This is a genomic window from Cerasicoccus sp. TK19100 (assembly GCF_027257155.1).
Taxonomy (GTDB): Bacteria; Verrucomicrobiota; Verrucomicrobiia; order Opitutales; family Cerasicoccaceae; genus Cerasicoccus; species Cerasicoccus fimbriatus.
The window spans coordinates 230687-284911 of sequence record NZ_JAPWDU010000002.1; the positions used below are offsets into that span (position 1 = coordinate 230687).

Annotated in this window: 65 protein-coding genes (2 of these 65 only partly in view); 28 read left to right on the forward strand and 37 right to left on the reverse strand. The window is 52.6% G+C overall.

Going from position 1 to position 54225, the window contains the following annotated elements:
* Together O3S85_RS04360 and O3S85_RS04365 are read left to right on the forward strand one after the other, a co-directional pair.
* Positions 1-573 carry the end of a hypothetical protein gene (locus O3S85_RS04360; RefSeq protein WP_269538090.1) on the forward strand. 1146 nt of this gene lie to the left of the window's left edge, so the window shows 573 of its 1719 coding nt (coding positions 1147-1719); the start codon falls outside the window, past its left edge; it ends in the stop codon at positions 571-573.
* A gap of 2 nt (positions 574-575) precedes the next feature.
* Positions 576-2873 (forward strand): FG-GAP repeat domain-containing protein, encoded by a 2298-nt coding sequence (locus O3S85_RS04365; protein ID WP_269538091.1) that lies wholly within the window; start codon positions 576-578, stop codon positions 2871-2873.
* Here O3S85_RS04365 and O3S85_RS04370 read toward each other — a convergent pair.
* Entirely contained in the window at positions 2870-4126 is a 1257-nt protein-coding gene (locus O3S85_RS04370; protein WP_269538092.1) for an alkaline phosphatase PhoX, read from the reverse strand. The two genes, O3S85_RS04365 and O3S85_RS04370, sit on opposite strands and share 4 nt — an antisense overlap.
* A gap of 236 nt (positions 4127-4362) precedes the next feature.
* Here O3S85_RS04370 and O3S85_RS04375 point away from each other — a divergent pair, with 236 nt between their 5' ends.
* Positions 4363-5112 (forward strand): hypothetical protein, encoded by a 750-nt coding sequence (locus tag O3S85_RS04375; protein WP_269538094.1) that lies wholly within the window; start codon positions 4363-4365, stop codon positions 5110-5112.
* Between the two features lie 138 nt (positions 5113-5250).
* Here the strand turns inward: O3S85_RS04375 and O3S85_RS04380 are convergent, their stop codons facing one another.
* Positions 5251-5418 (reverse strand): hypothetical protein, encoded by a 168-nt coding sequence (locus O3S85_RS04380; protein WP_269538095.1) that lies wholly within the window; start codon positions 5416-5418, stop codon positions 5251-5253.
* A 315-nt stretch (positions 5419-5733) separates the two neighbouring features.
* Here O3S85_RS04380 and O3S85_RS04385 point away from each other — a divergent pair, with 315 nt between their 5' ends.
* From O3S85_RS04385 to O3S85_RS04400, 4 genes are all read left to right on the forward strand, one after another.
* Positions 5734-6354 (forward strand): 50S ribosomal protein L25, encoded by a 621-nt coding sequence (locus O3S85_RS04385; protein WP_269538097.1) that lies wholly within the window; start codon positions 5734-5736, stop codon positions 6352-6354.
* 62 nt (positions 6355-6416) lie between these two features.
* Entirely contained in the window at positions 6417-7025 is a 609-nt protein-coding gene (gene pth / locus O3S85_RS04390; protein ID WP_269538099.1) for an aminoacyl-tRNA hydrolase, read from the forward strand.
* Positions 7003-7305 carry a 30S ribosomal protein S6 gene (locus tag O3S85_RS04395; protein ID WP_269538100.1) on the forward strand — a complete coding sequence of 101 codons (303 nt, stop codon included), beginning with the start codon at positions 7003-7005 and terminating at the stop codon, positions 7303-7305. Before pth ends, O3S85_RS04395 begins: the two co-directional genes overlap by 23 nt.
* Positions 7306-7372: 67 nt before the next feature.
* Entirely contained in the window at positions 7373-7822 is a 450-nt protein-coding gene (locus O3S85_RS04400; protein WP_269538101.1) for a single-stranded DNA-binding protein, read from the forward strand.
* Between the two features lie 189 nt (positions 7823-8011).
* Here O3S85_RS04400 and O3S85_RS04405 read toward each other — a convergent pair whose 3' ends face one another.
* The 13 genes from O3S85_RS04405 to O3S85_RS04465 all read right to left on the reverse strand — a co-directional run bounded on the left by O3S85_RS04405 (position 8012) and on the right by O3S85_RS04465 (position 18946).
* Positions 8012-9592 carry an AAA family ATPase gene (locus O3S85_RS04405; protein ID WP_269538103.1) on the reverse strand — a complete coding sequence of 527 codons (1581 nt, stop codon included), beginning with the start codon at positions 9590-9592 and terminating at the stop codon, positions 8012-8014.
* Positions 9589-11967, reverse strand: coding sequence for a Mu transposase C-terminal domain-containing protein (locus O3S85_RS04410; protein WP_269538104.1), 2379 nt, complete (start codon positions 11965-11967; stop codon positions 9589-9591). Before O3S85_RS04410 ends, O3S85_RS04405 begins: the two co-directional genes overlap by 4 nt.
* Entirely contained in the window at positions 11967-12212 is a 246-nt protein-coding gene (locus O3S85_RS04415) for a hypothetical protein (protein ID WP_269538105.1), read from the reverse strand. The genes O3S85_RS04410 and O3S85_RS04415 overlap by 1 nt, the downstream gene beginning before the upstream one ends.
* A gap of 12 nt (positions 12213-12224) precedes the next feature.
* Positions 12225-12563: a hypothetical protein gene (locus tag O3S85_RS04420; RefSeq protein WP_269538107.1), complete on the reverse strand. Its 339-nt coding sequence runs from the start codon at positions 12561-12563 to the stop codon at positions 12225-12227.
* 57 nt (positions 12564-12620) lie between these two features.
* Positions 12621-12980 (reverse strand): hypothetical protein, encoded by a 360-nt coding sequence (locus O3S85_RS04425; RefSeq protein WP_269538109.1) that lies wholly within the window; start codon positions 12978-12980, stop codon positions 12621-12623.
* Positions 12977-13354, reverse strand: coding sequence for a hypothetical protein (locus O3S85_RS04430; RefSeq protein ID WP_269538111.1), 378 nt, complete (start codon positions 13352-13354; stop codon positions 12977-12979). Before O3S85_RS04430 ends, O3S85_RS04425 begins: the two co-directional genes overlap by 4 nt.
* 12 nt (positions 13355-13366) lie before the next feature.
* The gene (locus tag O3S85_RS04435) at positions 13367-13903 is read right to left on the reverse strand and encodes a hypothetical protein (protein WP_269538112.1); all 537 of its coding nucleotides are present in this window, start codon (positions 13901-13903) and stop codon (positions 13367-13369) included.
* A 183-nt stretch (positions 13904-14086) separates the two neighbouring features.
* On the reverse strand, positions 14087-14662 hold the full coding sequence (locus O3S85_RS04440) for a hypothetical protein (RefSeq protein ID WP_269538114.1): 576 nt from the start codon (positions 14660-14662) through the stop codon (positions 14087-14089).
* A gap of 96 nt (positions 14663-14758) precedes the next feature.
* On the reverse strand, positions 14759-15625 hold the full coding sequence (locus tag O3S85_RS04445; protein WP_269538115.1) for a coiled-coil domain-containing protein: 867 nt from the start codon (positions 15623-15625) through the stop codon (positions 14759-14761).
* Positions 15626-15935: 310 nt separating this feature from the next.
* Positions 15936-18197, reverse strand: coding sequence for a tape measure protein (locus tag O3S85_RS04450; RefSeq protein WP_269538116.1), 2262 nt, complete (start codon positions 18195-18197; stop codon positions 15936-15938).
* Entirely contained in the window at positions 18194-18535 is a 342-nt protein-coding gene (locus O3S85_RS04455) for a hypothetical protein (protein ID WP_269538118.1), read from the reverse strand. Before O3S85_RS04455 ends, O3S85_RS04450 begins: the two co-directional genes overlap by 4 nt.
* The gene (locus O3S85_RS04460) at positions 18525-18722 is read right to left on the reverse strand and encodes a hypothetical protein (RefSeq protein WP_269538119.1); all 198 of its coding nucleotides are present in this window, start codon (positions 18720-18722) and stop codon (positions 18525-18527) included. Before O3S85_RS04460 ends, O3S85_RS04455 begins: the two co-directional genes overlap by 11 nt.
* Complete coding sequence (locus O3S85_RS04465) at positions 18719-18946, reverse strand: hypothetical protein (protein WP_269538120.1); 228 nt, start codon at positions 18944-18946, stop codon at positions 18719-18721. The genes O3S85_RS04460 and O3S85_RS04465 overlap by 4 nt, the downstream gene beginning before the upstream one ends.
* 95 nt (positions 18947-19041) lie before the next feature.
* Here O3S85_RS04465 and O3S85_RS04470 point away from each other — a divergent pair, with 95 nt between their 5' ends.
* From O3S85_RS04470 to O3S85_RS04485, 4 genes are all read left to right on the forward strand, one after another.
* Positions 19042-19638, forward strand: coding sequence for a helix-turn-helix domain-containing protein (locus tag O3S85_RS04470; protein WP_269538122.1), 597 nt, complete (start codon positions 19042-19044; stop codon positions 19636-19638).
* A 338-nt stretch (positions 19639-19976) separates the two neighbouring features.
* Positions 19977-20195, forward strand: coding sequence for a hypothetical protein (locus O3S85_RS04475; protein ID WP_269538124.1), 219 nt, complete (start codon positions 19977-19979; stop codon positions 20193-20195).
* 1 nt (position 20196) lies between these two features.
* Positions 20197-21126: an AlbA family DNA-binding domain-containing protein gene (locus tag O3S85_RS04480; protein WP_269538125.1), complete on the forward strand. Its 930-nt coding sequence runs from the start codon at positions 20197-20199 to the stop codon at positions 21124-21126.
* On the forward strand, positions 21123-22004 hold the full coding sequence (locus tag O3S85_RS04485; protein WP_269538126.1) for an AlbA family DNA-binding domain-containing protein: 882 nt from the start codon (positions 21123-21125) through the stop codon (positions 22002-22004). The genes O3S85_RS04480 and O3S85_RS04485 overlap by 4 nt, the downstream gene beginning before the upstream one ends.
* Here O3S85_RS04485 and O3S85_RS04490 read toward each other — a convergent pair.
* From O3S85_RS04490 to O3S85_RS04535, 10 genes are all read right to left on the reverse strand, one after another.
* Positions 22001-22399, reverse strand: a complete 399-nt coding sequence (locus O3S85_RS04490) for a DUF2513 domain-containing protein (RefSeq protein ID WP_269538127.1) — start codon at positions 22397-22399, stop codon at positions 22001-22003. The genes O3S85_RS04485 and O3S85_RS04490 overlap by 4 nt on opposite strands.
* Before the next feature lie 12 nt (positions 22400-22411).
* Positions 22412-23314 (reverse strand): hypothetical protein, encoded by a 903-nt coding sequence (locus O3S85_RS04495; RefSeq protein ID WP_269538129.1) that lies wholly within the window; start codon positions 23312-23314, stop codon positions 22412-22414.
* Between the two features lie 949 nt (positions 23315-24263).
* Entirely contained in the window at positions 24264-25412 is a 1149-nt protein-coding gene (locus tag O3S85_RS04500) for a zonular occludens toxin domain-containing protein (protein WP_269538130.1), read from the reverse strand.
* Between the two features lie 291 nt (positions 25413-25703).
* Positions 25704-26057, reverse strand: coding sequence for a hypothetical protein (locus O3S85_RS04505; RefSeq protein ID WP_269538131.1), 354 nt, complete (start codon positions 26055-26057; stop codon positions 25704-25706).
* On the reverse strand, positions 26054-27460 hold the full coding sequence (locus tag O3S85_RS04510) for a hypothetical protein (protein WP_269538132.1): 1407 nt from the start codon (positions 27458-27460) through the stop codon (positions 26054-26056). Before O3S85_RS04510 ends, O3S85_RS04505 begins: the two co-directional genes overlap by 4 nt.
* Positions 27457-27597, reverse strand: a complete 141-nt coding sequence (locus O3S85_RS04515) for a hypothetical protein (RefSeq protein WP_269538133.1) — start codon at positions 27595-27597, stop codon at positions 27457-27459. The genes O3S85_RS04510 and O3S85_RS04515 overlap by 4 nt, the downstream gene beginning before the upstream one ends.
* 44 nt (positions 27598-27641) lie before the next feature.
* Complete coding sequence (locus tag O3S85_RS04520) at positions 27642-27875, reverse strand: hypothetical protein (protein WP_269538134.1); 234 nt, start codon at positions 27873-27875, stop codon at positions 27642-27644.
* Between the two features lie 222 nt (positions 27876-28097).
* On the reverse strand, positions 28098-28925 hold the full coding sequence (locus O3S85_RS04525) for a hypothetical protein (protein ID WP_269538135.1): 828 nt from the start codon (positions 28923-28925) through the stop codon (positions 28098-28100).
* 91 nt (positions 28926-29016) lie between these two features.
* Positions 29017-29448, reverse strand: a complete 432-nt coding sequence (locus O3S85_RS04530) for a hypothetical protein (protein ID WP_269538137.1) — start codon at positions 29446-29448, stop codon at positions 29017-29019.
* 21 nt (positions 29449-29469) lie between these two features.
* The gene (locus O3S85_RS04535; RefSeq protein ID WP_269538138.1) at positions 29470-29829 is read right to left on the reverse strand and encodes a hypothetical protein; all 360 of its coding nucleotides are present in this window, start codon (positions 29827-29829) and stop codon (positions 29470-29472) included.
* A 633-nt stretch (positions 29830-30462) separates the two neighbouring features.
* On the opposite strand from O3S85_RS04535, the gene O3S85_RS21260 reads away from it, so the two are divergent.
* Entirely contained in the window at positions 30463-30627 is a 165-nt protein-coding gene (locus tag O3S85_RS21260; RefSeq protein WP_425499845.1) for a ribbon-helix-helix domain-containing protein, read from the forward strand.
* Positions 30628-31047: 420 nt separating this feature from the next.
* Here the strand turns inward: O3S85_RS21260 and O3S85_RS04540 are convergent, their stop codons facing one another.
* On the reverse strand, positions 31048-31323 hold the full coding sequence (locus tag O3S85_RS04540; protein WP_269538139.1) for a hypothetical protein: 276 nt from the start codon (positions 31321-31323) through the stop codon (positions 31048-31050).
* Positions 31324-31385: 62 nt separating this feature from the next.
* Between O3S85_RS04540 and O3S85_RS04545 the strand changes: the two genes are divergently transcribed.
* The 9 genes from O3S85_RS04545 to O3S85_RS04585 all read left to right on the forward strand — a co-directional run bounded on the left by O3S85_RS04545 (position 31386) and on the right by O3S85_RS04585 (position 37501).
* Positions 31386-31613, forward strand: coding sequence for a hypothetical protein (locus tag O3S85_RS04545; RefSeq protein WP_269538141.1), 228 nt, complete (start codon positions 31386-31388; stop codon positions 31611-31613).
* Positions 31610-31885, forward strand: a complete 276-nt coding sequence (locus tag O3S85_RS04550) for a hypothetical protein (protein ID WP_269538143.1) — start codon at positions 31610-31612, stop codon at positions 31883-31885. Before O3S85_RS04545 ends, O3S85_RS04550 begins: the two co-directional genes overlap by 4 nt.
* The gene (locus O3S85_RS04555) at positions 31882-32196 is read left to right on the forward strand and encodes a hypothetical protein (protein WP_269538145.1); all 315 of its coding nucleotides are present in this window, start codon (positions 31882-31884) and stop codon (positions 32194-32196) included. The genes O3S85_RS04550 and O3S85_RS04555 overlap by 4 nt, the downstream gene beginning before the upstream one ends.
* 20 nt (positions 32197-32216) lie before the next feature.
* On the forward strand, positions 32217-33248 hold the full coding sequence (locus tag O3S85_RS04560) for a rolling circle replication-associated protein (RefSeq protein ID WP_269538147.1): 1032 nt from the start codon (positions 32217-32219) through the stop codon (positions 33246-33248).
* A complete protein-coding gene (locus O3S85_RS04565; RefSeq protein ID WP_269538149.1) occupies positions 33221-33505 on the forward strand; it encodes a hypothetical protein in 285 nt (94 codons plus the stop codon). Before O3S85_RS04560 ends, O3S85_RS04565 begins: the two co-directional genes overlap by 28 nt.
* Before the next feature lie 112 nt (positions 33506-33617).
* Positions 33618-33887: a hypothetical protein gene (locus tag O3S85_RS04570; RefSeq protein WP_269538151.1), complete on the forward strand. Its 270-nt coding sequence runs from the start codon at positions 33618-33620 to the stop codon at positions 33885-33887.
* A gap of 44 nt (positions 33888-33931) precedes the next feature.
* Positions 33932-34240 (forward strand): hypothetical protein, encoded by a 309-nt coding sequence (locus O3S85_RS04575; RefSeq protein ID WP_269538152.1) that lies wholly within the window; start codon positions 33932-33934, stop codon positions 34238-34240.
* A gap of 119 nt (positions 34241-34359) precedes the next feature.
* Positions 34360-36129, forward strand: a complete 1770-nt coding sequence (locus O3S85_RS04580) for a hypothetical protein (protein ID WP_269538154.1) — start codon at positions 34360-34362, stop codon at positions 36127-36129.
* Between the two features lie 145 nt (positions 36130-36274).
* Positions 36275-37501 (forward strand): zonular occludens toxin domain-containing protein, encoded by a 1227-nt coding sequence (locus O3S85_RS04585; RefSeq protein ID WP_269538156.1) that lies wholly within the window; start codon positions 36275-36277, stop codon positions 37499-37501.
* On the opposite strand, the gene O3S85_RS04590 is transcribed toward O3S85_RS04585, so the two are convergent.
* The 6 genes from O3S85_RS04590 to O3S85_RS04615 form a co-directional block, all read right to left on the reverse strand.
* Entirely contained in the window at positions 37498-37821 is a 324-nt protein-coding gene (locus tag O3S85_RS04590; protein WP_269538158.1) for a hypothetical protein, read from the reverse strand. The genes O3S85_RS04585 and O3S85_RS04590 overlap by 4 nt on opposite strands.
* Before the next feature lie 838 nt (positions 37822-38659).
* Positions 38660-40045, reverse strand: coding sequence for a signal peptidase I (lepB, locus tag O3S85_RS04595; protein WP_269538160.1), 1386 nt, complete (start codon positions 40043-40045; stop codon positions 38660-38662).
* A 60-nt stretch (positions 40046-40105) separates the two neighbouring features.
* Entirely contained in the window at positions 40106-41905 is a 1800-nt protein-coding gene (gene lepA, locus O3S85_RS04600) for a translation elongation factor 4 (RefSeq protein WP_269538162.1), read from the reverse strand.
* Between the two features lie 7 nt (positions 41906-41912).
* Positions 41913-42818 (reverse strand): ACP S-malonyltransferase, encoded by a 906-nt coding sequence (gene fabD, locus O3S85_RS04605; RefSeq protein WP_269538164.1) that lies wholly within the window; start codon positions 42816-42818, stop codon positions 41913-41915.
* Positions 42819-42976: 158 nt separating this feature from the next.
* Entirely contained in the window at positions 42977-43297 is a 321-nt protein-coding gene (locus O3S85_RS04610; protein WP_269538166.1) for a hypothetical protein, read from the reverse strand.
* A gap of 50 nt (positions 43298-43347) precedes the next feature.
* Complete coding sequence (locus O3S85_RS04615; protein WP_269538168.1) at positions 43348-44454, reverse strand: type IV pilus twitching motility protein PilT; 1107 nt, start codon at positions 44452-44454, stop codon at positions 43348-43350.
* Between the two features lie 97 nt (positions 44455-44551).
* Between O3S85_RS04615 and dapA the strand changes: the two genes are divergently transcribed.
* From dapA to ruvA, 3 genes are all read left to right on the forward strand, one after another.
* Positions 44552-45445, forward strand: a complete 894-nt coding sequence (gene dapA / locus O3S85_RS04620; RefSeq protein ID WP_269538170.1) for a 4-hydroxy-tetrahydrodipicolinate synthase — start codon at positions 44552-44554, stop codon at positions 45443-45445.
* Positions 45446-45549: 104 nt separating this feature from the next.
* Positions 45550-46284, forward strand: coding sequence for a 4-hydroxy-tetrahydrodipicolinate reductase (gene dapB / locus O3S85_RS04625; protein ID WP_269538171.1), 735 nt, complete (start codon positions 45550-45552; stop codon positions 46282-46284).
* 203 nt (positions 46285-46487) lie between these two features.
* Positions 46488-47099 carry a Holliday junction branch migration protein RuvA gene (ruvA, locus tag O3S85_RS04630; RefSeq protein ID WP_269538173.1) on the forward strand — a complete coding sequence of 204 codons (612 nt, stop codon included), beginning with the start codon at positions 46488-46490 and terminating at the stop codon, positions 47097-47099.
* A gap of 289 nt (positions 47100-47388) precedes the next feature.
* Here the strand turns inward: ruvA and O3S85_RS04635 are convergent, their stop codons facing one another.
* Together O3S85_RS04635 and O3S85_RS04640 are read right to left on the reverse strand one after the other, a co-directional pair.
* Positions 47389-48906 (reverse strand): glycogen synthase, encoded by a 1518-nt coding sequence (locus tag O3S85_RS04635; RefSeq protein ID WP_269538175.1) that lies wholly within the window; start codon positions 48904-48906, stop codon positions 47389-47391.
* 18 nt (positions 48907-48924) lie between these two features.
* Positions 48925-49992: an exosortase/archaeosortase family protein gene (locus tag O3S85_RS04640; RefSeq protein ID WP_269538177.1), complete on the reverse strand. Its 1068-nt coding sequence runs from the start codon at positions 49990-49992 to the stop codon at positions 48925-48927.
* Positions 49993-50147: 155 nt separating this feature from the next.
* On the opposite strand from O3S85_RS04640, the gene O3S85_RS04645 reads away from it, so the two are divergent.
* The 3 genes from O3S85_RS04645 (at position 50148) to O3S85_RS04655 (ending at position 52337) form a co-directional block, all read left to right on the forward strand.
* Entirely contained in the window at positions 50148-50522 is a 375-nt protein-coding gene (locus tag O3S85_RS04645; RefSeq protein WP_269538179.1) for an acyl carrier protein, read from the forward strand.
* Between the two features lie 9 nt (positions 50523-50531).
* A complete protein-coding gene (locus O3S85_RS04650) occupies positions 50532-50987 on the forward strand; it encodes a 3-hydroxyacyl-ACP dehydratase FabZ family protein (RefSeq protein WP_269538181.1) in 456 nt (151 codons plus the stop codon).
* Between the two features lie 96 nt (positions 50988-51083).
* Positions 51084-52337: a beta-ketoacyl-[acyl-carrier-protein] synthase family protein gene (locus O3S85_RS04655; protein WP_269538183.1), complete on the forward strand. Its 1254-nt coding sequence runs from the start codon at positions 51084-51086 to the stop codon at positions 52335-52337.
* 6 nt (positions 52338-52343) lie between these two features.
* On the opposite strand, the gene O3S85_RS04660 is transcribed toward O3S85_RS04655, so the two are convergent.
* Positions 52344-52781, reverse strand: coding sequence for an RrF2 family transcriptional regulator (locus O3S85_RS04660; RefSeq protein WP_269538185.1), 438 nt, complete (start codon positions 52779-52781; stop codon positions 52344-52346).
* Positions 52782-52901: 120 nt separating this feature from the next.
* Between O3S85_RS04660 and O3S85_RS04665 the strand changes: the two genes are divergently transcribed.
* Positions 52902-53612, forward strand: a complete 711-nt coding sequence (locus O3S85_RS04665; RefSeq protein ID WP_269538187.1) for an SOS response-associated peptidase — start codon at positions 52902-52904, stop codon at positions 53610-53612.
* Positions 53613-53619: 7 nt separating this feature from the next.
* Here the strand turns inward: O3S85_RS04665 and O3S85_RS04670 are convergent, their stop codons facing one another.
* On the reverse strand, positions 53620-54063 hold the full coding sequence (locus O3S85_RS04670) for a 23S rRNA (pseudouridine(1915)-N(3))-methyltransferase RlmH (RefSeq protein WP_269538188.1): 444 nt from the start codon (positions 54061-54063) through the stop codon (positions 53620-53622).
* A gap of 1 nt (position 54064) precedes the next feature.
* Positions 54065-54225, reverse strand: partial view of an iron-sulfur cluster assembly protein gene (locus O3S85_RS04675; RefSeq protein WP_269538190.1) — the 3' end only. 403 nt of this gene lie beyond the right edge of the window; only the last 161 of its 564 coding nucleotides appear in the window; the start codon falls outside the window, past its right edge; its stop codon occupies positions 54065-54067.

Consider the following 54225-nt stretch of genomic DNA (forward strand, 5'->3'; position numbering starts at 1 on the left):
ATGTGGGACACTTCCGAAACCTCGGACATCATGGAGCCCACCGAGCACATGGTTGCCGCGGTGCCACTCCGCGACCCGCAGGCATTCCAAAACGCCGTCAAGGGCCTGACGGAGACCTTTGCTCCGGGGGTTGCCGTTTTCTCTGAGCGTGAGTTTCTGGACTACAAGATCGTGACGCCGGCCAACCTGAATGTCGCCGATGCGCCTTTCGGCTACTCGCTTGCCAACGGGCATTTATTCATCGCCGTTGGCTCGGTGGATTTGCTGGAGCGCACGCTTTATCGTCTGCAAGAGTCCGAGGGTGGTCTTTGGAGCCAACCGCACATTGTTGATGCGCTAACTGAGTTTCCACCCAACCCAGTTGAAAATGCCTACCTGAATCTCGGGCCATTGATCGACCAGATGGTGAGCCTCTACAACTCAGAGCTTCAAAGCAGTTTGGGCAGCGATATGGATTTTGAGTTGCCGGAAATTAACAGCGATGATCTGCCATATTTCGTTCTTTCCGCGGGCTATGTGTTGGAGGATGCCCAGATTACTCGCATTAAAATCCTCCCCAAAGACGAACAGTAGCCATGCGTTTCATCCTTCCTTTTCTATTGATCGGCAGCGGGCTGATCGCTGACTCCGCCGACACCGCGCCCATTCAGATCACCGGGCCGGAAATTACCAAGATTGACTGGAGCGTCCGCGGATTGGCGCAGGGAGATGTTGACCAAGATGGCCGCACGGACATCGCCATCATCAACAATGACCGAGCGCGGGTGGAGATCTACTACCAGCGTGAACCGGGGGAGATTGACAACAGCAGCCGCAGCATTCGGCGAAACCGGTGGGAGCCAGTTTTGGAAGATGCACGATTCGAGCTCGAAGGCGTGGCTAGCGGCATCGCGATGTTTGACCTCGAGCTGGGGGACGTAACCGGTGATGGCTTGGTCGATGTGGTTTTCACCAGCAAGGATGAGCCCTTGGTCGCAGTCGCGCAGTTGGAAAAGGGTGACTGGGCTGAAAAGCGTGAGTATGACGGCATTGAGGCGCTCCCGTGGAACTCGACGCTTAAGCTGATCGAACTGACCGAAGATTACCCAGGCCTTGAGTTGGTGGCTTTGACCAAAAACCGTCTGGTTGTCTTTGCTTTCGACGAAAAAGCGAACCCGATCAAGCTTCACGAAACTTTCCGAATGGAGTCCAATGGGATGGACCTCGAAAGCCTGCCCGGCGAAGGCAATGAGCCACTGCGCTTTAGTTATCGGGTGCCGGGGTCTCCCCGCGCACTGCGGGTAATCGAGTGGGACCCCGAACTCGGTCTTGGTGCCGAACTCGCCTACGGACTGGACGCCACCACGCCAAGCATTGCCTGGCTGGATACCGAAGCAGCCAAGCCGCAATTGGTTTTAATCGAACCGCGGACCGGTCGTTTGCGCGTGGAACAACTCCAAGCGGACAGCCTCGAAAAGGGTGGTGACTGGCCCATGGAATATTACTCAAGTGGGTCTGAAGCGACTGCTCGCGACGCCTACGCCTCGGGAGATTTTAACGGAGATGGCGCGCTGGATGTAGTCGTGGCAGACTCTGCCAATGCGCAAGTTTGGCTTTTGCTTGGGCGGGAGAATGGTGGCTGGAAGGCACCACAATCTTTCCCGTCTTTTCAGGGGGTTGAATCGCTCGCCGCTGCGGATATCGACGCCGATGGGCAGCATGAATTATTCGTCCTCAGCCAAAGTGAATCCATCATCGGCCTGAGCCAATGGAATGGTGAGCGCCTAACGTTTCCCCGCGCGATTGGCGTTAGCGGAGAGCCGGAAAAAATCGTCTGGCTGCCAGAGCGAAAGCAGCTGGCCTTGATATCGGGCAAAAACGGTAAACAACTGCTGTCATTTTTGTCGCAAAACCAAGATGGGTGGATGGTTGATAAGCAATTTGAGCTGGAGGGCGTCCGGCGTTCACCCGATGGCATCATGTATGCCGACCTCGACCAGAATGACTCGAAGGATTTATTGATCGCGGTGCCCCGCGACGCCGCTCGCTATGTGGACATGGCACTCGTGGATGCCTTGCCCGAAGACCAGACCAGCGAGGCTGTTTTTGAAATCGATGGCTTGCGGGAAATCGATTTAGCCAATGTCGGTATGGGCGACATCAATGACGATGGGCGGGAAGAGATGCTGATCGCTTCCAATGGATTTGTGCGCGCCATTTACCTGGATGCTGACAAGCGCCGCATCGTCATGGATCAGTTCAATTCGCGCGCGGGCAATGATCACTTGTCGATCCCGCATTTGCGCGACGTGGATGGTGATGGCGTGGCGGAAATGCTAATCTTCGATACCCGCGAGAAGGAGTTTCAAATTCTCAACCGCGACGAAGCCGGGATCTACCGCTATTCGCGCTCGGTGGAATACGGCGACTTCAGTCCGATGGGGGTTCTACAGTCAGAGGGCGACAGCAAAGATCTCGTCCTGCTCGGCAAAAATGCCCTGGTTCGTTCTGCGCTGGATTCTCAATGGGAGTCATTGCAAAACGTATCCAGCTATGAGTCCGATCTGGATAGCATTGTCTATAATCAAATCGTTGTGGGTGAGTTGAACAACGACGATGAGCCCGAATTTATCATCATTGATGGCCAGAACAACGTACTGGAAATCATCAAGTACAGCTCGCCGGATTCCTGGCAAAGCGCGCTGCACTTCAGCGTGTTTGAGGAAGACTTACACTATGGCGGTCGCAAAGGCGCTCCACTGGAGCCACGCGAAGTGATGATCGGCGATTTTACCAACGACGGCCGACAAGACATCGTGCTGCTGGTTCACGACCGGTTGCTGCTTTACCCGCAGGCTGATCCGGATCAGCCTACGGACAAGGCAGTGAATTAACCGCGTTTCTCCGGCCAGGGCCCGGTCACCGCAATGGTCATACCCGGGTGATTCTGAACGTTGAAGAATAGCGTCTGTCCATCGGGAGAGAAGCAGGCACCCGCCAACTCACTACTATTATAAACGCACTTGGCCAGATGGTAGATCTCGCCTTGGGGCGTTACGCCGACGAGGCGCTTGTGTGGCGCGTTGGAATCCTCGCAGATGATGACATCGCCCCATGGCGCGACGACGAGATTGTCCGCGTTTTGCATGAGGTCGGAATCGTGCGATTCGATAAATAGCTCCAGCGTGTCCGGCTTTCCCTTGCGACCGGGCTTGAGGCGGAATATCTGCCCGAACATCTGCGGGCCACCCGTTGTGCAGGCAAAATACATTTCGTCCTCACCCATCCAGATGCCTTCGGTCCGCGCAAAGATGGCTGCTCCTTTTCGCTGTGCTTGCAAACGGAGGTCGTTGTTGGGGGACTCGACATCCTCCAGGTCCACCCAGTCCACGGTGAAGGATTGACCAATGGGGAAGTTGCCGGTGGCACCGGGATTATTTCGCGTATCAGCCGGGCCGTTCTTAATGACGAGTGCTTGAAGCTTTCCAGAGTCCAGCTTGTCCGGCTTGTCAGGGATAAAACGGTAGAAACTGGAGTCGCCAATGTCTTCGGTTTGGTAAACAATGCCGGTCTCGGGATCGACCGCGATGGCCTCGTGGCGAAAGCGCCCCATTGCTTTCAATGGCTTAGCTGGCTCAAGTTCCGGAGTCAGGGTAGGGGTCACTTCAAAATTGTAACCATGGTCCTGACTATATCCGTCCTTAGTGGTCACCTGAGTCTCTTCACAGGTGATCCAAGTGCCCCATGGCGTGGGCCCGCCCGCACAATTACGCTCGGTGCCCAGCAAGCGCATGAATTCCTTTTCCACGCGGCCGGTTTTGGGATTGTAGATTAAAACAGTACACCCGCCAATGCAGGGCATGTTCCCTTGGCGCGCATCATAAAGCTTTTTGGGGTCCACTTCGGCGTAGCGCTCGTTGAGCATACCGAATGGGCCTAAGGGGCGCCATGGGTATTCATTTTCGTGGTTGCGAATGAGGATCACGCGGCCCTCTGGTCCCGGAAAAGCCGCCATTCCATCCTGACGCCCCGGGGAGAGTAAACCATCGGCCATGGGCTTGCCGGTTTGAGAAATAATCCGATAAGAGAAGCCCTTGGGGAGTTCCAAAACAGAGTCTGAATCCGGGAGGAGGGGGCCGAAGCCCACTGTCGAAGGTCCTTGGTCCGATGCCAGTAACTTTTGTAACCCACCAAAGCCGAGGCTCAAGGCGGCCCCAGAAACCCCTATAGTCTGAATAAAACTGCGTCGATGTAACATAATATTATAGATATTATATAAAAATTTAGCTAAAGCTTTCCTGCAAAAGACCGATAACTTAGGCCAATTGCTATAAATTTCCACCCCAGAAAGCTGACCTGCACTACGCAGTCCCTGTATATTCCATGAGTACCAGTCAAGAGCCGACGCTGAATATCTACTTCGCTGGAGACCTTTTCACGCATAAAGACTTGATTGGCAACGCGATGCTTGCTGAGGCGATTTCTGATATCTCCGATCAACGCTATTGCAGTGTGCTCCCGCAGAATTTCCCTGCCCGCGACAAATCTGCCCGCCGCATTCGCGACGAGAAGTTGCTCAATCTGCTACAATGCGATCTGGCGCTCTTTAATTTCGATGGGGGTATAATTGAAGCCGGCGCTGTGGTGGAGTTTATGACGGCAAAATTTGCTGATATCCCGACCGTTATTTTACGAACGGATTCGCGTGGATTGGACGAAACGCCCGAAGACATTCACCCTTGGACACTCATGGCACACTTCTTTCCGCGCACGGAAGTGGAGTCACTGAATGCGGCAGCGATTTATCAGAACATTTTTGAAGAATTTCCCATGACTGATGCGGCCGACGTGCTCATTGAGGAGCGAAGTTCTGAGGTTTCGCGCACGATGGTTCGAGTCATTGCGCAAGCGGTGGTGGATGCATTTGACCGTGTACGCGAACAGCCCAGCCGCATGCACGAAATGGAGCCAAAAATCGTTTACAGCTGGCTTTCGCGTTTCTTTGGAGCAGAGGTATCGGCAGAAGAATGCCTCTATACCTTGGAGCGCGCACTTGAGCGCAAGCGCAGTCGAGGATTGTTACCGAAAGAGCCGACAACAAAGACTGCCCGTCACCAAGAGCAGGTGAGCTAGCGCTCAACCCAGCATATCAGCAAGTTAAGCTGACTAAACTTGCCGCCAATGGATTGTTGGCGGCTATTTTGTGCGTAAATTTCTGTAAGGCCGGATCATGGCCGCTGGATGCGGGGCCGGCAACAAGCCAGCCGCCGTCTAGCTGCGTGGCTTGATGCCCAAGCGCTTATCTTGGGGTGACGTCGCATGCATGGTTTGTGCGTCTCGAGCCCAGCGAAGCTCCAACCACAGGTCCAAAGCGAGTGCAGATATGATGATTGCACCCATTACGTAAACCACGACGTTAATGCTGTTTGTTAATTCCATGTCACGAATGTCACACAAACGAAACATAAGGTCAAGTTGAAAGCGACGCCTTTAGTTTAAGCATTCTTAATATTATCGCGGTCGATAGAATTAAACATGCTGATGGCTTGAGGAAAAACCATACGTTTCGTTCTGCAGCCTGACTAAATGAACCCGTCTTGTTTTAACTGTTTCTGCCACCATCTCGGGCGTTGCGCCCTTTGTTTGACCTAAAATGCTGAAAGTTTTGATTGCCTTTCAGGGCAGGGGTGTTTTTCTGGCTCGTTTCCACTCATCCGAGTGGGAACCAAACAAGAACCATTAGAATAGTTAAACATGAGCGAACACCTCCTGTCCGTACAAAAACGTGAGGGCATCGGCCGTGGTAATTCACGCCGCCTGCGCGCACAGGGCTTGATCCCTGCAGTCATCTACGGTAAGAGCGGCAACCGCAATCTTGCGGTTGCCGAACGAGATTTCCAGATGCTGCTGCGCGAAGTCGCCGGGTCCACTGCCGTGATCACCCTCAAAGACGACGCAGATCAGACCATCGATGCGCTGATCCACGAAACCCAGCGCGATCCGCTCACGGACCGCTTCCGCCATATTGACTTCTTGGAAGTCGTTGCCGGTCAACTCATTCACGCGCACATCCCAGTTCACGTGACTGGCGAATCCATCGGCGTCAAGAACGGTGGCGTGCTCGACACTCCAGTCCACGAACTGGAAATCCACTGCATGCCGCGCAACTTGCCGGAATACGTTGAAATCAACGTTTCCGACCTCAAGATCGGCGACGCGATCCACCTGGAAGATCTGCCCGCAATCGAAGGCGTTACCTTCGACGGCGAGCCCGACATGGTGATCGTAGCCGTTGCTGAACCGGCCAAGGTCGAAAGCAGCGAAACCGAGGAAGCCGAAGAGGGCGAAGCCAAAGAAAAGGCTGAAGCCGAGTAATGTCTTTAATCCGTGGAATCAGCGTCACCCGGCGCTGATTCCATTTTCTGTTCTTTGCCAAAATGGCCGTAACCGTCATCGCCGGACTGGGAAACCCCGGACTGGAGTATCGTGACACTCGTCATAATGTCGGATTCCAGGTCGTGGATCAATTAGCCGCCGATTGCCGTGGCGAGTGGAAGCTGCAGAAGAAGCTGCATGCCCAAACTGCCAAGGTAAATTTTGCCGGCGAATCAATTGTCCTCGTTAAGCCTGAAACTTACATGAATGAGAGCGGTGTCGCGGTTGGTGCCATGATGCGCTACCTGAAGGCCCCAGTCGATTCCGTTGTGGTAATCTACGACGAGATAAATCTCGATCTGGGGCGCTGCAAGGTATCTATCCGCGGCAGTAATGGCGGGCATAATGGCGTGGCAAGCCTGCTCCAACATTTGGGCAACGGCTTCGTCCGCTATCGGATCGGCATTGGTAGCAACCCCCACAAAGGGAAGCTTACCAATTGGGTCCTTGGCAAATTCAACAGCGAAGAAAAAACACTTATTGAATCGCGTATCCCCGAGTATATCAACGGCTTGCGACTGCTAGTCGAGCAGGGGACCACCGTCGCGATGAATCAGATTAACACCCGAATTCCCACACAGTCGAACAATGAGCCAGACAGCAACGAATAAGCGCTACCGCGCAACCTTTATCCTCGATACCCGCAACTACAGCGAGTCCATCGAAACCCTGATCGATTCCATCAAGGAAAACATCAACGGCCTTGGAGCCAACGTGACCAACGTGAAGAACAACGGCACCAAGGAGTTCATTCGCGTGACCGATCGCCGCATGCCCAGTGGCATCTACCTCGAAATTGACATCGAGGCCGGCAGCGATCTGCCTGCGCAAATCCAGGAGCGTTTCCGCCTCGATAAGACGGTGAACCGCATCCTCGTCCAGAGCGCCTAACCAATTTCAGTTCAGCCCGGCCAGAGCAAATCTTGACTCTGGCCGGGCAACGACTGATTCTGGCCCTATGGCATCTTTCAATAAAGTCATCCTCATGGGCAACCTCGTTGCGGAACCCGAAATGCGGGTCACGCCAGGGGGCATGTCCATTTGCAAATTCACCATCGCGGTGAATCGCCAATTTACCACGAAAGAGGGCGAGCAGCGCGAGGAAGTGGCTTACGTCGACATTGATTCCTTTGGCCGCAGCGCCGAAGTGATCTCCAAATACCTCGGCAAAGGCAGCCCAATTTTAGTGGAAGGCCGTTTGCGTCAAGATAAGTGGGAAACACCGCAAGGCGAAAAGCGCAGCAAGCTAATGGTCGTCTGTGAGTCGTTTAAGTTCGTTGGTGGCCGCGATGGCGAGTCCAACGGCGGAGGAGGTAACGAAGGCTACGAGCGCTCGGCACCGCCACCACGTCAAACCAAGGCCGCGCCAACCCAGGAAGACGACTTCGACGAAGACGTTCCGTTCTGATCAAACTAGAGTGGCATCCAGCCAGTCAAACGCATGTTGCCACTAGGCCATGCGTTTTTTAATGCCTGAAGGTCAATGTAAACGCACCGTGATCTTTTTGGTTTTTGCGATGTCCGATGTCTATAAAAACGCGGGCAGCAGGAAATCCCCGCCCAAAGGCGAGGTTTTGAAAAATATGACTGAAAGTGTTTAGCCTACGGCTTGAGGGTCGAGCTTGGGTGATGCGACTCGGTCCGGCGCAAAATTTGCCGGAGAATCATTGAACTTTTCACGGGTGCTTAAAGCTGGTTTCAATGGCTTTGCAGTAGGCTTAAAATCTGATTGTTCGCGTGGCGTCGGTTTCTTGGTTGTGCGCTTTGTCTTTGCCTCCGGGAATTCCTGTGCGCAGACATTGTCGACGCCCATACTACGAGAGATGGCCTCTCCTATCTTGGTTTCCCATTGCACGCCTGTTTTGGCGGCCAAACGTTTCGCTTCGCCAACGGCGCGGCGGATCCCCTGAAAGTAGAACGTTGAAATCTTACCGTAGGCGGCCAGAGCCTTTTTGAACTCTGGCGTGGCATTGGGGGCAAGTGATTCAGCTACGGCGTGGTAGTCTTCCACCTTGGGTGATTCCGGCAGCTTCACAAAGTTGTTCAGGCGACCTTTGAATTGATCGATGTTGAAGCCAGACTCCGCGCCGCCCTGGTTGAGTCGCTGATTGAATTGCGGAGTCGATAAGAGGACGACAGGCACGTCGCGATTTAGCAATGCCGTGCGCAACCACTCAATGCGAGCCAAGTTCGCTTTGCGACCCGAGCCCATCAACAGGTGAGCTTCGTCAATAATCAGCATTACATCACCCGAGCGTAGTGTGTCAGCAATCGCCTGCTTCGTCCGAGCCAGTGATGTAGTCTGCCCAATTTGGCAGCCTAGGGCCAAGGCAATCTCTCGGTAAAATTGAGCATCCCCGCTGCCAGCTTCAAGGGTCAGGTATCGAGCTTTGTCCAGGTTGAGATTTACCCATGACTTTGCGGCGGTTGTTTTGCCAATACGAGAATTGCCGTGGACGATGGTCAGGCCGCCGGTTGCTTGGGCTTCATCCATTGCATTCCATACTTTTTGCAAGATACTGGTTTGGGCGATCTCTGATATTGAGCTTGGGCGATAGTGGCGGCGGTGATCATGCAGACAATTGAGCAAATCCGGAAACCAATCCAATGCCGAGGGTGCTGATTGATAGACACGGCGAGCGAGAGCGGCGCGGCCTGAAATACAGAGTTTGTGTAATACGTTTGGCAGATGGCTAGCTGCCAATTTGAGTGCCGAGTCTCGCAGCCTTACAAATTGGACGCCCGGTTGTTCAGCATCTTTGACAGAGCAACCATTCATAGCCTCAGCGTATTCCCGCTCTGCATTGGCGCGGTGGGCTAGAATTTCCTCGGGGGATAATTCATGATCAAGTAACTCTCGCGGGTTTATTGAAACCGGGCGAGGGTCACCATAGGGGAAGTGATTTAACTTCCTGCAGGCGTTGTCGTATTCCTCAGCGGTGAGACGTGTGCGGCCTTCGCGTTGAGCATTCAAAACTTCAATCGGGCATATCTGGTCCGCATATCTGTTCATCAGCTCTTGCGCCAGGTTACGGCAACCGCCTGACTCTTCAGCCCGCGCCTGGATAAAATAAAGGGATGCTCTCAAGTCATGATCACCAATCGATGATGCCACACGAGCAACACCTTCGGCGTCTAGTTTCCCAGTATCGACAAAATCACAAATTTGATGGGTCATAGTTCGTCCAGGTCTGCGGCAGGGATGCCTAGATTTTCTAGTTCAGCCAGTCCCTCGCGATGCAAGTCTTCACGACCTGGCGCGGCGGTTGTTCGGACGCCAATTTTCCGTGCGGTGCGCTGGCTACGTTTCTTTTTGCGGGTTTCTTTCTGCGATTCCTCGCGAAGCCGCTCCATGGCTTCCGATGTTTCTCGGGTAGCCAGATCAACCCAATTCTTGCGGTATTGGCGTTGGTGGAATTCTTCAGGGAATTGATGGGTCAAATCACGGTAGCGGATACGGGCATGGCGTGCATGTGCCTTGGCTTGTGCGCTGGCGGCGGCCAACTCTTCATCGCTGGCATTGAATGCAGATACTTCGGCAGCGCGCTCGACAATTTCAATATTCTTGTTGTCGAGGTCGCTAATGAAAATCGAATCCATGTTTTCAGGGTCGAACCAGGCCAAGACCTTTTCACCTTCACGCCGCCCAGTGGCCTCGCCACGATAAACGAACTTCTGGCGACCAATCGCAATCGTGGCACCTTGGCTATTGATGGTGATCTCCCTACGGTGAGTTGAGAGGATATGGCGGGCCTCGTCTCTCAACTTGGTGAGTGGATGCTGAGGGGATAAGTTTGCCATGAAAGTTTCCCACGGTGTCTTACCCTGGCACTGCTTACCCTCGCGGGGAGTTTGATTATATCGCTCGCAGTACTCTTTGAGTTTAGTCAGCCACTCTTCATAATGGTAGAAGCATTCGCTTGGGTCGCGCTTGCCGGTTTGCACTTCTCGAATCCAGCGCTGTATGTGTTCTGGGCAATCTTCGCGCTCGTTGCGACCTGCATAGCCGCGATCTCGCTCCATGTAGTTTTGGAGGCTTCCAAGCACGCGCTCCACAACCTTGGCCGATGGGTCGAGGGCGTGTTTAATGCGAACGATGCTTTCCAGTCCGTAAACGGTATCTTGGATGCCGCGCTCATCGCGGCGGCCTTTAATGAGTAAAGATTTTTCCCAAATGCCGCGCTCGAAATAAAATTCTTCGGGCAAGCCCACCACGTCATGAACGCGAATGATGCCACGCAGAATATCTAAAGATGAATACGCCTTTTCGGGAATGAGTTGAAAATCAATGATGAAAGTTGAACGTGTATCAATCCAGGGGAAGAACTGGCCTCGGGTTACCCGGACGCCGGATTTTTCAGTTTCATCCTCAATCCAAAAATACACTGGCGGCGTCAGGTCATCGCTTTGGAACTGGCAGCCGCTCGGCATGCTCTCCCAATTGCGAACAAGCTTAGGGCCGTCGAGCTTAGCTTTCTTCGGGCCCTGGTGCCACTTTTGCATGCGCATCACTTCATGAGTGACAGCTTTGCGAACTTTGGCGGGCACGCGGTCGCCATTACTACTGGCATAAAATTCGTAAACGGCTGGGGGTAGTTCACCTTCATCCCATAGCTCGCGCCAGGCTTGCTGAATACGACCGCCACAGCTTAGCGCCCGCGAGCATAATTTTCCGATGGTATGCTCGCTTAGCTTGGGGAAGCGGTGTGCGCCGCTATTGCCTTTTCTCGCATCGGCTAAGGCAGAGCTAATACGCCCGGCCTCAATCCATAGTTTGTTCTTGGTGCGAAATTGTTGCTCCAGAGAAAGGCGGCTCTTTGATATGCAAACCTCTTGGCCGTCGAGGTAATCTATGATTTCGCGCTTAGCGCGGCGCGGCTTCTTGCCTTGAGAGATTAAAAAGTCGAGCGCCTCAAAACTTTTGGCCCAGATGTATTGCAACTCGCGAGGGGTAGGCTTCTCTTTTATCTCGACCAAGTCGAGCGCAGGGCGAATGAGGCCGGCATCGAATGCTGAAGGCTTGGGCACCGTGATCTTGGGGGAGAGGTTGTCATCGAGATATAACTCTAGGCGGTTAAATTCGTAACGTCCGCCGTCACGCTCCAGAATGCGCTCGAAAATGCGCTCCCATTGCTTGCTTGATACGCTGTGGCCAAAAACGCGTTTATATTCAACCAGGCCAAGCGAGCGAAGGTCATACCATGGCCGTTGGTCGATCAGGCCGAGCACTTCATTAAATGCCGCCATCGTGCGCTGAGCTTTATTGATATGATGGGGCGCAATGCGAGATAGTGCCAACTTGGGCTCCCAGCGCTCAGTGCCGTGCTGCAAAAGCGTTTCTGGCGACTTGAAAGAGCGTTTATCGCATATCTCCCAAAGTTGCCTGCGATGCTTCTCGGGTAAGCTGGCAACATCCCAGGCGTCAGCCTCGCGACCACTAACAATTACCTTACTGGACGGTGTAGCCTGGCGAAGTTCACGGTAAACCGCACCGCGCTTACGACCAAGTGCGGCAGCGATTTGTGAAGCGGTGAACTGTGGCGCGTCGGTCATTAGCGATTTCTGATGTCGGCAAGAATCTCTTTGCCCACTTCGGAACCAGCAGCCTGATTCCAAGCTTGTAGATAGTTGCCGCCGTTGATCTCCATTTTGGTTTCCACCATGAGAGAGAATCGAATTTCCTGGAGTGATTTGCCTTGAACCTGTTTCCAGGCTTCGGAGTAGTCGACGCCACGCTTGACCATCTTGGCTATAAGCATGTCGCGAACTTCTGTTTCGGTGAGGGTGATGGTCTTCATTGCATGAAAAAATTAGTTTTGATCGGGTGCGTCACTGGAGAGGCGTTTTACCTTTTTAGATGTGATAATGGCGTTCATGTTTGGGTGTAAGTTTGCGGTTTCCTGAACAAGAGCCTCAAAGTTCTCTAGAATGCACAGAGTTGCGTCATCGAAGTCTTGCTCGCTTTCCAGTAGCACCTTAACGGGCACGCCTTTTTGGCCTTTGTGTCGCCGCCGATGATTGTTCACCTGCTCCAAGGTTTTGCAGAAGACCTTATTACCAACAAGCTCGGGGTCTTTGCGGTGAGCAAGAAGAAGGTGCATGAGGGCGAGCGATAGATTGGCTTCGGCTGATAGTTGGTTGTCGTTCATGATGTTGTGATGGTTGGGTCTGATGTTGCGTTGGTGATTGTAAGGTTAAATTGAAGTTTATTGACGTTCGATGAGTCGTGTTATTTCGGCGCGCAAGAAAACAAGGTCTGCGCGCTTGAAGCTGCGAAGCGCTTCGCAGAGGTGCTCACGCTTGGTGATCGTATCTATTGTAGACTTGCGGCTGAGATAAAATTGTAGGTGTTCACGAAGAACCGTTGTTTTTCCACGCGAACCATCTCCCTTGATGCGGTTATGCTGTATTGCGCCGAGCTCCCCTTCATCGACTAGGGCTTGCACGCTTTGCCGAGAGAGATTTATCACACGCCCAGCCTCAAGTAACGTATAGTGCTGCTTTGTAATTGGGCCAAGTAGACTGTCAAAGCCATGCTGATCGGTTATGCTCGGGTGGGTGTTCATTTCCTTGCACCTCCAGGCATTTGAGAAATCCTATCTGCCAAGTAGGAGTAAATCGTTTTGATCGACTTGCGGCACTGGATGGTGTCCAGCGCCCGGCAAAGCATCTCGACCTTCATTTCTTCATCGTGGTCTGCGGTTTTGCCCAAATAGCAAAGAATACTATCGCGCGTGATCGCATAGCTGCGACGTTGGCCACTTCCACGCATTGACTCATGGCAGATACCCCACAGCTCGCCCTGGTCGATAAGCCGTTGCACAGAGTCCGGGGACAGGCAAAGCAGCTTGCCAACTTCGCCGCGCTTAAATGTGCGCTTCCCTGGGTTTGCAATCAACCAGTCGAAAGTGTTGCTGTGTGGTAATTTGGGGCTAAGCATAAATATTTAACGTTAGCTGGCCTTTGCTTGGGATTGTTCTGGAATTTGAATCTGAGAGAATAGGCTCATTTCATTGATTTGAAATCGCTCCAGGGCATCGGTGAATTGTTTCACCGAGTGGCGAAGTTCATCGTTGCGCGTAATGTAGTCGCGCTTATCGCACAAGGTAAGGCAAAGCTCATGCAGCCATTCACCAAAGTGACGCACCGGAGTATTTTCGGCTCCTCTTAAAAAATCAGTATCACTCGAAAGCCCAAAATCGCTATGAACATCATAGACCGCCATCAGGATGTTGTCCCAAGCTTGGCCAATTTGATTGACCAGCAGTTGAGAAGAGTCAGAAGGGGCGATTCTTTCCGCACCTGCCACTAACGGTATCAAAGCCCCAGCGGGCGCGTCGATTAGTGAGCGAATGGCGAAGGTAAGAAAATCATCCCAGCGTTCGTGGTCGCGGAACTTCAGCGGTCTTTTGTCCCAGCGCTCGTGGGGCGGCAGATGGGGTGTTGATGGCATAGAGGGGAATTGAGCGGTTTTCGGTGCGTTTGACATGATATTTAGGGCCACAGGGTTACAGTTGGAGATTGATCAGCATCCATTGAAATAGAACTGCTTTGAAAAACGGTGTAATGCCGTTGCAAAATCGCTTTCAAAGAAAAGAGGCAACATGACACCAACCGGTCCGCCAAAGGCCGCTGAGCGCGAATTTTTACGACTGGAGCGACTTGAAACATATTAATTGGAATTTGCCTGCTTTCGCTGGCGGCGGATTAATCGGCTAAGGCGCTTGCGGGCTGAAAAGTAGAGTTCCAACTCAATGATAGCCTCATTGGACAAAACGCGGCGCCAACTGCTCGCGTGCATGGGTGGTTTACCATTGCCTGGATCGCGGCGGGGAAGGCCTGGGATTGCAAAGCCTGCTTCCCAATCAGCCTTTAGTGAGGCAATCGCATCGTCGAGACTGTCTGAGTTCAATGCTCGCTCCATAAGTGCCAAGGCGCTATCATTGGTAATTGGGCATTTGGCATGAACATAACCCGGTAGGAATGCCTCGGGAGCCTGGCATTCGCGCCAGTCGTCATAGTGACGGCGAAGGCTGCGCTCAGACAGGCGAACGCAGCGGGATGGTTCAGCACGATAAACGGCAGGAATGGCTGAGCGTTGATACACTTGGTGGATCGCATCGCGAACCGGCATCTGCTTTTCCACCCGACGTTCGATACTGGAGCAAAGGCGATGCAGTAGGGCAGCGCGTTCCTGCATCCAGGCGGGGGCCTCTTGTAAACTGTGGTATCGTGTGAGTGCTTTCATTGAAATTGTTGGCAGTTGGCGGGGAACTGTTGGACTAGACCCGCCAACTGCCTTGCCGTCGCGTCAATGGATCAGACCAATCACCCATTGATGAAATTAGGCCGCGTCCTTCTTGTCGAAGGGAAGGGTAATGCCCAGCAAAGCCTTGGGCAGATTCGGGTTTTCGTCAGCCAAAGTCTGAATGACCAGAATCCACTTACGGTATCGAGCGATGTCCGGCATGGTATTTTTATCGGTATAGTAATCTCCGCCGATGTCCTGGATCACATGTGACAACTTCCAGGTGATCTGTTGTATGATGGGAGTTCTACCGATGAAGTTCAGAATTCCACCCATGTCATCGAGATACAAAAAGTCGATATACGACCTTATATCGTCTTTGAGTTTCCCCATCAACGGCGTGCAAAGCTGCTGGATGGCTTTACTCATCGTCTCCGCATGTGGACGCGGCAAATCAGAGAGCGCGGTTTGATATGCTGATTCCGCATCCTTATGCGCTTTGCGCAATGTGGCCAATTGTTGGCGGGGTTCCTCCAACTCAGTCTCGGCTGTGGCATGCTCAGTTTTCGCGCAATCGCATTGCTCTGAGACATCTTTTAACCGCTTCTTCGCTTCCTTTAAGCGATCCTCATAGCCCTTGCAGATTTCAGTGGGGGTGCCTTCGGGCAGATTGTTAAAATCGTGTTGGGCAGTGGAAAGCGCCTCTTCTGCCGCTTCCAGCCGAGCCTGGGCACGTTCGAGATTTGATTGCGTTTCCTCGGTGCGGTCTTGAGGCATGCTGTTGAGGAAATCCGCGACAGCTTGTCGCGCCTCCTGCTCAGCATTTTCAGCCTCTTCAAATTGAAGCCAAAATGGACTAAGTTCATCCCAATAGCGGCGTAATACCAGATAATAGCCCAAGATTTCAGGCCCGAACGATGCCCAAACAGATGGTGGGTTTTTAGTTTTCTTCTTAGTTGTCATGGTGCGGTGAGTTGATGATTGATTACTAGAATTTTGTTAGGATAGTTCTGTGATTCGTTGCCGGAATGCCTCATTTATCGGATCAAGCTTTATCGTATCCTGCGAATTGACCGTTACACTGGGAGCAGGGGCACGAGAGCAGATGATGTGGTTGATCGCTCTGCTTTCGGCGGCGATTGGTGGAAAGCAAAGCTCAAGAAATTGTTGGCGATGGCGAGTGAATGAATTGTATTCAAGTTCGCTAAGCACGTAGCTTTCAGCTGAGCCGTCCGGGTGATTTACTAGAATTTTGATGCTTTCTATTTGCATACTACATGCGCTTTCGGATTAAGGCGTCAGCTTGGCGAATGGTGACGAAACCACTCCGGTCGGCGGCGGCTTCCAGGGCGTCGGCCATGCTGCCAACAATGATGATCTCTGTCGCGCCGCCTGAACCCGTGGATGGTGATCCACCAACCAAGCCCCCTTCAGCAAAGCCAGGGAAGCGACCAGCGCGCATCTGCTCCAGTATGGGCAAATAAGCGCGGGTCTTGTCGGCGGGCATCACGAACTCCATGTTAGACAATCGGGCGAGGATGGCGTCATCTTTGGGGCCTCCAGGGCCAGTAATCAGGCCACCTTCAGCAAAGCCCGGAATCCCGCCGCCGATAACGCCAGCCGCGCCGACGCCGAAGCCAGCGGATACCGATTGTGTGGTGCCAAGAGCCAGCGCAATGGATGCGGGAGCGATAGCGGCTGCACCGCCGTAACTGGCGATAGATGCAAGCGTGGCGGGAGTTGCCCAAATGGCAGAAAGGCTAGCGGCTTCTACGGCAGCGGTCGCCATCATGGATTTCCCAAAAATCGCCCGCATTGCCAGCATGATCATCTGTTGGGCAATGAACTGAACCACCAGTTGAACAAGGGTGCTGACGATTTGGCTACCAACGTTTTGGAAGGCGTCGCCCCAGGTCATTGTTCCTTGGATCAAGCCGTCGACCGAAGTAGCCACGCTATCTATGGCGCTCTGCAGGGTGCCAGTCAGTATGCCTGCGACTTGCTCACCAGTAGTGCCAAAGCCGTTGATCCAGTCGTTAAAGGATGATTGGAATGCATCGCCAAAGCTATCAAGCCGGGCCAGCATGTTTTCCAGCTCGGCAAGGTTGAGGCCTTCCTCGTTAAATTGCTCAATGAGTTTAATGCGCGTATCGTCATCAACTTCCGGGCTGTTGATCATTGCCTCGCGAAAGCCTTGGCTGATCTCACGTAATTCAATTTCGCGCTCCAGTAGGGCGACCAATTCCTCCTGCTTACGAACAAGTGGAGTCAATGGATCGTCGCCAACACGCGAGCGGAGCGCCGATGCTTGCCCGGTGCGTGTGCCCCAGTATCCAAGCATTGAAGAGTTGAACTTCAGCGCATCGGCTGCTATGCGGCGGCGAGGGTCAGCGCTCCCCACGATGTCACTAACTGGCGCAATACCCAAGTCTTCAGAGGAAAGTAGGCCGGTCCCTGATTCATTTGCCATAGGCCCATACTTGGCCAGTGCATCATCGAGGGCGCGCTGGTATGATATTGGAGCCTCGGGGCCGTTAATCGGGGCAGTCAATTGACCCCAGACATTTCGGTAGCTCTCCAAGGCAACAGCGGCAGTGCGGGCAATCGTTGGGAGTTCGGAAACAAGCTTGATGGCGGCCTCGGATGCGGTCTTAAGACCGTCGGCAATCATGATGACACCATTTTGAAATTCCGGGTCTTTCATTTGTTCGATCAGCTCTCCGATACCATCGGTCAGGTTGTCGATGAATCCTGTATCGCCCAGGCTTAGCTTTAGCTCGAACCATTCATTATTCAGGCGATTAAGTTGGCCTTGCAGTTTGCCTGCGCGCTCCGCAACCAACGGATCGAAAGTCTCATGCAGTGCCCTGGCCAAGCGGGGTAAAAACTCTTCTGCGCCGAGCTTGCCGGTCTCCAAGAGCTTGCTCAACTGTTCGGTCGTAAGGTCCATCGCCTCAGCAGCCAAATTGAAGGCACCCCACAAGCGTTCGCCGAGCTGCTGCTTTAGCTCTTCAGCGGAAACGGTATTTTTGGAGATTATCTGCTCAACGGCAGTTAGAGCGCCTTCCGTGCGATCTGCGCTCAAGGAAAGGGCAGTCGACGCCGCCAGGAGCCCGTCGAATAAATACTCTGTCTCTTGCTGCGTAAGGTTACTCTTGGCCGCGCCTGCCTGAATGCGACCATAGCCCGCTGCAACGGTTTGCAGGGATTGGCCATAATGATCGGCCTTGGCGCGCATTTTCTCCATCTCGGCTTGAGCGCGGGGGCCAAAAACGTAGTCAAATGGAGCTTCGAGCGCATCCATCTCCAGCTTAGCGTCAACTAGAGCGCGAGTCATGTTTCCAATCAAGTGCGGCATGCGGCTGATCTGCTGAACCGCGAAATTACCCAGGCCAACAGCGAAACCATCACGTAGCGAACGGCCAAGACTGTCGGCCTTCTTGCGCCCTTCATCCAGGGCGCGTAGGGTCTCATCCATGCCTTCCAGGCGTTTCTTTACTTGGATCAGTATCTCGTATTTATCTTTAGCGGTCATTCATCGTTGATGGTGGAGTAGTTGACCGGGGTTGAAATGGTTTGCTGCCGCGCATCGGCGACGAGTGCCTGAACATCAGCATCCTCAGCCAGGCGCGGGTTTTCCCTGGCGGCGGCCTGCACGGCGTCCGGATAGGCCAGGCCGTGTAGTGATTGCTTTTCCATGGCCAAGCGCGAAAATATCTCTGCATCCGTCGCAAAGCGCAGCGGTTCGACTACCAAGCGCTCAAATGCCTCATAGTAATCCTTGGCAGGCGCATCCACTGGCAGATTCAGCATGCGGAACAACCAGGCGGGTGGAGGATATGCAGGCGTGCGCCAGTCGAGTTTAGTTGTCATGGCAAAATGCTACGAGGTTATCGAAAATGGGTTCCTCCGGCAGGATCAAGGCCCGGTCACAAGGGCCGAGCTTGCCGTATTCGTCGCAAAAGTCCTTAAGTGAACACTGCGAGCAAGAGATCGGATAAATCACATTGCCGTATTTTACGTAAGTCGGCTGAGGGATCGCTGTCTGGGTGTTGGTCATGACTTGGGAGTTCCGTCTGGGTTTACATCGAGCGGGATATTTTCCCAAAATTGAGCACCAAGCGCATTTTGAACACGGCGCCGGGCGATGGGGGATTTGTTGGCTCCACAAATAACACGATTCATCGTCTGCGGAGCCATCAGGCACAACTGAGCCAACTCTGCGTTGGTTTCTATGCCTTGGCTTAGCATAGCTAAACGTATTGCTTTGGATTCAATGCCCATAATTCTAAAATTCTAAGATATGTATTAAATTTAGAATTATATAATGTCAACACGTTTCCTTGCCTTATTTGCCATACATCTAGTTGAATTGATGAATGTCAGTCTCGGTAGAAAACAAGATCATCTCGGTGCGTTACCGAACCGTGCGTGAAATGCGCAAAATAAGCAGGACTGAGCTTGCTGGCTTACTAAAAATCCCAAGCCCTAGACTCCAATCTTATGAGGTCGGAAGGGCTCCATTGCCTGCGGAAATTGGTCTGCGAACCTGCCAAATTCTTGAAATAGATCAATTTTGGCTAGGCGGTGGTGGACGTCATTTTGGCGGATTCATTATCATGTCATTTGAAGGTATTGAACCTAAAGAGAAAGAGACATACTTAGAATTCTATCATCGGATTCTGAAACCGAGGGAAAAGGAGATACTACACAATCCAGAAAATTCCGCACATCAAGATGAGGCGATATGGAACGTCGAGTGGCTTAATATTACTAAAAAAAATCTCAATAAGGCCATTGATACTTTGATAGCAATCGAAGAAGGAGGAGCGCTGGATAAGCTGGACTCTGTTACAACAGAAATCTTAAAGCAAACTAACGAAGTGAAGCGCCACCTCAGAAGTTCGATAGATCGACTATCGGTAGCTTCGCGGGTGGAGAAACGAATCAAGGAATTGCTTGATTCGAGGTCCTAAGAGTTGAATTTACAGCTTAGCTATGGCCTTTCAGATGGCCCCGACGATTTCGAAGTGACCTTGAGCGTATGCGGCAAAAGTTGCACGAACTAGACCAGAGCGACAGCGAAGCAAGCTAGAGGTAACAATGTTACCTCTTAGCTCTCTGGCTATCCTTTCTGCTTTGGTGACATTGTCACCATTTCGTGCGAAGGCTTTTCCTCTGTTAGTGCGTTGCAACAAAGCACCAACAGTAGAGCAACACTATGACATTCAGCTTGACTGTAATAAGTTATGCCTGCATTAATGGGCGATCTTAGTCTACTAAGCCAGTCGCCTCTAAATACAAAAGCCTCACAGTGATTCAACTAATCGGCCTAATCATCGCAGTTCTAGGCATTGTGATTTGCCTATACGTCATCATGCGGGCGGCAGCGCTCCCGGAAGAATCCGGCGCGATCGCCAAGGGATTTTCCGTAATCGTTGCCCTGGCGGCCATCGCCGCGATTCCATTTATTGGTTTCTGCGGCTGGCTACTCATCGCCCAGGACTTCGCCGAGGCAACCAAGGCATTCTGAGATGGCGCACGCACTCACTGAGCAAGAGCTGCTGAAATTCAGCACGGGGGAACTCGATTCACTGGAGTTTAAAAGCTCTCGGATTTTCAGGGCAGATATGAAGCCCGGCGAAGTCAACCAGAGCCTGGAAACCGTCGCCAAGGCAGTCTCAGCAATGGCCAATAGCGGCGGAGGCCGCATCATTATTGGCGCCAGTGATGAAACCGAGCCCGGCCAAGTTGTGATCGATGGCGGCGTCCCTTGGGCTTTCAAGGGCGCTACGATCAAAGAGTGGCTAACCAACGTCATTCCGCCCTTGGTCGACCCCGAGCTGCACGGCCTGAATGTGTTCCCAGTGACGCCAGCGGAAGTCGGCAGCGAAATTGGCGAGGGCAGGGCGGTTATCGTAATCGAAATCCCCGACAGCGAAGACGCCCCACATCAAGCCCGCGACAACCGGTATTATATACGCGTTGGCGCCAAGTCCAAGCCCATCGGCAACCGCATCGTCATGGACATTGCCAACCGGCGTAAGCATCCACGAATAAAAATGATGCTCCGAAGGACTACTGAGGCACTTGAAATTTGTTTACTCAATGACAGCAAAATTGCCGCAAGCGACATCGCTATCCAGCTCGTTTTCACATCCATGAAATCGAAGGGTCTATCTCATGGGCCTATGCCATTCTCAACCTTGACTTGGGCTCTGAATTCATGTCACACAGTTGAAATATTCAATGATGCCAATAAAGATGTCTTAAATCAAAGGCCTCTCGACAACTATCGTCCGCTGCTGCCTAATCGCCAAATGCACAAAACAATCCCAGTGGAATGGGATGAAGATGTATCAAGCAGCTCAACCTGCGAGTGGGAAATTTCAGCAGATAGCGCAGCAACTAGAAGCGGAATAATTATGATGGGTGACATATCAAAGCTTGGCACTTGGCTATGATTTTTGAGGTGATGACAGAAGCCGACATCGACAATTTAACCGAAGGGGAAAGTAACTCCTTAGAGTTCAAGGGTTCACGATTGTTTGAGCGCTCAATTGATGACATTTGCAAGGCATTGGCCAAGGCCGTCTCAGCATTCGCCAACACAGGTGGCGGGCGACTGATACTTGGTGTCCATGATGGCAACAAGACCGGCGACCGTTTCATTGACGGTGGCATCCCATTGGACTTCAAGCGCCCTAACACCTTCGAATGGCTCAATAATCAAATTTCCGCTCTGGTTGACCCGCCACTGCAGGATTTCAGCATCCAGGTAATCGAGCGCAAAGACGAAACCAGCAAAATTGAACCGGGCAGGGCGGTTATTGTCATCGACATCGGAGACAGCGAGCAGGCCCCGCATCAATCTACAAAGGATTTACTGTTCTATGGCCGACTCGGTGGTAAATCGCAGCCGCTCTCTCATCGCTTCATCATGGACATCGCCAACCGGCGAAAGCACCCGGTGATTGACGTCAGGATCGCGATAGATAAAGACGACAAACCGCCGACTTTGAGATATTTGGTTTCAAATGTAGGCAAAATCATGGCGCACTACGTTATAGGCAGACTCGCAGTGCCTAATGAATTTCACTGCCTAGAGGACACAGCCAGGGATATGATGGTCGAAAGTGGGCAAGTTCGTAAGGGGATATATTTTGAATTTAAGAACATTGCACCAGGTCGCAGCAAGGTCGGCTTCGTTAAGGTAGTTATACCATTTAAACTGCCCGAAAATAGACTAAATGAACTTTGCTTTTACTGGGATGTAAGTGCTGATGATGCCCCCTTGTTGAAGAAAAAGAGTCTCTTCGGTGATTTGGAATTGGTAACCTAATGATGCTCGCTCTGGTCGACCTTTTGAATGATCGCCCTTTTGGCTAGTTCTTCAAGAACAGGGATGGAGCATTCAAATTTGCCCAGTGATTCAATAATGCCATACCAAATTATGTCATCACGGATAAGAGCCAATAGCTCATGTCCACGCCAGGTTAGGTCGAATACGTTTTTACTAACCGGCTTTTCTGTAAAGTGGGCATATTGGTTGAGGTTCTTTTCCATTGCTACCTCATCGACCAACAAATAACCCTCCTGCCACATAATATATACATGCCTATTTAATTCGTTAGCCCCGTGTTTCGCAAACAATTCATCAGGTAGAAAAGGATAAGTGGCTTTTCCTTCGCCTAAAACCAATAGAATGTCACGAACGGTATTCCAATCACGCCTCATAATTCTCTAATGCTATAGCCTATCAATCAAAGGCCAGTACATAATCATTTTTGGCGATAGCAGTGCATCGCTTACGGTGGGCTCGCCTGTCAATCTAATCGCTGCGCCAAGGCCACATACTTTTAGTGCCTGCTCTGAATGGCTTTCAGTCCCCAATTCAGCTAAGAGGTCTCGATAAAATTGCTCATCGTTTGAGCCTAATCCAACGGCCTCAATATCTACCTTGAACTGTAACAGTAAGCGGTCTTGCTGACTTCGGTTTGCCGCAAGGTATTCAAGCACAGTAATATACCGAAAATCATCCAATGAATGCTTCGACGCCTTAAGCTTTGGAGGCAACGTCTCAGGTGGAGCTTCATGGACGTCTTGCTGCTTGCTTGGAACATTAGCTGCGACCAACGTTCTTTGCGGTTCCTCGGCGCTCTTGGAGAGCAGTAATGCCACAAGCAGGCCGACTGCAATAAAAACAAACAAGAGCATTAATCGTTTGGTAGCTTCGTTTCCTGTGGGTTCTGTCACCTGACTAAGCGACTTGCCAGGCAACTGGCTATCAGTGCTGCAAATGTCCTGAGACAACTGAGCAAACCGAGGGTGGGAGGGGTCCTTTGGCGTTTGCCAATCTTTAGGATATACTAACTCGCCATATTCAATCAAATGGCTCATTTTGCCATAACTATAGAAGAACTCATCATCTTCTTCCCAAAACAGAGCATCGGACCTCAATTTCCCTTGAGAGAACCATAAAGAAGCACGTTCCCAGGTCTCTGGACAAAGATACTCGCCGGTCTCTGGATTGGCCATAAAAACGCAGCGAATGCCTTTATTCTCAGCAATATACTCTAGATTTTTTTGAATCGTTGGAGGGGCACTAGTTCTTAACTCCAAGATCGCCTTCAGAATGCCATCGCCACGCATTTGTCTATTATTCTGAGGTGGGTGCCAAGATAGCAAGGTTTCAAAGCCTATGAAATCGCGATGCAGTGAGATTGCATGCCTGTTGAATTCACTTAAGCAGTTCAGGTTTTTGTGACATGAGACAAGCTCTGGTGTTCATCGAATACTTTTTGGAATATACCAATTGCATGTCTTTGAGCATGCCGAGATACCGCAACCATGGGCGAGTGAGGGCGAGCCCGTGAAATCGACACCAAATATAGGAAATCCAAAAAGTATTATTGAGCCCAAAAACTTTTAATTTCGGCTATCGATTCGGTTTTTTTCTAAGTTGTTGCTTTGGGGTAGTTTAGCTTATTTCGACCTTTTTTAGGCTTTTTCAGGGAACCAAAAACTATTAGGGGAATCCTCAGAAAGGGCAAACCCTCAAAAAAATTAGCCCAATAAATTAGACATAATATATAGCGTGTTTACCTGCGCTCAAGTGGGGTGTTTGCCTCCGTGTCAAACTATAAAGAGATAGGGGCCTTTCAAGGATTAGCATTGCTTATCCTATGCAATAAGGAAGAGGCCGAGATTCCTCACGCTGTTTTCCGATCCAGACTAAAACCTTACCTGATTCAGCTCGATTTGCAAGGTATCGAGCGATCCGAAGGGCCTGTGGCTTGTATCTCGTTTCGTAGAACTCTCTAACATTTGGGTCGGTGCAGGATATCTTGATGACCTCACCATTGCGAACACGCCTCTTGACCAAGCAAAAGACGAGAGGCTTTCTAACGAATTCAAACTCCATTTGATACGGCATGATCAGCAATCTCTAGGGCATTGAGCACTAGGCAATATACTGTAGCACTCAAAATTGAGGGGCGTTTTCCGTTACCGTGGTTGGCTCATAGAGCCAAGGGCGTTGCCCTCTCGCCTAGACGGCCTCGCCCACTACACGCATTTGTTGGCAAGGGAAGATGAGGCATTAAAACAGGATGCTTTTGGCAACTGGAGGTGGACTAATGTCGTTTTTTGGCGCTAGTTCTAGTCCACTTGACTGCTGGTAAACGACGCCGTCGAACATGACTTTGCGGTCGTGCATGCGGATAGTTAAGCGTGGGTCCAGTTCGGTAATGATGCGGCCATCGTCCAGGACGACCCTCATTGACGAGTAACGGCAGAAATCGTGTCGTGCTGGAATCTGGTGGGCAGTCCTGCCGGTAACCATGCCCATCACTCCCATGGTTTGAAATGTGGGGATTGTCTCTTTTTCTTGTTCCGGATCCGAACCAACTACACTATCTAACGCGATTTGTGACGTTTGAGGAGGCTTAACTGCGGGGGCTTCTTTTGGCTGCTCTGCTGGCTGTTCATGTCCACCGGCAAAAGCGATTGTAGCATATGAAACGGCTACCGTGAAGGCGGCTCGCTTGCCCCAGACGATGAGGGGGTTTGGCTTTTTGGGTGGAAGCTCTCGCCTCACAACCTCGATGTCGTCGGGACTATCGGCGATGGCTTCGGCAATCTCGGCCTGAATGTCGTGAGACTGGTAGAAGGTGTAAATGCGCTTATCTTTGCGCAGGAATTGCTTGTCGTATTGGAGCTTGGCGTTTCGTGCGTCGAACTCGCCGTAACAGTAATACGGGAACGGCAATTCGATTCCCCACCACTTGAGCTTTTGAAGGTCTCGGAACGTAAAGACACTTTGAGCACAATCACGAACCTGCTTGTTGATGTGCTGGAAATCATGGGCAATAAACGTCGTGTCGATGTGCATCTTTCGAGCATGCACAATCATTTCGAAGACGGCCCGATCTGACTGTTTCAGGTCCTTGCTATTATGATGAATGCCGGCCTCGTCAATGATGAGCCGGTTTGGCCTTTGGCGAGTGCCCTTGGAAAGGTGTTTCGTGAATTTTCCGGCCTCACCGTGTGGGATATGAACGTATTGGCGGTCGTCGAGCTTAAGGCCTTCTTCATCCTCGAAATACATCGTGATGCGGTCCCACTTAAGCGGGATATTGGTAAACACGATGCCACCGGCCCTAAAGACGTTAAGAGCCTCTCTCACTGCGTGGTAGCTCTTGTAGCTGCCGAGCGTGCCCGAATACACTCTAAATATGCAATCTTTCATTGTTATGTGATTTGGCTCAATAGTTCCTCACTAGCTTGCTAGCCCTCTGTTTCTCGCTCCGCTGGCCTGCGGCCATCTCCGCTCCAATTGGCACTCCGACCGCTCATCTCGTCACTTGCTGAACTGGCCTAACTCGCCTACGGCTCAGACAAAGGCCAGTTGCGGGCGCTACGTTCCTTGATTCGCTTTGGCCTCCGTGCCGGAAGTCGCTTCGCTGGCCTCCGGCCAGCTGCGCTCCGAAGAGGTTCGGGCGTCGCTGCGCTGCGTGATGTTGAAGTTTCTTAGGGTTCATCACGCTACAGTTGGAATCCATGACTTAATGACACGTATCAGGGCGGCTGTAGCCTTGAGGGTGAGAAACACGGCGATGATCTCAAAAGTAAGGTCCATCGGAAAAAACGTGTTCATCGTTACCCAGATATCGCTTGCGACACTGGAGAAGTCAGCGTTGCCGAAGTCAAAGTTGAGGTCTGCGATGATGGCGTCTATCTGGTCGAGTGCCCAATTGATGAATTGATGCAGCGCATGGAGCATTCCTAACATTGCACCTGCTGCACCAAGCACCGGCGTGAGAGACATGATCAGGTTGCCATCAATGTTTGATAGTTTCTCGTAGATGCCCTTAAGGATTTTCCAAACGTTCATGCAAAGGCTCCTTTCACTACGTCGATTCCTCGGAAGGTGGCTATGATGATCAGAATTGCGGCAACCAACGATCTGATCATCTCGATCAGTGACGTGTAAGGTGTGAGATCGAGTGTGCCGCCTAAGTCGTATCCTTGGTAAGGTGCGCTAATCGTGAATTGATATTTCCTGCCACTTACTGACGGAAAAGTATTAACTGTAGAAGGAATGAGACCCATCGCGTTGCTAAGTAGCAATTGAGGCCTGCCCATGGTTGCGGCCCAGTCGTCACCGTCGCCCGTCTGTCCCTCGGTGGAGATTGGATTTGCGTGCTCAACTGGCGTCGTGCCGTCGTCTTGGAAGTGTCCATCGACAGCAGCGCGAAGCTCGATAAGACTCTGTGACGTGTCGCCATGGCCTGAGGCGTTGATCGTGTTAATCAGACTGAGCCATGCTGTGGTCTCCTCGTGTCGGCCCTGCATGGCTTCATTCATGCCGTCGAATCTGTCGTTCTGATTTTCTTCGGACTCGGTCCACATGTGCTCATTGCTCAGGTGCTCCTCCTGCCGGTTGTGATCGTGGTCTTTGATGGCTTCGACCACGTCGGCCAAGCCTGCTTCACCTGGTAGAATTCCGACAGGGTCGTATTCCTCTTCGGTCTTGTCTTTGCGAGTTTCGGCCGTGACGTAATCATCGGCCTTAGGCTGCTGTGGCTGCTCGCTATAGCTTGGAGGAATGGGGGCAACCAAGCCCTCTGTGACTGTCGCAACAACGTTTTCGCTAGCACGTCCCTCACCGTAAGGTGCCGTGTGGTATTGAGGAAAATAAACGCCTGCACTGACAGCATCGCTGCCAGTGATGCGGTAGACGCGCACGGCAAAGTTGCTAAAGGGGGTTCCACCGTAGGAGCCTTCTACGCCGGTAATGATCATATTGTGATTTGGCGGAATGGTCTCAGTGGAACTATAGTTTTCGCCGTTGAGACTCTCGCTTGGATTCTCGAATTGAACCTCCCAGTAATATTGGACGTCGCTCTGCGTGTCGTTTGGAAATGCCGGGGTGGTAAGCTCATACCATTCGTCTGGGGGTGGAGGCGCTGGAATGGCTGTCACGAAGTAGCCTAAAATATGCGAGTATTGAGCGTTTGAGGTCTCGAACTCCTCGAGGATGTATCCGCTTTCAAGCATTGGAACACCGTCAATCTTGACGTTCCTAACGGGCGAGTATCCGTCGTTAGCAGTGGTGTAGAGTCCGTAGTCTGTGCCTCCTGCTATGTAGTCCTCGTAGAGAGCTTCCAAGTCCTCGCTACGACTGTAACTGAGCCAAGTTCCTCCTGATGTTTTGTATTCGTAGCTGACAGTTTCAGAGAGGAGAGAGAAGGGGAGCAAGAAAAGCGCAATGAAAAGTAGCTTGAAGGTTTTCATGAGTCACGGTGTTGCCAAAAGATGGCTGTTATTACTGCAATGTTTGCCGCTATGGAGCTGGCAAAGAGTTGGACAAGCAGCTCGATTTGGTCGACTTGCTGTTCTGCAATCAGTGTGAGGAGCTCGGCTTCTGTCATGATGAAAAAAGCGGGGAGGGGGGTTGGTTCCCCTCCCCAACTGTTTAGCGGCTGGTGGCAGCCTTTAAGCCCATCTTCGATGCGTAGATCGCACGGATCGCGAAGAATACAGGCAAACCGGCGATGGCGCAGGCGAGCAGGGAGGCGAGGATGATAGCAGCGTTGGTTACGAACTCCGTAGTAACCGAAGTCATATCGACTGCTTCAGCATGTGCAGCGGTAGCGCCGAGGCACCAGAGGCCGACGAGGGCAATCAGGCGTTTGTGTGATTTTTTCATAGTATGTTCTTTTTTTTTTGGTTGTGAGGCCCCGCAACGTGCAGGGCTTAAGGTGAAGTGGTGAGAATGAAAGCTCGCTTGATAGCTATCATTTTGTAATTCAGTAGCAAAACCCCTAGGTAGAGGCTGAACCACGGGACAGCGCTTTGGAAAATCGTCACGATTGTAATTGTCTCAGGTTCCATGATTGAAGCTTGGTATAAATTGATAATCTACCATCGATTACAATGTGTTTAAATATGCTACCAAGCGGTCTTGGTTGTGTTGGTTCATGAAAATCGAGAAGCTTTGACGATTCGTAGCCCTAAGGCGTCCCTGGCTTAATTTGCGCGCGATGCGTGCGGCTCGGTTTACCTGCTTATCTGTCATGTATCCTAGGTCAGACCTAAGCATGTTTTCTTTGACCCGTGGGCCGTTTATCCATCCCCACCAACGGCCAACTTCGATATCTGGCGCTTGGTTGCCCTTTGAAGCATGCAAGGCAAGATACCATGATGCTTTGCCGCTTTCGCGGTAGGTGACCTTAGAGCCATACTCTGATGAGTTGCCGCTAAGCTTGCTCCAGTATCGCGCAAGTTTTGCTTCGTCTTCTTCGGAGAAGCCGCAGAGCAATGCGTGATAATGAGGCACCCAAAGAGGAAGCAAAACGGCGTTTCGCTTGTCACATTCGGCCTGTCGATCTCCGTCGAACTCTTCAACGGTTTTGTTAAGTCGAATGTATTTGCGCCGGAATGGACGCCATTTGTTGCGGTCTTGAAACTCGAGACGCCAGACACCGAAAAAGCCGTTTCGGTCGCACCATTTGCGCAGTGCGTCGAGGTGCTCTTTGGGGTCTTCTGGCCATTGGTCGCCATAGGTAAGCGAAGCGTGGGCAGGCTCAACCGGCCAGACCACCATAGAGAGGTTTTTGGCGAGTTGATAGCGCGCTTTGGCTGAGAAGCCTTTGAGCTTTTGCTTTTTGCCATGGCTGCGTTTGACCTTTTTCGTCTCAGGCTGAGGAATGAAGATTTGCAGGAGATTGGAACCGCCAACCAAGTTGGGAGGGTCCATTTCGTCCGGATATGTCGCTAATACTAAAGACGCGACCCGCTAGGCGGCTCAGCCCACGCAGAACAAAACGTTCTCGCGTGGGCTGTTCCCCCTATGCGGCTGGCTTCTTTTTGCCCTCCTTAGCGTCATCTGCGGTTTGTGTGAGGAACGAGCCAGCAAAGTAAGGCGAAAGCTCATCACGGTAAATTTCGTGTCCGGCCTGCTCGATTTGGACGATTGAGCCAATACGAAAGCCGGCCTTTTTCTCTTGGCCGAAAGCAGCGGGGATGCACTCAACTACGATGCTTGAACATTCGAGCATAGCGCTGCCGTCTGCGTTGGTTTCTTTGAGGTGCTCGGCCAGAGGTTCGGCGATGTGCTTGGGGAGCTTGCCGGACCACTTGCCGCCCTCGTAAATGAAAGATACGCCGCTCTGGCGGTCATTCATCGAGTAGACGTTGCCCTTGACCTCGCGAAACGTAGCGTAGCCGAGAATTACGGGCGGGGGTGTTGACGCACCCTTTAGATTTCCTAGTGTGAGCATTGGTGATCTTGTATGTTTAGGTTACCGTTGTGAGGAAGCCCTGACAGTTGCCGCTGTCGGGGCTTCGTTTTTGAAAAGGGAAGCCTGCCCGTTGATTTCGGGCAGGCTTGAGTTTTCGCCTGATGTTTCGCCTTGGTCGGCGTCGATGGTAGCGGCGAGGAATTGTTTTGCGCGGTGTGTGGCTTCTACGGCCTCAAACATGACACCGGGCAGCACTTGAAAAACTTCGCATGCGTCCAGGAGCTCCTGAACGGTGATATGGCCACCTGCTACACGTGGAGCAATGGCGGTCCAGCATTGGCCGAGGCGGTCGCGATATTCTGAGTCCGAAAGGTCGCATTGGCCTTTCCACCAGACAGCAGGAGAGGGCGCCCCGATCACGAGACGCCCCCTTTCAGCGTGTCTTCTGTGTCTGCCGGTAGGTCCGGCAAAGCTTTATGGCATGCGGCGCATACCTTGACCGGCTCGCCGTCATACATGCAAGAGCAAGTATCAGTCGTTAGGTAACGACGAGGCAAATACATTGCCTGGAGATACGTGGTGCTAAAGGCTGAACGCTCAATAACTAGGCCACCACTTGTAACCCAGCCATATGAAAATTTACGATTAACTTGGTGCTCAAGCTCATGCGGAAGCTCAGCACTCAATATCTGATAGAATGAACAGTTGCGGTCACTCATGAAACAAGCTCTCCGATGTCCTGAAATTCTTCCTCAGTGATGCGCTTAAACTCCGTAGCGCGAAACGGGGTCCCTTTGGGGTTCTTAGACTGGAAGCCTCTTATCTGAACGAAGAAATAAGGGAAACCAGCTACGCCGGTGATTGTGCCAACGCAGTCATGCCAGACTCCGCCATTCGTGATTCTTACTCGCTTTTGTTTCACAGATTTACCTTTCGCTGATGTGTATTCAAACCTCACAGGTGCTGTGCGGTAGTGGGGTCATATTGAAACCTCACAGGTATGCATCAAGTAAATTGACAACCTCAGAGAAATGTATAAGCCTCTGTGATCTTATGGGTTCACCTCTATCCAAGAATAGCGCTTACTTGAGCGTCGTTGTTCCTAAGGAAGTAAAGGCGAAGTTAGCCGAGCTTGCGAAGGATGACAGGCGATCTCTGTCGCAAATGGTATCCATCATATTGGAGGACTTTGCGAACGGCAAGAACGTAAGCCGTTAGATGGTAAGGATTTGCGAAAGGGCAAACCCTCGGAAAAATCAGCCCATCAAATTAGACATAATATATATTGTGCGCATTTTGTAATATAAAGCGGTTTACGGACTTTTGCATGTAAAGTTGTAAACCGCTGATATTTATATCTTTACGCCTGCATCTCTTAATGCATCGCGTATTCTTAGCTTAATCCAGTCCGTGCGCGTCCTATCATCCTTCTGAGCGAGTTTTTCGATCTCAGAAATCCATGCTTTAGGAAAAGACAGGTTAACACGGCCTGACTCGGGACTTGGACTATTTGGCATAACATCAACACGACTAATACCTGACTGCGGTTGTGTCAATTAACTTGTGGTTGCGTCAACCCGTGTGCTTAATCGACTTAGGTAGACGCAACCCGTGTTGCATCAGCACGTTCTTTGAAGATCAGCGCAATTTTAGCGAATCGGCCTTAATGCCCTTTCCTCTATTCGCATTCTCTTTGTGTTCCGCTGCTGCGAGCCAGAACTGCGTCTCCTCGGTTTTCACCTTAAGGAAGCTGTTCAGGTTCCAAAGCACGGCCATCGTTAGTAGGGCTAGGACTAGTCCAATGATTGCCCAAACGCATAGGATAACCAGCGAAACGGCTCCCGCTGTTTCTGCTGCTTCCATCTGCTGCTGCATCATTTGTTGGTAGTTTTGTAAGGCTTGCTGAGAGTTCATTCGCCCAAATTGCGCTAATTGTTCAGGGAAACAATCATAAATAAATTAGCGAAAGGAAATCTGTGATTATCGAGACTGAAATCAGCAAAGGGATGACCGCCGAAGAGCTCAATAAGGTGGTTGCACACATCAATGCCAACATCGCCTCTCTGCGTGAGGCTATCCAGCATCATCCGATCTTGAGTAAACCTTACTCAGAACAAATCCAAGCACTTGAAAATGCGCGATTCATCATCTGCTTGCATGCTGGCGCAACGCTTCAATTTGAAGACTTGGAGGCAGCGTCATGAGCTTTACAACAGAGCTTCAAAATCCATTTGGCTGTCGTGTTGTTCGTGTCTATTCTTCTAGGCAGTCCTCATTTGCGATCGAGCTATCATGCGGTAATCTCTTGATGCGCGATGTTCGTGACCCACGTCGCTCAAGCAAGGGAGAATTTTACGCAAGACGTTGGAAATCTTTTGACGCTGCACAGGCTTGGCTCGATCAACGCAAGCAACAATTTCAGGCACCACAGTCTGAATCACAGAAGAACGCTAATAATGGAGGGGCGGTCAAATGATCGTCCCTCCTACAATTTCCCTCTCTGAGGTTGTTCCGTTCTTCGTGGACTTCCTGCCGGTGATCGTTGTTCTCCTCCTGATTCGCCCTACTCTGCGTTTCGTCCGCTCTCAATTCTTTACTGAGCAACCCACAGAGCTAGATATTCAGGATTTCGCGGATTCGCTCCTTATCGACTCTCAAGCCTTAGAAATGGAGTTTGAGAACTCCGGCAGCATTGAGGCCTATTGGCGCTTTAAAGAGCGCATGGATATCATCCAGGAATTGGGCATGTTCTTGGATCGCCAAAAGGAATTGGAGGCAAGCAAGTGAGTCCCCAAGTCCCTATTTTGATGGAAAAGCCAAAGATTGAGCCTATGGGCAAAAATCAATTCCGTGTTTGGTATACTCTCAATGATGATCGCCGTTTCCTAGATGCAGATTCAGAGTATAAAGCTAAGCTCTGGTATCATAATATCAAGGAATACGGTTGCTGGTATGTTGACGGCAATCCATCCGATGAGATTCAACAGGCTCAAACTGAGCAACTAGAGGCTGATTTGGCCCAAGTGTATGCACTTCCCGATGGCGAACCCATCTCGGTTGAGCGATTTGAAAATGCCAACTGGTTTACCGATTACGGGGCGCATCTGAAGGTTAAAGACATCCGCAAAAAGGGACTCCCCACATTCCGCGATGCTCGCTTTATCACGCTAACCACTGATCCAGACCGCTATCCAGACCCGCAACGCGCCTATGAGTTGGGTAAGCGTCACTTACCTCAATTCGTTTATTTACTCTCTCAGTTCTTGGGCAAAAAAATCCCTTACTGTTGGAAACTCGAATTTCACAAAAACGGCTTTGCTCACTGGCACATCGTTTTGATTCACCGTGAGTTCATTCCCTTTGAAATCATCAATAAATGCTGGGCTAAGGGTCGAACTGACATCAAGCGCGTGCGCAATAATGATTGGGAGTATTTATTCAAATACGTAGGCAAAGCCGTAGATCTTCCCGATTGGGTTCTCGATTACGAGCAAATCAGATTTTTCCAAGCCTCTCGGGGCTTCTATACGAATGTGCAACCGTGCGCTTCCGGCCGTTCCTCCGGCGAACATAAAAAGGGCAATGAACGAGAAAAACTCACCCTGGGGCAGAAAATAGAAAAATGGGGGCGCACGGTTGTTATTCGCCGCCCTGGGGATCGCTGCCGCATGCGTCAAGTTTGGGCAGATTCGTTCATGTCATTCTTTGTCGATCAGGGGCAGAAATTTTGCACGGAAATGCATCATCAAAAAGCAAGCAAGCGTTCTTTCCGTGGCGCTTGGCAAGTAATCACATCTAAAGACGAAGTAATATGGCAAATGCTGAAAAACCATCCGTAACTCTCGACTTCACACAGTCCTTTGAAGTCAAGGGAATCGTTCTCACTGCTGAGAAGCGTGAAACCAAAACCAAGAAGGGTGAACCTCTTGAAATCTGCAATATCATGCTCCTCGTTGGGGCTACTCCTGTTGCTGTTGTTGCAATGGATAAATCTGGCGTTCATTGCCCGAAACCAGGTGATCAAGTCACCTATCGCCTAACCCCTCCTATGGGTAAGCAGGTCATCGAGCTTAATGGGCAATTCAAGGCTGCATAATCATGCTGTATGGACTGCCAGCGCTTCCCCGATATGCCCCTTCAGGGGCATACGGGGGAGCGTGGCGCCCTACCCTTGTTAATAGGCACTTTAACTTTCAATAGCGTTCTGAATGGAAAAGCCACTAAAGGAATTAACGGCGCAAGACGCGCCAATCGTCTACAACGAATACGCTTCGTTTAATGAGCTTTATCAGAAGCTTATGAGCTTCTTGGAAGCAACTGAATCTCAGGTCCTCCCGAGTCAATGGCGCGGCTGGGCATCTTTGCGACGAAACGAGCTAGAGCGATACCTGCCAGCAATCCGAAAAGAGCATTCCAAACTCTGTGATCAACTGACCGTTTGCCGCGGCAAAACCTCGCAAACAACCATGCCGTTCTAAATTTCCCACTAAGGGAATTAACACAAACATAAACAGTAAGTATCATGAAAATGCTCAAGAAGATCGTAAGTAAGGCACGTGATAAGGTGCAGTCAGCATTTCGTAAGGTCACCGACTTTGCGAAAGATGTCAAAACAGCCGTTGTCTGCATTGCACGCAACCATCGTCGCAAGGCTGCTTTTGGTGGCCTTACTCTCGGTGCCATGTCTCAGGCTGCTGCTGAAGTACCGGCAGAATTGGCGGGTATTGTCACCGATGCAACCTCGGCTTGGACTTCTGTCCAAACCTTCATTGTGACCGTGGCCGCCTTTATGGTGATCCTCGGTGTCATCATGAAGATTCGCCGTGCCTAATTGGCTTGGGGGGTGGTTCGTTCAATCGGGCCATCCCCTTTACCTTATCTAGCCATGGAATATGTAATTTTCACTGCGGGCGTCATCTGCGCTTACTGCGTTTTCTCTACCTTTCGTCGATGAGAACGTTTTTTCTAATTTTCTTTTTCCTCCCTGTATTGGTTTTTGCCGAAATCGTGGGTTATGAGTTCTCTAATGGCAGTAGTTGGCAATATTACTCGCGCAGCGTCGATCTTGAGGCACTTTACTTCGACTACTTAGACGATGGTGACGATTACGGGCTTTTCACCACTGCAAACAACGGCTATGCACCGGTTAGAAATGTGACTGTTGATGGTGTGCCATTGGAAACAAGTGGATATGTCTTTGAGCAGGTGAATCGTTCAAATGAAACTTATTCACACATTTTAGGATTTCTTGTTACTGCTATTCCCAATCCACCTCAAAAACAGCCATTTTATGAGGCCTCAACTGGCCAATTTTACAACGGTTCACAGGAAACCGTTTCATATGTTCTCACGCTTACTAAAGAGACAGAAATGGGTCTTGAGAGTGAGCAAACACAGATTGATTTGGACGAAAATGAATGGTTTGATGCTAGTGCGGGAAGTCGTTACCCGATGGAAATTCGCGTTCAACAGTTAGTCAACGGTGCTACCGCTTCACTAGGTAAGGTTTCAGGTATCCCAACAGGTGAGTATTATGAGCATGAAATGCCTAGTGATTATTACGATATCGTCGAAGCTACTGGCACCGAAACTGACTTTGAAGATTATGTTCCTCCTGTCCTTGACCCAATTTATGAATTGGATCGAGGAGACTTAGAGGGCTACTTCCCTGAGGGTTTGTCCAGCTTGGATGATTTCCAGCCCTATGTTCCGATTGATCCTCATATGCCCCAAGAAGGCGATACAGAAGCCGATTTTGCGGCAGATAATGCACTGAATATCGAGAAGCTAATCAAGAATGATCAAATGCTCTGGGAAGCAAGTAATAGAGCTGCAAATGATCGATTAGAGAAACTCGATTCGCGTCAGGCGCAACGGCATTCACAGTCGTTTCTCTGGCAACAAAAGCAGTTAGATACCTCTAGGGAGCATCTTCAGGCAACAACTCAGCAAACCTCAGATTTAAAATCTGAGTTTAACGAATCTCAAATGCAGCAATCAGAAATGATTGATGAGCTGGGAAACGCAAATGATAAACTAGACGCATTGGTCGCAGATAGTGATTTACAAAATCAGCTTTACAGTGACACGCCTGGCACTTCGCAAATGTCGGCAAATGGTGGTGCCGCTCAAACCGATATGATCTCTAAATTCGATGCCCTTACAATTCCCGGTGGTGTGCCGGATATTAATCCGGGCACAATGAATCTTTCAGTTTCGCTCGGTGGAGAAACTATCAGCCTAAACCCCTTCGATTATTCGGAATTCAACGAACTATCATCTTATATCAAAAAATTGATTTTCTGGTTCGCCTTCTTGTTTTACTCAATTCGCTGTATCGATACGGTGGCTCACTTGAGCCTTGAAACGCTTCGCATGAAGCAAGCCAAGGGCAACAATGCTTTCGCTGGTACGGGTGCGCAAATCACGGCTTTAATTGCGGCGGGATTAATCACAGTCGCCTTGCTGACGGTGCCAACGCTTTTGATTGGTCTTTTCGATCCTGAATATGGGGGTCTTGACTGGTTTACGTTGGGTAATACTAACCCCCTCGATCCTAGCGGATTTTCTAGCTTTATCGAAATGGCTGTGGCCATGGTGGACGCCTTTATTCCAATGGTCCCGATTATCTATTTCGTTTTTCAGTGGGTCGCCCTTCGCGTGTGGGGTACTGCTGCAATTCTCGGTATCGCTTCACTCGTAAGATTCATTGTCCCATGACCATTGAACAATTACTTTTTGATAATGCCACCAATGCAGAGATTTTTGCATATGGATTCTGGTTTCAAGCAGTCCTTCAAGTTTCTTGGCTTTGCTTCCGAACTGTCCTGCGTCGCATCAATGGCAACTGCTCTCCTGATCCGTCATGATTAAGCTACTCACCGGAAAGCCACGCAACGGAAAGGGCTTGTTGGCAATTAAGATTATCTGCGACGCATTGATTGAAACAGATAATATGATTTTCACGAATCTGCCGATTCGCTTAACGGAATTGCAGGACTACGTAATATATAAAGGCAGACCAGATATTTTTGTCCAAGATCGCGTAGTCGAACTAACAAATGACTACCTAAATACCGTCATTCCAGACTATCGAGAGGGCAAGCGATTGGATTGTCTTCGTCATTTCTTTCTGCATAGAGCTCCTAACGTTGTTCTGCCGCTTTGGTCTGCCGATGAAGAAATTGATTGGTCCGATCACATGAAAGAAGATTGGTGGAAACCTGTAACCTTCGTCATCGACGAATGTCACAAGCTCTACCCCTCTAGGGACTACAAGAAATTTAGCCCACGAATCGAAGAATACTTCGCCGAGCATGGGCACATGGGTGATTCCGTTTGGTTAGTCACGCAATACGTTGAACAGCTCGACAAGCACTGTCGTTCATTCCCCCAAGAGTTTATCGTAGTTCGTAACTACTCTAAGGAAAAACACTCAATATTCCGTGGCCCTAAGCTTTTCCGTAAATATACTTATCTGACAGCTCCTACCGGTTCAAATATGGATCGTTCTGTTCACGAGCAAACATTCACTCTAGATAAGAAACAAGCCGAATGCTATCATACCTCGCGCCAAGGTGGTGATGCTGATAAAAACGAAAAAACCAAAGGTATTTCCGTCTATTGGGTCATCCCTGTTGGCGTTATCATCCTGCTGGCCGTCCTTTCCGTTCCTAAGCTTTTCCAGTGGGGTATGGATTCCGTTTTAGGCAAGACCAAGGTCGAACAATCTGATTCTCCCTCTGCTTCAACTAATCAAACTCCCGCTTCCGCTCAATCAGATCAAGCCCACTCCTCTACCTCTACGCATCAAAATAATGCCCCTCAAACCGGATATTACGTGTCAATGGGCCTAATCGATGGTGAACCGATGGTCCGTCTTGAATCTGGGGAAATCATCACTGCCGATGATCCTCGTTTGGTCGCCATCGATCGATACAAAACGGTACACTTGTCCGATGGCACGCGCTTATTTCGCAAGCCTTATTCACCCATGCCCGCCTCTGGCGATCGAGCGATTGCAGCTCAACCAGTTCCCGATTTAGAGAAGCCCAGTGATGAAGAAATGGGTATCGGTTTATTCGGCTTTTAGCCGATCTGACGCATGACCAGTGAAGGCAGCACGCCCCATCTTTCGCAAATCTCTTCTAGGTCGTGCCAGCTAGGCGTCTTTTCTTCCCATAGCGTGATGCACTCAATTACGGCGCTGTTGATGTTCGCTTGCAGCCGATGTTCTTCCTCGGTCACGCATGCGCTTTTCATTTGGTGCCCGTAGAATAGCTCGGTCCGTCCGTCCGTAAACCTTACCGTGAATTCGTCTACGTGTTTTACGATTACGCCGCTAAGTCCGTTCCAAGGGCATCCTTCGCAGTTGATGATTACTTGCTCGCCGATCTTGTATCCAGATTTCATGATATTAATTGATAGAGTTAGGACGCCCATCCAGAGTGAAGGGCAATCCCGTTTCCCCTGCCAAGCGGCGAGCGAAGCTCTAAGCGTCACCGAAGCGGACGTCCGCAGGACGTGCTGTCAGAGGTGGAGATCGAGAGGTTGTTTTTGGAATAGCGGTCGGTTGTCGAAAAGGTTCCAAAAACAACCTCTCGATACTACCTTGACAGCTTCAAGCGAAGGTGTGGCACCGTTCTCCCCGCTTGGCGGGGAAACGGGATGAACCCATGACTAAAAAGTGAGCAATGCGAGATATGCCACTATTGGAATCTATATGCACAATCTTCGTAACAGACCGTATTGGTATGAGGGACTTTTCCCCTCAAAATTGGCTGCATATAGGTGCTGCAAGGTAGGTTAAAGACTTTATTTTCGTCGTCCCTTCATCATGGTCATTCGTCCTATAATTTGGGCTTCTCGTCGCTCGCTTCGTCAAGGTGAGTCATATAAGCTAAAACTCTCAAATATTGAGCGGGGCAAAGTCTATTCAGCTCCTAGCAAGCCAAAAGCTGTAAGTCTTTCAAGATCTCTAGCTTCTACTTGCGCAAATGGCGCAGTTTTGGTATGGATTGGTCCAGATTTTAAAGGCGGCAGGGCATGTCGCAGGATTAGAAAAACTAATCAAAAAGGGCGTTGACAGCCTTGAAATTGGCAATGTCGGATTGTTTATTGGGCGCAAATTATTGAACGATACACCCTATATATTGTGCGTATTTGGGGCGCGTATGGTTGGTGTATTGAACTATATAGAACCTGCCGGACATCTGGGATTATCGATGATGTGCTGGCGTTCCCCGCGGACTTATCTCGCGGGTCCCCAGCGATGGGAAAACGGATAAAAGATGAATGTGGCGCGTCCAATGACATCGTCTTCTGGCACCATGTTGACAGGAACGCCAGCTTCGGACTCCGCTGGCGTGAGCACCCAGTCTTGCTTGCCATAGCCCCAGAATCGACTGTCCGAGCTGTGTGGCGAATTATCGCCCATCGCAAAATAGAAATCCTCGGGAATGCTAATGGTGTCTCCATCGGCCAGCCACGCAACATCGCGATACCCTGGATAGCCTTCCTCGCGCTTGGCATTGAGCTCAAATGCCTTAGCACCCTCGATTGGCTCTCCGTTACGAATCAAGGTATTGTCGGATACCTCTAGCTCGTCGCCAGGCACGCCGACCAGGCGCTTGATGTAATAACGCTCGTCCGGAACCGTATATTGTCCGGTGCCCGGTATGGCCTCTGTGCGCAAACCAGGAATGTTGTCCGTACGAAATACGATTGGCGAACCCACTTTCGGGCGGACGAAATTGTAGCTAAATCGGTCAACAAACAGCATATCACCGCTGTTCACGTTGAAATCCAGTATCGTGTCGCCCTCATTCAGCATGATCCCAGTATGGATCCAAAAAACGCCATAATCCTTCGCATCTCGGGTGATTTTGCCCTGGTTCTTGTAGTTAATGAAGACCTGCGTGAGTCCGTAATCCAGCCAATCATAATCGGGGAACCAACTTTGAAGGATCACGTCTTCCAGCTCGAAATCTCCCGGTAAATCCATCGAAATGGCGGTTCCGCCAACCGCCAACCGGTAGCTGCTGGTAATCGTCTCGACCTTATTCAGAACGGGGATTTTGCCGCCAAGCATGGGCTCCTTGCTCTGGGTTTTCCATGGATGCGCGCGCAAGCCGTCAATACCCACCGGTGTTTGCTGGACGATAACGGGGATCATCAACTCTCCGCTGTTAGGCGCGGTGATATAGTGGTTGAAATCGCCAAAAATCGCCGCCGTTATGTTCTGAGTAGCGCCTAGAAAGGCGCGTGCCGGTAGCGATGGACGCGGCTCACTTGGCGGGTAAACGGTGGCGTTCAGCCCCGCGTAAGTCGGCCACATGGAGTTTGTGGGGATCTTGAACGGCTGGAAAAAATAAGTGCGCACGCCAATGGCCAAGACTACGGCGATGATCACCATTTCCACGTTTTCATTACCAAAAGTGACCGGGTAAACCTTGCCACCGTGCTTCTTGAGCACCTTGTCCAGCGCGTCCTTGTTCTTGGTTAGCTCTTTCTCCGAGGCTTTTTCATCGAATGCCTTTTCGAGGTCGCTCTTAGCCTTGGCGATATCGGCCAGCGCGGCTTCGCTTAGCACGTCCCGTCGATAGCACACGACCTTGTGGGCGTGGCTGAGCATCATGCGGCACTCTTTGCGCAGTTTTTTAGTTTTATTGCCGAGGAACCACATGCTTGAGCCGGATTAGTTGGAAGTTTTCAGAATCTTGATGAACGCGTCTTGTGGGATGGAGACCTTGCCGATCTGCTTCATGCGCTCCTTACCCTTTTTCTGCTTTTCGAGCAGCTTGCGCTTACGGGTAATGTCACCGCCATAGCACTTTGCTGTCACGTCTTTACGGAATGCGCTAAGTGTCTCACGGGCAATCACTTTCGTCCCGATGACGGCCTGGATCGGCACCTTGAACATTTGTTGCGGCAGAATCTCCTTCAACCGCTCGCAAAGCGCCCTGCCCCGCGTCTCGGCCTTATCACGGTGAACGATCGAGGAAAACGCATCCACGATCTCACCGTGGACCATGATGTCCATCTTCACGAGGTCGCTCTTCTGGTAGTTGCCCATCTCGTAGTCCATCGAGCCGTAGCCCTTCGTCACGGATTTCAGGCGGTCGTTGAAGTCGATTAGAATCTCATTGAGCGGCAGCACGCAAACGAGCATAACCCGCGTTCCATCAATGGTTTCCGTGTGCTCGCAGAAGCCACGCTTTTCCGAAACCAATGCCAGAATATCACCTATGTTGTCGCTCGGCGTATGGATCGTGGCCTTGATCGTCGGTTCCTCGATATACTCGATTTCGCTCGGCTCAGGCATGAAAACCGGGTTGTGCACCTCGGTTTCCTCGCCGTCGGTCAGGCCGACTTTATAAACCACGCTCGGATATGTCGAAATGATGTCCAGGTCGTACTCGCGGCGGAGGCGTTCCTGGACGATTTCCATGTGCAAGAGGCCGAGGAAGCCGCAGCGGAAACCAAAGCCCAGCGCCACGGAGCTTTCCGACTGGTAGTCCAGCGCGGCGTCGTTGAGTTGCAGCTTGGCCATGCTTGACTTGAGCTTTCCGTAGTCGTTGGTATCCAACGGGTAAATGCCGCTAAAGACCATCGGGCGCACTTCCTTGTAGCCCGGGAGCATGTCCTTGGCCGGGTCGGCGCTATGGGTGATCGTGTCACCGATTTTAATCTCAGTCAGCTCCTTGATCGCCGTGACGATGTATCCCGTACGGCCGGCCGAAAGTTCCTTTTCAGGCAGCATGCGCGGCGAGAAGCGGCCGACTTCTTTGACGAGCGTCTTTTCGCCGGTACCGAGCATCAGGACCTCGTCGCCGGCCTTGATGGTGCCAGAGAACACACGGACAAAGCAAATGACGCCCTTGTAAGTGTCGTAGACGTTGTCAAAGATCAGGCAGCGCGTCTGGTCGTAGTCAGTCCAGCGCGGCGGCGGCAAACGCGTGGCAACGGCCTCCAGGATGTCCTCAATGCCGATGCCCGACTTACCGCTGGCACGGATCGCGTCTTCGCGCGGAATGGCGAGCACGTCTTCGATCTGCTGCTCGATGATTTCGGGCTCCGCGCCGGGCAAATCGATCTTGTTGATGACGGGGATGATTTCCAGCCCCTGCTCCATCGCCAGATGCGCGTTGGCAACCGTTTGCGCCTCGATGCCCTGCGCAGCGTCCACGAGCAGTAGCGCGCCTTCACAGGCCGCGAGACTGCGCGAGACCTCATAGGAGAAGTCCACGTGCCCGGGGGTGTCGATCAGGTTAAAGAGGTATTCCTTGTCACCGTGCTTATAGAGCATGGAGACCGGGTGGCTCTTGATGGTGATGCCGCGCTCGCGCTCGAGGTCCATGGAGTCGAGCAGCTGCTCTTTCATGTCCCGGCGTTGAACGGTGCTGGTTTGCTCGAGCAATCGGTCGGACAAGGTGGTCTTGCCGTGGTCGACGTGCGCAATAATGCAAAAATTGCGAATGTGGTCGGTTTTACTCATATGGGCCTTAGGCAGGCAAATCGGCAAACTCACTCAGTGAGGTAACGGTGGCGTCGCGGTCGATGCGCTTGGCCAGGCCGGCCAGCGTGCCGCCAGGGCCGCACTCGTAGAAATCTGTCATGCCCAGGGCGACGAGGCCGCGGAAACAATCCTCCCAGCGCACGGCCGAGACGACCTGCTTCACGAGGGCTTGCTTGATCTCGCTCGGGTCACTGATTTGCTGGCCGGTGGTATTGGTAAAGACCGGCATCGACGGCGCGGCGAAATCCTTACTGGCGAGGAATGACTCAAAGGCGTCGGCAGCGGGCTGCATCAGACGGCTGTGGTAGGCACCGGCGACGTTGAGCGGAATCGCGCGCTTAAAACCGGCGTCCTGAGCCGCGGCTGTAGCATTGGCGATCTTGTCCTTGTCGCCAGATAGAACGGTCTGCCCGGGGCAATTTAAATTGGCCACGTCGACATCGTGCGCCTGGGCGAGGTCATATGCGCCCTGCAAATCACCGCCCAGCAGGCTGGTCATGCCGCCGTTGGTTGCCTCGCAGGCTTCCTGCATCAGCGCGCCGCGCTTGGCCACGATTTCGAGGCCGGTCGCGAAGTCGAATACACCCGCCAGATGCAGCGCGGTCAACTCACCAAGGCTCAGGCCCGCAGCGCCGCCAATTTCGGGCAGCTTGCCCTGCTCGCGGAGCGCGGCGACCACGGCGATGCCATGCACATAAAGCGCCGGTTGGCAGACGCGGGTTTCGGTCAGCGTTTCAGTCGGTCCTTCGAAGCAGGCAGCGGTTAAATCCCAGCCAAGCACCTCGTTGGCTTGTTCGAATACCTGCTTGGCGGCACCGCTGTTTTCGCACAGGGACTTGCCCATGCCGACCGCTTGCGCGCCTTGTCCTGAAAAAATGAATGCTACTGCCATAAGGGGAAGAGCATTTCACGGATATAGCGGCGTAAGGAAAGAATAAAAAGCAATCGCCGTGCCGGAAATAGTGATTCGGGGCGGATTTACTGCGAGATTCTCTCAGTATGGGGCGGATGTTACGCTAGTGAGATGAAGCTATGGATGGGATCATCCCTTTAGTTGGCCATTTTGATTTTTAAAATCCCTTCGGAAATCTCTGCAAATATCTCGTCGGATATACCTTCGATAAAATCGTTACCAAACCATTTCCCGAATTCCTCCCTTACTACGAGCTCAATATCCTCACTTGTGTTCAAATTCATAACCCTCGGTAGGATAGTATCCACTTCAGGTTCATACTCATCCGTATTATCCCCAAAATTTATGTCCATCGGGTCGATGTCGAACAACAGAGAGGACATCAAACTGTAAGTCTCGGCAAATTCTAATTTTATTTGGCAGCGCGTTTCTATGATTTGCTCTCTATCTGATTTCATTCAATAAATTGATCGGCAATATTGGCGCAGACCTACCTAGTAGCCAACCCCTACCCGACCAAACCGCCGGTGCTCAGGAAGATGCCCTTCAGGTTCATTTCGAGGGCCTTCGGGTTTGGCGAGGCTTGGAGGCCGTCGGCCTTGGAGACGAGACCCGCTTTAATGAGGCGGTAAAGGTCGCGGTTGAAGGACTTGGAGCCGGATTCGTCGTTGCCGTCGATGACGCCGTTGATCTTCTGGAATTCGCCGTCCTCGATGACGGTTCGGCCCAGGCTGTCGATCACGAACAGCTCCACACACGGGACGCGACCGCCCTCGATGCCGGGGATCAGCTTTTGCGTGATCGTGCCGCGGAGCGTGCTGGCGATCTGGCGACGCATGGAATGCTGCTGCTCAACCGGGAAGAATTCAAACAAACGCTGGACGGCCTGTTGCGCGCTACCGGCGTGCAGGGTGCCAAATACAAGGTGACCCGTTTCCGCCGCGTGGAGCGCCGTTTCGAAGGTGCTCTTGTCACGCATTTCACCAATGAGGATCACGTCCGGGTCCTGGCGAAGCACCGCCTTGAGGCCGTGGTGGAAGGTCGGCGCGTCGATACCGATTTCGCGCTGGTTAAAGACCGATTTTTTATCCGTGTAGTTGAATTCGATCGGGTCTTCCAGGGTGACAATGTGCTTGTCGTAATTCTCGTTGATGTAGTCCAGCATCGCCGCGAGCGTGGAGCTCTTACCGGAGCCGGTCGCACCGCAGACCAGCACAATGCCGTCGCGGTGGAGGCAGAATTTCTTAAACTGGTCGGGATCATGGTTGAGATCCTCGAAGGTCGGCGGAGTGTCCTTAACGTGACGGAAGACCACGCTCGGCACACCGCGCTGGTAAAAGCCGTTGACACGAAACCGGCCCAGGCCGAGCTCTTCGAGGTCGTAACAATAGTCGACCTGGTTGTCGTTCTTCCAGCTTTCGTAAAATTGCTCCGGCACACTTTGCTCGATAAATTCGAGAATCTGGTCGTGGCTCAGCGGGTCCATGTCTACGGGCTCCAGGTGGCCGTGAAGGCGCAGATAGGCCGGTTTTTCCGTCTTAATGTGGATGTCACTGGCGCCGTTTTCGACGGCCAATTGCAGGAGGCTATTAAATAATTCGATGGACTCGGACATGGCGTAAAGTTGAGTTTAGCAGAATACCATTGTCATAGGCGGCTCCTTGGCAATAAGTAGCCGCAAAATCAGGAAAAAGTTTAATCAGGAACCTCGAATGAACACAACCCAATTCTATGGCGTTCACACAGCGCTGGTTACACCAATGCAGGAAGATGGAGCCGTCGCCTACGACGAGCTCGCGGCATTGGTCGAACGACAAGTCGCTGAAGGCATTAACGGCCTCGTCGCGGTCGGCACGACGGGCGAGTCCCCCACCCTCGACCACGATGAGCACAGCCAGGTGATCCAAACCGTGGCCTCCGCCGCCGCTGGCAAAGTCCCGGTGCTCGCCGGTACGGGCTCCAACTCGACCACCGAGGCCGTCTCGCTGACCAAGCGCGCCGCCGCCAATGACGGCGTGACGGGCATGCTCGTCGTCGCCCCGTACTACAACAAGCCCAGCGCCGAGGGCCTGTTCCGCCACTTCAGCGAGATCGCTGAGTCCACGGACAAGCCGATCATTCTTTACTCAATTCCCGGCCGCTGCGGCATCGACATCCCGGTCGACGTCTGCGCCCGCCTGTTCGAGAAGTTCCCGCACGTTTGCGGCATCAAGGAAGCTGGCGGCCAGGCCAGCCGCGTGGCCGAGCTCGTGCAAAAGCTGGGCAGCGACTACCTGATCCTGTCCGGCGACGACAGCCTCACCCTGCCCTTCATGTCCTTTGGCGCGAAGGGCGTGATCAGCGTCGCGTCGAACTTCGTGGTCAAGGAGCTCGTGGAAATGGTCCAGCTCTGCCTGAAGAACGACTTCATCGCCGCCGATCAAATTAACCGCCGCTTCCAGCCGCTGTTCGGCGACCTCTTCATCCAGCCCAACCCTGTCCCCTGCAAGGTGGCCATGCAAAAGCTGGGCATCATTTCCACCGCCGCCGTCCGCCTGCCGCTCTGTGAAATGACGGACGAAACCCAGGCAAAGCTGCTGGCAACCTTGGAGCAAGCAGGCTTATAAATTATCAAAGGTCGATTATCATTTTTCAGTTATCAATTAAGAAGATGCTTCTATCCACTGATAATCGACACCCGACAACTGACCATTGAAAATTAATTAGCATCATGGCGTTAAACATTTTACTCGTCGGAGCCCGTGGCCGCATGGGCCAGGCCATCAGCAAAGCAGCCGTCGATTGCGACGCAGTCATCCTAGCGGCTTGCGATCAGGGCGACAGCCCGGAAAAGCACATTGCCGAGTGCGATGTGATTATCGACTTCTCCTTTCATGAAGTGACTCCCGTCCTCGCAGAACTCGCCGCCAAGCACGGCAAGCCGATGGTCATTGGTGCCACCGGACATACTGCCGAGGAGCGCGCCACCGTGCTGGCTGCGGCAGAAAAAATCCCCATGGTCTGGGCGGGCAACTTCTCTATCGGCGTGAACGTGCTGTTCCACCTGGTCGGCAAGGCGGCGAAGCTGCTCTCTTCCGAATATGAGCCGGAGATCATCGAGATGCACCACCACAGCAAGATCGACGCCCCCAGCGGCACCGCTGAGCGCCTCATCGAGCAAGTCCTGGAAAACCGTGGCCTGACCCGTGAAAACGTCCAACACGGCCGTGAGGGCAACATCGGCGCACGCCCGCAAAACGAAGTCGGCGTACATGCCGTCCGCGGCGGCAGCATTGTGGGTGACCACGAGGTGCTCTTTGCCGGCCCGTTCGAGCGCATTTCCCTCAGCCACCACGCCGAAGACCGCGGCATCTTCGCCCGCGGTGCCATCCGCGCCGGCCACTGGGTGTTGGGCCAGACACCCGGCGTCTACAACATGGAAGACGTCCTCGGCCTCCGCGACTAGCCAGCCTCCGGCTGGACAGCTAGATTTGTGCAGTGCGCAAATGGCTTATCCAACTCTTTAAGGTAGGGCGCAGTCTCCAGACAAGCCGCCAGCATCAGAGTGGCATCGAAACCAACAGTACGCTGACGGCTTGTCTGGAGACTGCGCCCTACCTTTTTGTTTTTAGCTTTGTCTCCCCCGCACCTTTTTGACGCAATCAGTGCATGATCGCTTACCTCCAGGGAAAAGTCGCGGATGCGACGCCGATTAGCGCCATTATTGACGTCAATGGCGTCGGGTATTTTTTGACCGTGCCGGTGACGACGGCGGAGAAGCTGCCCGGCATCGGGCAGGAAACGAAGGTCTGGACGGTCGCGGTTTACCGGGAGGATTCGGCGGCGCTGTATGGCTTTGCCAGTACGGATGAGCGCGATTTCTTCCGCCTGTTGATGGAGAAAGTGTCCGGCATCGGCCCGAAGACCGCGATCAGCATCCTCAGCAAGCTCAGCGTGCCGATGCTGCGGCAGACGATTGCCAATGGCGATGTGGGCGTGCTCTCGAAGTGCCCGGGCATTGGCAAAAAGACCGCCGAGCGGCTGATTGTGGAACTGAAGGACAAGGTCGGAATGATTGGCTCGGCCACGGCCGGCAGCAGCGCTCCGGGTAACGCTTCCAATGAGGCACCGGTTGCGTCCTCGAATATCATGGATGCCGTCGCCGCGCTGATGGCTCTGGGTTACAAAGCTGACGCGGCGGATAAATCCGTCCGCAAGGCCGCAGGCAAACTTGGCGACGACGCCTCCACCGAAGAGCTGATCCGCGCCGCGCTTTCGTAGCAATTACCTGCCGGGCGTCGGATGGTGTGATCCGACTCTGCATGATGGATAACGCCCCGGCATTGAAAAGCCCCATTAGGCTTTTCAAAAACAACAACACTGCTGTTGCACCAACACAGCAGGCTATGTTGAGGAAACAACAGTGCCTATGTTGCCCAAACAACAGTAGTGGCTTTTTCGAAACACAGCATAGGGCTTTTTGGAAAAGCCCCAGTAGTCTTTTTGGAAAACACCTGGCCTCGCTCGAAAACTGAGCCGTTGGCATGTGCTTTACGCCGAGGGCGATCGCTTAGACCGGCTTCTTCCAGGGCGTAAGCGTGAGACCGGATTGGAGGCCGAGGCCGCGCAGACGGGTTTGCACCGCCCATTGGAAGACCTCTTCGTATTTGGCTGCGGATTGCTCCCAGCCGAGGTCTTGGGTCATGGCGTTTTGGCGCATTTTGCGGATCTCGTCCGGGTGGTCCCACCAGGTGGCGTTGGCCCAGCCGATGGTGTAGTAAAGCGCGTGGGCGCTGGACTCATGGAAACGGAACCCCGTGCCTTCGCCGCGGCCAGGGTTGTATTGCTGCACGCTGTCGACGAGCCCGCCGGTTTCGCGGACGATGGGCAGCGTGCCGTAGGCCATGGAATACATCTGGTTCAGGCCGCAGGGCTCGAAGCGGCTCGGCATGACAAAGAAGTCGCTGCCCGCCTCAATCAGGTGGGATTTCTGGTTGTTATAGCCGATGTAGACCCCCATGCGGCCTGGGTAGCGCGCGGCGAGCTCATTGAACCACTTCTCCTGGCCCGGATCACCGGAGCCGAGAACGACGATTTGCAGGTTCATGTCGTTCATCAGGCCGGGAATGATCTCGGCAAAGAGATCGAGCCCCTTCTGGTCATAGAGGCGCGCAATAGCGGAAAATATCGGCACTTCGGGCTTTGGTTCGAGGCCAAAAGCTAGCTGCAGCTCCTTTTTGCAAATGTCTTTGCCCGCCATTTTCTTGGCGGTGAAACAGGCCGGGATAAAGGGATCGGTGGCGGGGTTCCAGGCGTCGGTGTCGATGCCGTTGAGGATGCCAATCAGGTCCGCCGAGCGATAACGCAGGACACTGTCGAGGCCGCAGCCGTATTCCGGGCCTTGGATCTCGCGCGAGTAATGCGGGCTGACGGTCGTGAGCTTCGTCGAGTGAAACAGCGCCGCCTTCATCATGTTGACCGCGCCCTGGTGCTCCAGATTGTCCGGCGTGAAGAGCGATTGCGGCAGCCCGGCGAAGTCCAGCAGCTCGCGCCCGGCGCGCCCCTGATGTTGCAGGTTGTGAATCGTAAACACGCTGGCTGCGCGGTGCAGCGGCGTCTGGGCCTCGGTGGTGTTCAGGTAAACCGGCAGCAGACCGACGCCCCAGTCGTGGCAGTGAATGACGTCGGGCCACCACTGAAAAGCGTGGCAAAAGTCGATCGCCGCACGACACAGGAAGGTGAAGCGTTCGGGGTTGCTCGCACCACCGTCGTAGATACCGCCGCCGAAATATTCGTTAAACTCGATAAAATAGACCTCGGCATCGGACTGCGGGTAGATCGTTTTCCAGAGCTGGGAATATTCACTGCGTCCCCAGCCAAGATGGACTCCGAAGGCCACCGGGAGCTTTTCCCAGCCTTCTTTTTCCGCATCGAGCATGCCGTATTTGGGGCAGAGCGTTTTTACCTCGTGCCCGGCGCGGCTCATTTCTTTGGTAATGGCACCGGCAACATCAGCCAGCCCCCCCACTTTCGCGTAGGGCGCCAATTCCGGCGCGACTTGCAGTATCTTCAGTCGGCGGTTCTCCATGCAGTCAGAATCAGTAAATCAATGTGTCGCAGCTTTAGCATCGGGCAATGAGCCTTCGTGGTCGTCGAAGTCCTCATCGTCAGCCTCGAAAGATATGGTGAAGATCGGCAGCAGGGCGAGCAGGAAAACTACCGTAAGCCCCAGAACCGAAAAACCAGCGATATCGTGCACCGACATGCCGATCACAGGCACCTCTTCGTCAATCGCGCCGGCACCGTAATGATAGGCCCAGCCCGTGAGGAACAGGCTGCGGAAAATATTCATGATGAAGGCCAGCACGCAGGCGGCCACAAAGAGCAGCACCTTCTTCCAGAACCGGTCCAGGAACACCGCCGCCAGGAATGTGCCGGCAAAAATGCAGCCCGTCAGCGAGCGGATACCCGAGCAGGCGTCGGCTACACCGACTTTACCCTTGGGCATGAGCAGGACGTTGCCTTCGCGCACCAGGGAGAAGCCCAGGAAGTCGAACACGTGGTAAACGATGATCGTCACCCATTCCAGCAGGTAGAGCTTCACCGTGGAGTCTAAATACATGACCATCGGTGCCGAGATCAACCAGACCCAGGCCGGAAACAGAAACAGCACGGTAAACGTAAGACGCTGCTTGAGATTATAAAAGCGTCCGGCCGGATCGCGCTCACCTGCCAGATAGGCAAAGCCCATGACGATGCCGCCAAAGCCCATCGCGAGCGCCAGACTCCCCTGGTTGGACGGCCCCTGCCCTGCACGCACCAGCGCGCCCAGGAAGAAAACGAGCAGCGAGGCAATCAGCCCCACGGCAAAGCAAATGTTAAAGAAAATCGACAACAGACCACTGGACTTGCCCTCGGGCTTATCGCCGTCACCCTTTAGATAGGCACTGATCTTGGGCCAACGGTCATAGACCACGTAGGCGGCAAACAGCGGCACCAGGTAGCCAAAACTATAGTCCGGAATTGTGGACCAGTAAAAGTATTGGTCGAAGATCACCATGCCCGCCATCGCAATGACCAGAAAGAAGCTGTAGCGCGTTATCGGATCAAAGCGATTGAGGTCCGCCATTAATCCTGCGGGTTTCTCGGGGCTCTTGGGTTTGGGTTCGGACATGGAAATGAAGTGCCTGAGGAAAAGACTCCCCCAAGGTGAGGGCAATAGCAAATGGAGATCGTTTTGACCCGAAGTTGCTAATTTGGTTCTCAACAAGTCGTTTTAAAAATAAGGATTTACAAAACGCCAGCCTGCCCGCTTTATCAAGCTGGCTTATGAGTTCCGCATCGAACAATCCACTTACACCCGAACAAGAAGAAAACTTACGCGACTCCCTCAAGCGCTGCACGCCCGAGACGATCGAGGCGGCTATTGCGTTCCGCAACGAGGGTGATCACAGCCAGGCACCGGTAGTCATCATTGGGATTATTCAGCGTTTTTGTGAACCGGACGTTCGCCCGAAGCTGAAGGAGGCCGATGCTGACAACCTGAAAATCATGGATGACCTTGGCTTGGACTCACTTACGATGGTCGATGTGGTCATGCTCGTAGAGGAATCGCTCGATATCACCATCGATAATTCCGAGCTTGGTGACCTGGTCACCATTGGTGACGTCAAAGGCTTCGTGAAGAAGAAGCTCTCCGCCTAATCCGGAACCATGGCGACAAGTTTTGACGCGAGCGTGATTGCGGCAGCCCTGCCCCACGCTGATCCCTTCCTGTTTCTCAATTCCGCCGAGCTGGATGGTAAAACCATCACGGGCGTCTATCAGATAACTGGCGAGGAGGACTTCCTGCGCGGGCATTTCAAGGGTAATCCGGTGTTCCCGGCGTCCATCATGCTCGAAGCATTGGGCCAGCTGGCGGTATTCTACCTGCTGGCCGCCGATGACGAGTCCCTGACGCAAAAAGTAGACCCCGGCAAAATTCTCTTCACTGCCTGCGATGGTGTGCGCTGTTCGCGCATCTGCCAGCCTGGCGACAAGCTGGAAATGGTCGTGAAGCCCCGCCGGATTCGTCACCCTGGGGCCACTTTTGAGGGGAAAATCACCGTCAATGGCGAGAAAGCCGTCTTTGCCGAAGAAATTTCGCTGAAGTTTGATTACGCGAGCTGATCCGCGAGTGGCCTAGCTGGAATAAAGCGTGAGACGGGGCCTCTTGTTTAAAACACCCCTTGTCAGGGCGTAATTCACTGTCCATATTTCAAAATCATGCCAAGAGTAGCCATTACCGGACTAGGATTTGTCACCAGCATTGGAAACGACCGCGCCACGGTCACGGAGAATCTCAAGGGCCTGAAGCACGGCATCGAGCTAACCGATGAGTTTCTCGAAAAGGACCCGGTTCATGTGCTTGGCACGATCAAGGGGTTCGACACCCGCTCCATGGACGTCGAGGACTGGACGTATCCTTCGGAATACAAAATCCGCCGCGAACACCTGCGCAGCATGTCGCCGCACGTGATCTACGCGCATTGTGCCTTGGAGCAAGCGATCGCCGATGCCGGCCTGACCGAAGAGGAAGTTTCCAACCGCGACACGGGCATGTTCACGGCCTCCGCCGGGTCCGCCCGCGGCATGCACAATAACATTCAGCGCATGAATGAAGTCGGCGTAAACCGCGTTTCGCCAATGGCGGTGGTTTCGTCGGTGGTGGGCGCGCTGTCGTTCAACCTGGTCGCGAGCTTCAAGATTCAAGGCTCGTCCTGCGGCTTTGCGTCCGCCTGTGCCTCCTCGGGCCACGGAGCCGGCTTTGCTTACGATGAGATTATGCTCGGCCGCCAGAAGCGGATGTTTGTCGTCGGCGCGGAAGATGGTAACCGCGAGACCATTCTGCCCTTCGCGGGTATGCGTGCGCTGTCGCTCACCAAGGATCCCGATATGGCCTCCCGCCCTTTTGACGCCGAGCGCAACGGCTTTGTCGGCACCGGCGGCGGCGTAGTCATGGTCCTGGAAGAGCTCGAAACCGCCAAGGCGCGCGGCGCTAAAATTTACGCCGAGATGATTGGCTGGGGACAGTCTTCCGATGGCTACAATGTCGCGATTTCCCACCCGGAAGGCTACGGTTTGGCCGAGTCCATGCGCCGCGCGATGGCGTGCGCGCAGATCAACGAATCTGATGTGGACTACGTCAACGCGCATGCGACCTCGACCAGCATCGGCGATTTGTCCGAGGTAAAGGCGCTCCAAAAAGCATTTCCGAACCACACCCCGATGGTCAGTAGCACCAAAGCCCTGACCGGGCACGGCCTGTCTCTGGCCAGCGTGATGGAGGCCGGCTTTACGGCCATATCGCTCGCGGAAGACTTCACCATCGGCTCGGCCAACATTACCACCGTTGACCCAAAAATCGAAGGCGTGGAAATCATTACGGAGAATCGGGACAAAGCACCGAATATCGCCCTGAAGAACAGCAGCGGCTTCGGCGGTGCCAACGTCACCCTCGCACTCAAGCGTTACGTTTAATTGCGTCTAAGCGGGCTGGCCTTGCAACTGCTTGTCGGGCCAGTTACCAACAACCGCATCGGCAATAGTATATTGCTCCAAATGCTGGAAAAACTGCGCCCGGGCACCAAAAAGAATGCCCTTCAGACGGCAGCAATTATTGAGTAAACAACCGTTGGGCTCCCCGCTAAAGCACTCCACGAGATTAAAATGCGGTTCGGTGCACCGAATGACTTCGGCCAGGTTGATCTCTTCTGGGCGCTTGGCCAACGAAACGCCGCCATTTTTACCCCGCGAATTCTTTAAATAGCCCGCCTTAGCCAGGTGGCCGGTGATCTTGGCAATGTGGTGCCGCGAGACGCCATAGTAGTTCGCCAGCTCATCGATGGATGACTGAATACCCTCCTCTCGCGCTAAATACATGAGCACGCGCAACGAATAATCGGTGAATGCAGTGAGTTCCATGAGCAATGAGTAACCAGCGAGTAACGTTAACTAGTAGCATTCTGGAAGAAATTGCAAGTAGCCAACGCGTTCGATAATTCTTTAACATTCTGCCCGAAGTAACAATGCTTTAAAAAACTTATGTGCGGACGCTACACGCTCACCAATGTCGAGGCCAAGCTAACCAAGATGCTCAGGCTGCAACAGCTTGCGGGGCTGAAAGCGCGCTATAACATCGCGCCCACGCAGCCGATTGCCGCCGTCCGCGCCAATGAACAATCCGGCGAACGCGAGTGGGCGATTTTCAGTTGGGGCCTGGTTCCGTTTTGGGCCAAAGAGCCGTCCATCGCGCACAAGATGCTCAACGCCCGCGCGGAAACCGCCGCTGGCAAACCAGCCTTTCGCGGGCCTATGCGCCACCATCGCTGTCTGATCCCCGCCGATGGCTTTTACGAGTGGAAGGGCCGCGCCGGACAGAAGCAGCCGTTTTATTTCCGTCGACGTGATCACGAGCCGTTTTGCTTTGCGGGCCTATTTGACCACTGGGGCTCGCCGGATGGCTCGGAAATCGAGTCGGCCACGATTCTGACAACTTCCGCTAACGACTTCATGAAGCCGGTGCATCACCGAATGCCGGTCATCATCCAGCCGAAGGACTATGATCGCTGGATGGACCCCAAAATCCAGCGCTCCGACGCCGTAGCGGACTTGCTGCATGCGCCGCCGGAAGACTTCTTTATCCGCGAACCGGTTACGCCGCTGGTCAACAACGTAAGAAACGAAGTCCCCGAGTGCATCATGCCGACCGTGGAGCCACCCGAGCCGCCAGCGCAGATGGGCTTTGGTTTTTAGAGCACTTTCACTCGTGGTGGTACTTCGAGCCGGCAATGATCGACACGCCACGATACAGCTGCTCCAGCAACAGATAGCGCGCCATCTCGTGCGTGAAGGTCATGGGTGAAAGCGCGATCAGGCGACTGGCCTGGTGCTTAACCGCATCAGAAAGCCCATAGGGGCCACCGATCACCATAAGCAGCTCGCGCCCCTGGAGCTGGCTTATTTCTTTGGCCAAAGAGACCGAGCTCATCGTCCGCCCCTCCTCCGCCATGGCCCAAACCAAGGCCTCGGGACGCGCCTGAATCGTCGCCAGGATACGCTCGCTCTCGGCGTCGATACCGGCGTCCTTCAGTTCGATGATTTCCAGCTTGGCCTGACGCTGTAAACGGCCGGAAAAGTCGTCGCACAATGCCTTCAGGTGGCGGTTTTTCATTTTCCCCACCACCAGCAGCGTCAGCCGAAACATACTACTTCAAGCCGAGTTTCATTTTGCCGGCTTCGGAGATCATCTTGGGGTTCCAGGGCGGATCCCAGACAATGTTCACTTCGGCAAATTCGACGTCGGGCAGGCTCTCGATTTTCTCCTTTGCATCGGCGGCAATAACCGGGCCCATGCCGCAGCCTTGCG

Coding starts and splice junctions, on each gene's coding strand:
- O3S85_RS04365 (WP_269538091.1), top strand. CDS start 576: ATGCGTTTCATCCTTCCTTTTCTATTGATCGGCAGCGGGCTGATCGCT.
- O3S85_RS04375 (WP_269538094.1), top strand. CDS start 4,363: ATGAGTACCAGTCAAGAGCCGACGCTGAATATCTACTTCGCTGGAGAC.
- O3S85_RS04380 (WP_269538095.1), bottom strand. CDS start 5,418: ATGGAATTAACAAACAGCATTAACGTCGTGGTTTACGTAATGGGTGCA.
- O3S85_RS04385 (WP_269538097.1), top strand. CDS start 5,734: ATGAGCGAACACCTCCTGTCCGTACAAAAACGTGAGGGCATCGGCCGT.
- pth (WP_269538099.1), top strand. CDS start 6,417: ATGGCCGTAACCGTCATCGCCGGACTGGGAAACCCCGGACTGGAGTAT.
- O3S85_RS04395 (WP_269538100.1), top strand. CDS start 7,003: ATGAGCCAGACAGCAACGAATAAGCGCTACCGCGCAACCTTTATCCTC.
- O3S85_RS04400 (WP_269538101.1), top strand. CDS start 7,373: ATGGCATCTTTCAATAAAGTCATCCTCATGGGCAACCTCGTTGCGGAA.
- O3S85_RS04405 (WP_269538103.1), bottom strand. CDS start 9,592: ATGACCCATCAAATTTGTGATTTTGTCGATACTGGGAAACTAGACGCC.
- O3S85_RS04410 (WP_269538104.1), bottom strand. CDS start 11,967: ATGACCGACGCGCCACAGTTCACCGCTTCACAAATCGCTGCCGCACTT.
- O3S85_RS04415 (WP_269538105.1), bottom strand. CDS start 12,212: ATGAAGACCATCACCCTCACCGAAACAGAAGTTCGCGACATGCTTATA.
- O3S85_RS04420 (WP_269538107.1), bottom strand. CDS start 12,563: ATGAACGACAACCAACTATCAGCCGAAGCCAATCTATCGCTCGCCCTC.
- O3S85_RS04425 (WP_269538109.1), bottom strand. CDS start 12,980: ATGAACACCCACCCGAGCATAACCGATCAGCATGGCTTTGACAGTCTA.
- O3S85_RS04430 (WP_269538111.1), bottom strand. CDS start 13,354: ATGCTTAGCCCCAAATTACCACACAGCAACACTTTCGACTGGTTGATT.
- O3S85_RS04435 (WP_269538112.1), bottom strand. CDS start 13,903: ATGTCAAACGCACCGAAAACCGCTCAATTCCCCTCTATGCCATCAACA.
- O3S85_RS04440 (WP_269538114.1), bottom strand. CDS start 14,662: ATGAAAGCACTCACACGATACCACAGTTTACAAGAGGCCCCCGCCTGG.
- O3S85_RS04445 (WP_269538115.1), bottom strand. CDS start 15,625: ATGACAACTAAGAAGAAAACTAAAAACCCACCATCTGTTTGGGCATCG.
- O3S85_RS04450 (WP_269538116.1), bottom strand. CDS start 18,197: ATGACCGCTAAAGATAAATACGAGATACTGATCCAAGTAAAGAAACGC.
- O3S85_RS04455 (WP_269538118.1), bottom strand. CDS start 18,535: ATGACAACTAAACTCGACTGGCGCACGCCTGCATATCCTCCACCCGCC.
- O3S85_RS04460 (WP_269538119.1), bottom strand. CDS start 18,722: ATGACCAACACCCAGACAGCGATCCCTCAGCCGACTTACGTAAAATAC.
- O3S85_RS04465 (WP_269538120.1), bottom strand. CDS start 18,946: ATGGGCATTGAATCCAAAGCAATACGTTTAGCTATGCTAAGCCAAGGC.
- O3S85_RS04470 (WP_269538122.1), top strand. CDS start 19,042: ATGTCAGTCTCGGTAGAAAACAAGATCATCTCGGTGCGTTACCGAACC.
- O3S85_RS04480 (WP_269538125.1), top strand. CDS start 20,197: ATGGCGCACGCACTCACTGAGCAAGAGCTGCTGAAATTCAGCACGGGG.
- O3S85_RS04485 (WP_269538126.1), top strand. CDS start 21,123: ATGATTTTTGAGGTGATGACAGAAGCCGACATCGACAATTTAACCGAA.
- O3S85_RS04490 (WP_269538127.1), bottom strand. CDS start 22,399: ATGAGGCGTGATTGGAATACCGTTCGTGACATTCTATTGGTTTTAGGC.
- O3S85_RS04495 (WP_269538129.1), bottom strand. CDS start 23,314: ATGCGTGGCGATGGCATTCTGAAGGCGATCTTGGAGTTAAGAACTAGT.
- O3S85_RS04500 (WP_269538130.1), bottom strand. CDS start 25,412: ATGAAAGATTGCATATTTAGAGTGTATTCGGGCACGCTCGGCAGCTAC.
- O3S85_RS04505 (WP_269538131.1), bottom strand. CDS start 26,057: ATGAACGTTTGGAAAATCCTTAAGGGCATCTACGAGAAACTATCAAAC.
- O3S85_RS04510 (WP_269538132.1), bottom strand. CDS start 27,460: ATGAAAACCTTCAAGCTACTTTTCATTGCGCTTTTCTTGCTCCCCTTC.
- O3S85_RS04515 (WP_269538133.1), bottom strand. CDS start 27,597: ATGACAGAAGCCGAGCTCCTCACACTGATTGCAGAACAGCAAGTCGAC.
- O3S85_RS04520 (WP_269538134.1), bottom strand. CDS start 27,875: ATGAAAAAATCACACAAACGCCTGATTGCCCTCGTCGGCCTCTGGTGC.
- O3S85_RS04525 (WP_269538135.1), bottom strand. CDS start 28,925: ATGGACCCTCCCAACTTGGTTGGCGGTTCCAATCTCCTGCAAATCTTC.
- O3S85_RS04530 (WP_269538137.1), bottom strand. CDS start 29,448: ATGCTCACACTAGGAAATCTAAAGGGTGCGTCAACACCCCCGCCCGTA.
- O3S85_RS21260 (WP_425499845.1), top strand. CDS start 30,463: ATGGGTTCACCTCTATCCAAGAATAGCGCTTACTTGAGCGTCGTTGTT.
- O3S85_RS04540 (WP_269538139.1), bottom strand. CDS start 31,323: ATGAACTCTCAGCAAGCCTTACAAAACTACCAACAAATGATGCAGCAG.
- O3S85_RS04550 (WP_269538143.1), top strand. CDS start 31,610: ATGAGCTTTACAACAGAGCTTCAAAATCCATTTGGCTGTCGTGTTGTT.
- O3S85_RS04555 (WP_269538145.1), top strand. CDS start 31,882: ATGATCGTCCCTCCTACAATTTCCCTCTCTGAGGTTGTTCCGTTCTTC.
- O3S85_RS04560 (WP_269538147.1), top strand. CDS start 32,217: ATGGAAAAGCCAAAGATTGAGCCTATGGGCAAAAATCAATTCCGTGTT.
- O3S85_RS04565 (WP_269538149.1), top strand. CDS start 33,221: ATGGCAAATGCTGAAAAACCATCCGTAACTCTCGACTTCACACAGTCC.
- O3S85_RS04570 (WP_269538151.1), top strand. CDS start 33,618: ATGGAAAAGCCACTAAAGGAATTAACGGCGCAAGACGCGCCAATCGTC.
- O3S85_RS04575 (WP_269538152.1), top strand. CDS start 33,932: ATGAAAATGCTCAAGAAGATCGTAAGTAAGGCACGTGATAAGGTGCAG.
- O3S85_RS04580 (WP_269538154.1), top strand. CDS start 34,360: ATGAGAACGTTTTTTCTAATTTTCTTTTTCCTCCCTGTATTGGTTTTT.
- O3S85_RS04585 (WP_269538156.1), top strand. CDS start 36,275: ATGATTAAGCTACTCACCGGAAAGCCACGCAACGGAAAGGGCTTGTTG.
- O3S85_RS04590 (WP_269538158.1), bottom strand. CDS start 37,821: ATGAAATCTGGATACAAGATCGGCGAGCAAGTAATCATCAACTGCGAA.
- lepB (WP_269538160.1), bottom strand. CDS start 40,045: ATGATGCTCAGCCACGCCCACAAGGTCGTGTGCTATCGACGGGACGTG.
- lepA (WP_269538162.1), bottom strand. CDS start 41,905: ATGAGTAAAACCGACCACATTCGCAATTTTTGCATTATTGCGCACGTC.
- fabD (WP_269538164.1), bottom strand. CDS start 42,818: ATGGCAGTAGCATTCATTTTTTCAGGACAAGGCGCGCAAGCGGTCGGC.
- O3S85_RS04610 (WP_269538166.1), bottom strand. CDS start 43,297: ATGAAATCAGATAGAGAGCAAATCATAGAAACGCGCTGCCAAATAAAA.
- O3S85_RS04615 (WP_269538168.1), bottom strand. CDS start 44,454: ATGTCCGAGTCCATCGAATTATTTAATAGCCTCCTGCAATTGGCCGTC.
- dapA (WP_269538170.1), top strand. CDS start 44,552: ATGAACACAACCCAATTCTATGGCGTTCACACAGCGCTGGTTACACCA.
- dapB (WP_269538171.1), top strand. CDS start 45,550: ATGGCGTTAAACATTTTACTCGTCGGAGCCCGTGGCCGCATGGGCCAG.
- ruvA (WP_269538173.1), top strand. CDS start 46,488: ATGATCGCTTACCTCCAGGGAAAAGTCGCGGATGCGACGCCGATTAGC.
- O3S85_RS04635 (WP_269538175.1), bottom strand. CDS start 48,906: ATGGAGAACCGCCGACTGAAGATACTGCAAGTCGCGCCGGAATTGGCG.
- O3S85_RS04640 (WP_269538177.1), bottom strand. CDS start 49,992: ATGTCCGAACCCAAACCCAAGAGCCCCGAGAAACCCGCAGGATTAATG.
- O3S85_RS04645 (WP_269538179.1), top strand. CDS start 50,148: ATGAGTTCCGCATCGAACAATCCACTTACACCCGAACAAGAAGAAAAC.
- O3S85_RS04650 (WP_269538181.1), top strand. CDS start 50,532: ATGGCGACAAGTTTTGACGCGAGCGTGATTGCGGCAGCCCTGCCCCAC.
- O3S85_RS04655 (WP_269538183.1), top strand. CDS start 51,084: ATGCCAAGAGTAGCCATTACCGGACTAGGATTTGTCACCAGCATTGGA.
- O3S85_RS04660 (WP_269538185.1), bottom strand. CDS start 52,781: ATGGAACTCACTGCATTCACCGATTATTCGTTGCGCGTGCTCATGTAT.
- O3S85_RS04665 (WP_269538187.1), top strand. CDS start 52,902: ATGTGCGGACGCTACACGCTCACCAATGTCGAGGCCAAGCTAACCAAG.
- O3S85_RS04670 (WP_269538188.1), bottom strand. CDS start 54,063: ATGTTTCGGCTGACGCTGCTGGTGGTGGGGAAAATGAAAAACCGCCAC.